Raw genomic sequence first — 43283 nt, 5'->3', positions numbered from 1 at the left:
ATCTCAGAGTCCCAGCACCTTGACTCGGTCAGCGGCCGCCTTTCGCTCGGTGTTGCCGGTGTCGCTGACGATATCGCCAAAGGGCATCTCAGCCAGGAGCTGCCAGCTTTCGGGAATGCTGAAAGTCTCCCGGACCTCGGCATCGATCAGGGGGTTGTAATGCTGGATGGATGCCCCCAGCCCCTCTTCGGAAAGGGCAGTCCAGACCGACAACTGCAACATACCATTAGCCTGCTGGGCCCAGATCGGGAAGTTCTCAGCATATGCCGGGTTCTGCTCAATATAGCCTCATACCCCTCAGCGGACGATGTTCAAACCTCCCGCTACTACCAACTCAGTTGGGCCTCAACGAGCAACACAGGCATCGTACTCAACTCCCAGCGAATATCATCAATCTTCGTGCAACATTAAGTCTTTATAATAATTGAAGAATGACTTATTGCCTGTTACAATAACGGTCTTGCCTTCGTATCCGTAGCGTACTTGTTTTAATTGCTCCTGCTTCAAAGTAGTTGCTGCGATAACTTTATAGTAATTTCCCTGCTTTGTTCGGGTTGGAGACGCAGCGATTGAACATATTTCCCCGGTTAGAATCAGCGGTTTTCCTGAATGTCGATAATTGCTCAGTCGTACTACCTGCCCAAGTTGAACGGACACAATATCTGAAACTGGTATTTCTAAAGTTATATTTAGCCTAGTTTTCTCATTAAGGTTAGGATAGATCTGTCCGATTATTGTGCCTTCAGGTATCTTGCTCATTCCTCTCACCTCTTCATTGAGATGGATTATTCCATCTGCCTGTGCCGTTACCGACGCCTTAGCATTCGTAATTTGCGCGAGAGCGATTTGAGTCTGGATTTCTAACTTAGTAGCAGATATATTGGTTATTTCCTTATCTGCGTTCAGCAGGAATTCAGCCTTTAACTGAGTAAGCTTACTTTGGGTATTCATTTGATTAGGTTGAAAACTACTACTGACTAATTGTAATTGCAAAGAGTCAATAGCACCGTTGAGCTTCTGCACCGCTGAATCTATTTGGCTGATTAACTGGGAGGAGATAACATCTTTCTCCGCTGGATCGTTCGTTATTTGACTTTGATACGCTTTATAACTGGAACTAAATGGATTGCTTTCAGATAAAGCACTTTCTCCATTCACCGCATTTTCAAGCTCTTCATACTTCTCTACAAGGTTTTTATTATACGCTATCTGACCCTCTATGGCAAGTCTCGTTAAAGCGACCGATTGATTTTGATTTTCGACAAACTCATGCTTTTGGCTATCTTCAGTTTTAAGAGATTGCACTTGCGCCCGGTAATCCTCTAACTGTGAGCTGTATCCAAATTCATCTGGGTCAAGAAAAGGACTACTGTCATTCTGTATCCCGCTTTTTAAAAGTTGCAAAATCTCATATCGCTGATTCGTTATATCCAGTTGGTGCTGTAAGTCGTCCAGCTGAATAGAATTATGTGCATTCTCATATACAAGTAGTAAATCCCCTTTGTGGATTGCTTTATTTTCTACAAGATTATTAACTATAATGCTCTGTCCGCTTGTAGATTGAATAAGTGCAGTAATCTTAGCGGGCCCTATTTCCCCTACCGATTTGACTGTAATTTCTCTTCTTCCTATGACTGAAAAAATAAGCATCGCCACAACCAAACAAAAAATAGGAATTATAACCAAAGAGGAAAAGTTATCATACCTTCGACTGTAATATTCCGAACTTTCAAGGAACTCTTTGTCATTCATACAGATACACCTTTCAATCAGAGAACAAGGAACAATATCGCCCCTTTTGATCCATTAGATCTTCATGTGTTCCTTGTTCTACGATTCGACCATTCTCCATTACCAAAATTGAATTACATCTAGATGCGACACTGAGCCGGTGAGCTATAAATATTATAGTTTTGTCAGTTAGAGCCAGCAAATTACTAACAATCTTCTTTTCTGTTGCCACATCGAGATTACTAGTTGCCTCATCGAGAATAATAACTGGCGCATTAGCTAGCAAAGCTCGTGCTAGAGCAATCCTCTGTTTTTGTCCACCAGAAATAGCTGCCGCATCACTGGTTAACTTCGTCTGGTAATTCAACGGCATTTTTTCAATATCTTGCCTGATTTCCGCAATTTCTACTGCTCTTAGAATGTCATCTTGTGTCACTCCTTCCGATAATCCGAGTGTGAGATTCTCTAAAATAGTTCCCGAAAAAATATAGGGGTCTTGCGGCAAATAATTAATATGGCCTCTTAACACTTTGAGATTAATATTACAAACGTTCACATGGCCGACAGTTATGCAACCCTCTGTGGGTTCGAAGAAATTCACGAGTAGTTTCGCAAGTGTGGTTTTACCTGAGCCACTCAGCCCAACTATCGCTATTTTATCGCCACGCTGAACTCGCAAATTAATCTCAGTCAGGGTGTTGGAACCGTAGCCGAACTTAAAAGAAACGTTATCTACCACAATAGGTCCGCTTAAAGATTTTTTCTCCGTAATTATTTCACTATCATGCATTTCTGGTTTTACTAAGAAAATTTCATTCAATCGGTTATTTGCAACTTCTGCGGATTGTAATTTAGTTTGCAAATTAATAATATTAAGAAGTGGATTTGTGAAATAGCTCAGCAAAGAATTGAAAGTAATAAGCTGTCCGACGCTAATTCTATTCTCCATAACTAGTTTGGCCCCAACCCACAGTACAGCAACATTCAGAAGTAACTGAACGCCAGTCTTCAGGACACCCTGAAGTGTTTCGGTTTTACCGTATTTAAAAGTTTTATCTAAATATTCGACAAATTCATGATCAATTTTTTTATATCGAATACGTTCAGCGCTTAATGCTTTTATAGTTTCTATTCCATTGATATCCTCAATTACAGAGGAGCTGACGATAGAATTAGCTTGCATACAATCGTTATTCAACCTATTAAAAGGCTTAACAAAGATAAAAACTATTGCTCCATACATAGGAAGTGCGATAAGCATCAGAAAGAATAGGGTCGGGTTCTGCATGCATAAGATTGAGCCGACGATGACTAATGAGCCGATGTCCAAAAACACTGTGATAATTGCGCTACCTAAGGCATCAATAATTGAGTTGGCATCCGAAAATCTAGAGATTATTTCTCCAGTGCGCCGCGTTGAAAAGAAACTCATGGGCAATTTAAATATATGCTTTATGTATGAAAGCAGCACGTCAATAGAAAGTCTCTGACTAAGCACAAGTAGTAAATACTGCCGTGCGTACGTTAGTAATTGCTGTATGGCATACGCCACTACCAACCCAAGCGACACAATGCTTAACGTCATTTTCATTTGATCGGGGATATACAAGTCAATTAACGCCTGCAGATAATACGACCCTACAATATTAATAACAGTTACCAGTGAAGCTGCCACCGTAACATTTGTCACTAGCTGCCTGTTTTTTAGCAGCAAAGGGACAAATCCCGATAAACCTCTGCTGCTTTCGTTATGTGGCTGAAACCGAGGTCCCGGAGCGATAAACAGAACTACCCCAGTCCATTCTTTGGAAAAATCACTTTTTTCCCTTTTATAAACACCCTTTTTCGGGTCAGGATCAGCAATCGTAAGGGAGTGGCGGCTCGCTTTATATATAACAGCATAGTGCTGGACACCTTCTTCGTTTACAGTGTGCACAATGAATGGATATGGCAAGTCCGCTTCATCGAATAAACTCATATCAGACTTAACAGCGTTTGTCTCGAAACCAATGCTCTGTGCAGCTTTTACGATACCTAAAGCCGTTGTACCTTGCATGTCAGTCTTCGCAAGATCACGCAGATGAGCTAGCGAATAAGAAGAGCCATAATGCCCAGCAATTGTTGCTAGCGCGGCTACCCCACAATCTCTTTCATCGACTTGAGAAACGTATGTGTATCGGCGAAACATGTATCTCCTATCAGCATCAGTTATGCAATTCCCAGAATTCTGTTCCTTCACTGCATTATTCACATTTCGGGTGGTTATCGTGGTTACCGTTGAGTGAAGGACGCGAATCCTTAGCAAATTTCTTTAATCGCTCAATAATTCAAATGATCAAGTCCACAGCACTGTTTATATAGACCGTGTTGCGAATCCAAATGAATTTGAAGATACTCAATCCACTTTCCTAATTTTGTTTGAACGTTATGGCTAAAATTTAAACGCTTAATCAGGAAGCAACTTTAACAATTCAATTATTTACTTTTGACGGAACTCCTAAATAGTTCAGAAAAGCACAACGCAATCAATCCACACACCAACAAAGAACAATTTGTTGTGGCACCCACAACATCAGATGCTACGCGACAAGTGACGAGAATAAGACTTATGGCAAAAACGCCATAACCAACTATTGGCACAGCAATAAAGCAGTAGCCGATTTTGCGGACAAGTCGAAAGAATTCGTCAGAAAAAGCCCTGTTCAGCACAGTGAATTGTTGTATCTTTTTAACAGCTTTGCATAAGCATTTCATCGCTGTAGCCACCAAGAAAAATATAGCTGCGCCACCGAATGCATATAGTACTGAGCTAACATTGCCATGCCATGTTGCTCTGTCGCTTAAAGTAAAATTAAAACCATATAAAGAACTTTGAATGGCAACACCTTTATCGACGGCTTCATTAATTGCAAGTTTATTGCCTGAAAAGGAAAAAGGGATAACAAACAAGCACATTCCAAAGTTAACCCAGTTAAGGACTTCAAGAACTTTAAACAGAACAAAAGAAAACCGCAATAAGACTGTGTTCTTCATGACATCACCTTTGACTATAGCGAAAACCATCGTACTAATACACTCATTACCGTAACACGATAGCATTGACATCCAGCAAGAATTTGACAATTTGTATGATGTTACTTTAGGCTGGCCCTAATCTGGAGCAAGCGCATTGTAGTACTCGCCTGGAGATACACAAAAGGAATTGTACAATGAACGACAACGTTATAACACTTTCGGACGATGCTTTAACTCTGATACAAGGCGGAAATAAAGGCAATGTTTTCTACGACTCTATGTACTGGGTAGGATCACATTACGTTGACGGCCTTGCCTATCTAGGAAAACAACGAATTTGGTGGTCTAATGGTTACCCTTCTTATGGTTATTAGCCTAACGGCAGGTGACATCTAGATTGTCTTCATAAAGAGAACAATATAATTTATAATTCAGGAGCAAAAATGAATACCATATCTCACTCCCAGCAAACCTTGTCAGAAAATGAATTGGAACTGATACAAGGCGGCGGAAAACTCCCAGGATGGCTAGGAATCATTGACCCAGTATATCAGGGATTCAAAGGCCTTAGTGATGGTGCTCGCGATAGTTGGAGAAAAGCATTCGGCGGCTGAATCAATAACAGGTTCTTCGTAATTCAGTAAGTCAGTTCATTCTCAGTGTTATTTTGTCGCTATTGACAGAATCCGCATAAAGCACGCCCACAAACTCACATTACTCAAAACTGGAGCATCCATATAGATGCTCCAGTTACCATATCTCAGAGTCCCAGCACCTTGACTCGGTCAGCGGCCGCCTTTCGCTCGGTGTTGCCGGTGTCGCTGACGATATCGCCAAAGGGCATCTCAGCCAGGAGCTGCCAGCTTTCGGGAATGCTGAAAGTCTCCCGGACCTCGGCATCGATCAGGGGGTTGTAATGCTGGATGGATGCCCCCAGCCCCTCTTCGGAAAGGGCAGTCCAGACCGACAACTGCAACATACCATTGGCCTGCTGGGCCCAGATCGGGAAGTTCTCAGCATATGCCGGGTTCTGCTCGGCAACGGCCTTGGTGGTGTCAGTGTCATCGAAGAACATGACGGTGCCGTGGGCGGCGGAAAAGCCGTCAATCTTGGCGTCGGTCCGAGCGAAGGCCTCATCGGACTTGGCAATCTTGCGCAGGGTCTCGCGCACAATCTCCCACAGCTTATGGTGCTCCTCTCCAAAGAGGACCACGGCCCGCTGGGACTGGTTGTTGAAGGCGCTGGGTACGGCCACCGTGATGCGTTCGATGTTGTCGACGATCTCCTGGTCGCCCAGTTTGGACGTGCCTGCCAGCGCGTACTGGGAATGACGGGATTCGAGAGCTGTCAGGGTATGGGACATGATTCCTCCATAGGGTCGTGTACGTCAGGCTGGCGGGGTGGATGCCAGTGACCTGACGGCCTGGAGGCAAGTCCTCGTAGAGTCTGTTCGTTCATTCAATTACATACCACTATTCGTGGTATCTACCTGTACTGTATACACTTCAACCAGCAGCCAGCACCCTTGTTCGCCGGGAGAGTATTGTCCACCGCCAATACATTGAAAAGAGAGGTAGTCAGTTTCGCTGATGCGAAAACCGTCCCCGGATTCTCCACAAAGACCTAGGCTGCTGCGACAGCTTCCACGTAGAAGACCGTGGTTTCGCCGTAGTCGCGGCGCTGGGCGATATCCCAGCCATCAGGCAGGGTCGGCGGTTCGGAACGCTTGGACCGCTCAAGCACTATGACCGCATCCGGCGCCGCCAGGCCGCCTGCCACCAGCTTGAGCAGCAGTTCGTCGCAGTCCTCGGTCGAGAGCGCGTAGGGAGGGTCTATGAAAATCAGATCGAAAGCACCAGAATCCGCACCCCCGTCAGCCGCACTCCCAACGAACTGTTCTGCCTTGCGCCTGACCACCCGTGCCTCCATATCAGGCCGCCAGGAAGGCTGCTTCTTTAGGGCTTGAAAGGTCTTGCTCAGGGTCATGGCCACCGGGTCGGAAGACTCGACCGCCACCAAGGCATCGGCACCCCGGGAGAGGGCCTCTAGTCCCAGCGCACCGGTGCCCGCATAAAGATCGAGGACCCTGGCCTCCGCAGTAACACCCTGGGATTCCAAGCGGGAGAAGATGGCCTCCTTGGTTCGCTCGGTTGTCGGCCTGGTGCCCGCCCTGGCGGCAGGCAGGGGCAACCCCTTGAATCGTCCTGAAATTACGTGCATGACTCCAGCCTAAACCAGCCTCTACCGAGCAGCACCGACCGCACGACAGCACGCGGGTTCAGCCGCTGACGATGAAGCTTTCGTTGCCCCTGGTAAAGTCGAGCACCGCACCGGCCAGCTCCACATGGTCCTTGAGCTCCGGGTCGGCGGCCAATAGCTCCTCGGCCTGGCTTCGGGCCTTGGCAATGATATCTGCGTCCTGAACCACCCGCAGGAGCTTCAGGCTTGATTTCAGGCCTGATTGTGCGTCTCCCAAGACATCTCCGGCCCCGCGGAGTTCCAGGTCAGCCTGGGCGATCTCAGCCCCATCCAGGGTGCCCTCGATGACGGCAAGACGCTCTTCCGCCACAGACCCAGGCTCGGCCCGGGAGACCAGGAAGGCCCAGGAGTTGGTGCCCCCACGGCCCACGCGGCCACGCAACTGGTGAAGCTGGGAAAGGCCATAGTGGTCGGCATCGAAGATGACCATGCAGGAGGCTTGGGGCACGTCAACACCCACCTCAATCACCGTGGTGGCGACAAGGATGGGGGTCCTGCCCGAGGAGAAGTCGGCCATGACCTGCTGCTTGGTCTTGTCGTCGTCCCGGCCGGTCAGCGAAGCGAACTCCACCCCGGCGAACTGGGGCAGGGAGGTCAGCCGGCCCATCATCTCCTCAACGGAGTGCAGGGGCGGACGCTCAGCCGTGGGGGCCTTCGCTCCCCCGGCACCAGAAGCCTTCCCTTCGCCTGAAGAGGCTGCGGAGTCGTCGGCCATGCCGTAGGGGTCCAGATCTTCTATCTGGTCATCCTCATCAATCCTGGGGCACACCATATAGGCCCGCTCCCCCGCGTCCACACGTTTGCGAACATGGACGAACATCTGAGCCATCGTTGCCGAATCCTGCTCGGGGATCACATGGGTTCTGATGGGTTTGCGGCCTCCGGGCAGCTCGGTCAACCAGGAGATGTCCAGGTCGCCGAACCATGTCATGGCAGCCGAGCGGGGAATAGGCGTGGCCGTCATGACCAAAAGATGTGGGGCCTTCTCGCCCTTGGATTGTATGGACTCGCGCTGCTCGACACCGAAGCGGTGCTGTTCGTCGATGACCACCAGAGCCAGGTTGGGCGCCTGGAAGGTCTTGGAGAACGCTGCGTGCGTGGCTACCACGATGCCCGGCTCACCGGAAGCGGCCTGAGCCAAGGCCTTGCGACGCGCCGATAGTTTCATACCGCCGGTCAGCAGGGTCACCGGAGGCTCTGGGTCCAAGCCCTTGACCATGCCTGCTATGGTCTGCTCATGCTGCTCGGCCAGCACCTGGGTGGGGGCCACCAGCACGGCTTGATAGCCTGCCGCGACCGCCCGTAGCATGGCCGCCAGGGCCACCACTGTCTTGCCTGAACCGACCTCGCCCTGGAGCAGCCGGTGCATGGGGTAGGTCCGGCCCATGTCTAAGCCAATCTCATCGATGACCTCCTGCTGGCCGGTGGTCAGGGAGAAAGGTAGAGAGTCGATGAAGGACTTGGTCAGGGAGGGGTCGCTGCAGACATACGAGGCCTCCTTTTCAGCCTCCCGCCTGGCCTCCAGCACGGAGGTCTGGGAGACAAAGGCCTCCTCATAGCGCAGGGTGACGATCGCCCTATGGAAGACTGCGGTGGACTGGGGGTCGTGGATGGCCAGGTAGGCCTCAGCGCGGGTCATCAGCCCCTCTGACTCCCTGACCACCTCAGGCAGAATATCGGGAATCGCGGGCCTCAGTAGGCTGGCAGACAGGTTCTCGCCGGGCTCGCCGGTTGCCACCCCGCCGCTGGAGGCCAGACCCTTCGCACCGGTTTGTCCAGAGGCCACGGCGGAAACTGCGGCGGCACCAGGAGCAGGACCCGCTTCGTCGTCAGCGCTCGGAACGGCAGCCTCACCGGTGGCCCCAGCAGCCCTGACAGCCCCGGCAACCCCCGCACCAGAAGCGCTATCAGCCCCTTCATCGGCAAGGCCCACCCCGCCTTGAAGGGCCTGCAGAAAACTCAGGATCGACTCGTGTATATGCTCACTGGAGATGCGCGAACTGGCCCGGTAGACAGGCCTGGGCCGGCAGACCTTGCGCAGGGCCTCCTGGCAGGAGTTGGCATCGAAACGCTCGCCGGTCGGGCCATCATCGGTCAGCGGCTCCTCGGGGGCGATGGTCAGAATCTGCGGGTGGGGGAACTGAAGCTGCCCCTTAAACTCGCTGGGATCCCCGGCAATGACCACTTCAGCGCCGGTGTGCAGCCGCCCGGCCGTCCAGTCAATAAAGGGTTTCTTATAGGAGAAGAAGACCAGTCTGGCCACCGACGGGGCCACCTGCCGACTGGCGGCAAAGTCATCATCCCCAACCAGGACTTCCAACCGGAATCCCCGCCGCCCGTGCATAGGCAAGACCCGCTGGTTGACCACCCTGGCCGCAAAAGCCATGGATTGCCCCAGCTTGGCCTCACGAATGGCCCGTAGCGGCAGAGGCTCAGTGACACGGAAGGGGTAGTAGGTCAGCGCATCGCCGATGGTGACCATACCCAGGCTCTTGAGCGCACCGATCCGTCGCTTGTTCGTCAGGAGGGACGAAATCGGTGTATTCAGCGAGCTAGTCATACTCCCCTATTTTCCTCGACCCGCCCGACAGCGAGCCCAGCTGCACACCTCCTTTGGTTCCACCCTCTCAAACCATTCAACTCGTCCGATCCGCCTCAATCCATCCCTGCCCCGATATGTCCAACATTCCTGGACTATGCCGACAACGGCGAATGTTGCTCATACCCATCCGGTATGGGAAAATCCCCCAATAGCATGGCGCTATTGAGGGATTTTGGGCTTGAGATTGCCGAACTTCGGAGGTTACTTGGCCTCTGCCTTGGAGTCAGGCTCGCCAGCGTGCTGCTTGATGCCGAAGGAGGCAATCATAGCGATGACGGCCAGGACGAAGGCAAAAACAAAGCCGTAGCGGGAGCCGGCCACGAAGGCCTGGGCATGGTTGGAACCGTTGCCACCGAGGGCGTGCTGCTGGCCGGTGCTGAGCAGGATGGTGGCGACGGCGGTGACCACTGCGCCAACAACCTGCTGGAGGGTGTTGAGAATGGTCGAACCGTCGGTCGACAGCTCCTGAGGCAAGGCAGCAAGCGCGGAGGACTGGGCGGGAGACATGGTGGTCGGAATACCCAGCATCAGGATGATATGGGCGGCGATCACGAAGGCGATGGAGGTGTCGGGGCCAACCATGAAGAGCATGATCAGACCGACCATCGAAAGGACCAGGCCAATGCGAACCAGCAACTTGGGGCCGATTGAGTCATAGAGACGGCCGGCAAAGAGGGACATCAGCGCGTTGACCACGCCACCGGGCAGCATGATAAGACCAGCCACTGCGGCCTTGATGCCCAGGCCCTGCTGAAGCTCCTGGGGCATGAGGTACATGGCGGCCAAGGTGATGGAGAAGTTCATCATGACGATGATGGTGCCGACGGTGAACTGCTTGATGCCCAGGGCATGCAAATCAATGACGGGGTTGGTCATGTGGAGCTGACGGTAGGAGTAGAAGGCAACGGCCACGATGCCCACAACCAGGGCGATGATGGCGCCGGCCATCATGCCGGGCTCACTGATCAGACTGATGCCCAAGACGATGCCGCCGAAGCCCAGAATGGAAGTCAGGCAGGACAGGCCGTCAATCTTGGGGCGCAGCAGAGTGTAGGGGTTGACCATCCAGATGGCGGCTGCGACGATGGCGACAAGAGCCACCAGGGCGAAGAAGAAGAAAATCCAACGCCAGGAGAGGGCGCCGATGAAGGCACCGGCCAAGGTCGGGCCAATGGCCGGGGCGAACATGACCACCAGGGTTGCGGTTCCCATGGCGAAGCCGATCTTGTTGAGGGGGAAGACCTCAAGGATCACTGCGAACATCATGGGCAGGACCAGACCGGTCGAGATGCCCTGAATCATGCGGCCAATCAACAGTATGGCAAAAGATGAGGCGGGGGCGAATCCCGAGATCAGAGACCCGATAAAGAAGGCCGTCAGCGCGAAGAGGACCATCGGCTTGGCCGGAATCCACTTAAGCAGCAGGCTGGTGAAGGGCAGGACGATGCCGATGACCAGCATGTAGCCAACCACCAGCCACTGGGCGGTGGAGGCAGATACCTGGAAGGTCTCCTTCAAGTCAGGCAAGGCTATGTTCATGGAGGTCTCGCTCAGCATGCCGAGGAAGGCTCCCAAATAGAGGCCAAGCATCACCAAATTGGGGTGCTTGACATCGACCCTTGCTTTCATCCTGTTTTCAGGCATGGTTGAACCCATGTTGTTCTCTCATTTCTAAACACAATCGCATCGGGGGCCGCAAGGGTCCCAGCCCAGGCATGGAGCTATAGGGCATGACGCTGATAACTTGTCACCACATAGCGCGGGTGCATGCGCATTCATTTTTGGGGCATTGGATACGGTTTGACACGTACCTTACGTTCGTAGACGTGTCACCGCCACTCGCCGCAAGGACCGGGATCCCTCACACGTCCCTAGTCCGAAACCTTATTGTTAGCAGACCCACGGACAAACCGGGGTGTCCTCACACAGCCCAGCCACCTTCCAGCCTGACAGGTCACCGCGCCTGGCGGTGGCAGACAACCGGCTCAGCATTCCGATGGCCAGGTTCCCCAATATCGCACAAGATACGCCTCACACACCCTTCTGCCTTTGTTGCGACATATAACCGCCGTAGATGACGTAACAGAGGCGTAAGGGCCGGCATAGCACATGATGTACGACAATAGCCAGGGGACTTGCGGCCATGTTCGCGCCAACCAGGATGGGCGGGATACAAGACGGAATACAGCGGACCCCCGCAGCCACCTGGGCTTGCGGGGGTCCGTCAGTTGAAGCTATCTGCGATTCACGCGGCCACGCGCTGAACCTTACCGGCCTTCAGGCACTTGGAGCAGACGCGAACGCGAACGTTCTCGCCGTCGACGGTGGTGCGAACCGGCTGAAGGTTCGGACGGAAGGTGCGCTTATTGCGGATATGCGAATGCGAAACACTGTAACCGGTCTGCGGTCCCTTGCCGCACACTGCGCAACGAGCTGCCATGATGACTCCCTAAACTGTTGACTTTCAAGCCTTTTCCTATGCTCAAGCCGAGGACAAAGCACAAGGCTGAACACACAACTTCACAAGTATACAACCAGACCCGATATTCCGCAAGCGGCACAACCCCTTGCGATCCCTGTCGACAACTCGAAGCTGCCGGCGAGAAGACCATGATGTTACGGCTTGACGGGGGCGTCGGCATAGTGACCGGGCAACTTGGGTCCTGCCCGTATGCTGGCGACACTGGAGCCTTAGGCGCCGGTCCTACAGCATGGGCAGCAGGATGGTTGGGGAGGAGGCTGGCGTTCGGCATATCTCCTGGGGCTGGCCATCGGCTGCCAGTTGGAAGACAGTCAGGTTGTTGGAGGCCTCGTTGGCGACCAGGAGCTTGGACCCCAAGGCTCGGATCTGCCGGGGACGACTGCCGCCACTGGAGATTCCCCAGCCGCTCCAGCCTTCGACATCGGGGCTGCTCAGCCGACGTAGATGCTGGCCGTCCCAGTTCAGGGAAACGATACGATCGGAGCCGCGCAGGCCCACGTAGACCATACCCCGGCAGGAGTTCCGGCTGGAGACGAAGGCCATGGACGCGGCCTGGTCGTCCATAAGGGTCCCACCCAGATCAACCAGGTCAACCACTTCAAGCTCTGGGGGAGAGGCCATGCCAGAAGCCCCTTTGTTCGGTCCGGTCCCACAATCCACAAGACTGACCGTATTGGCCCATTCTGCCACCAGGGCAACCATGATGCGGCCATCAGCGGTCGGGAGCAGAGTCAGGTCGCGGGGGCCTGTGCCCGCCGGCAGCACCAAGGAGTTGGTACGGACCAGACGTCCTTGCTGCCAGCGATGTATATGGACCCGATCGGCCCCAAGGTCGGTCGAGAGCAGGCGGCCGTCCGGCAGGGGCAGGAGCCAGTGGGCGTGGGGCCCGGCCTGGGCGGGCAGGGGGCCATGGCCCTGGGCCGTCAGGACTTGGTCGGCGTCCAGAACCCGACCCTCAGCGTCAACGGGGTGGATACTGATGGAGCCGTCACCATAGTCGGCCGCCAGGCAGTGGTTGACGCCCAAATCATCAGCCATGACGATGGCATGGGTGGGGCCAAGTCGCAGCGTTGCGGCCCGGCCCAGCTCCTCCAGCCGAATATGGCCGTGAGACTGGCCCAGGCGCAGGCTGGCAATCTGGTCACTGTTCTCCAGCACCGCATAGAGCATCTGACCATCCCGAAAAAGCCATGTTGGAGAGGGCATGTCAGCCAGCAACCCCCGGTTGATCAGCCGGCAATCCCCTGCCGGCGAACCACCATCGGCCTCCGACTCCACCAGGTCGTAGAGCTCAATGCCCGGGCTGGTCTGCCCATTGAGAGGCCCGAAACCACCAACCAACAGATGGGTAATCTCTTCAGTCATACAGCCAATCTACGCCCTGCCCGCTCCCCCACCAAGCCGGCCAGACGCTCTTGCCAAGGAACGGAGCCTTGGTCAGCCCTGCCGCCGCGCAAATGTTCACTTCCAGCCCTTGTACCCAGTGACCCCACACCTCGCTACCATTGGAGTTGGAGCCGCAGGGCCAGAATGGCCTGCGGGCAGTGCAGACGGAGGAAACATGCAGGGCACAATGAATTGGGTGATTGCTTGGGTCAAGGGCCATGCCGACAAGATGCTCTTGCTCATCGTGGTGCTGGCCCTGGCCTTCATCGCCACCAAATTCCTCAGCCACCTGCTCCGCCAGATTCTGGAAAAATCCAACGTTCCCTCGGCCTCGATCTTTGTGAACCTGACCCGCGTTACCATCTGGGTCTTCGCGGCGGCCCTGGTCATGCAGCCGGTCTTCGGCATCAACCCGACCACGGTCATCACGGCCCTTGGTGTTGGTGGGCTTGCCCTGTCCCTTGGTCTCAAGGACACGATCGCCAACGTGGTCTCCGGCTTCGAGCTCATGGTCGGCAAGGTCATCAAGCCCGGCGACCGGGTCTCCATCAACGGCACCACCGGCCTGGTGGTCGACATCACCTGGCGGCAGACCGTGGTGCTGGAGGACAACGGCAACCGCATGATGATTCCCAACTCGGTCCTCAACACCTCAGCCCTTGAAGCGGTGGCGACCGAGGCCAACAGCGGGCTGACCCTGCCCTTCACCCTGAAGGTGGGGGCGGATACCAACCAGGCCCAGCGGCAGATCCAGAGTCTGGCCAGCCGGGCCACAGCCAAGCTGCGCGACCCGGCCACGCCGATTCAGGTGCAGTTCACGGGCTTCTCACCCTATGGCATCAGTGGGCAGATTCAGATGACGGCCAAGGTCGGGGTTACCGAGGTTGACCTGCAGGACGCCTTGGTCAAGGCCCTTGCTGGGTCTGATGTCATCGAGCAGCGGGGCGGTCTCGCCACTGATTGAGTCCTGCCGCAGCTGCGGACAAGAGTGAGTCCAAGCGGTTAAGGCCAACTACAGGCCGGGCCGCATTGATTCGGATCGACTGCCTGGGTCGCCCTGTACGAAGCCAGATGAGCGACCAGCACGGATGGCAAAAAGAACCGTGGTCTGGGCGTAGGCAGCCCAGCGCCGCGGTTCCTGCACATCGACCGTCAGTTGAAGAGCGCCAGCACCATGACCAGCAAGCACAGCACCATGAAGATGATGCTGCCGACGTTTAGGAAGATGGTCTGGGGCACCACGCTCCGGGGCAGCTCCTCAGGAGTGGTGAAGAAGACCAGCTTGCGGCGGTTGACGATCATGATCACCAGACCGGCGAAGAAGACCGCCACCATGCAGCATTCAAAGGCGAGGAAGGACACCGACAAGACCGGATGGGCCTGGAAGGCCTGCTGGACCTGCTGCGGATCCATGGAGGAGAGCTGGTCGGAGGCCCTATCCCCAAGCCCCATCATCAGTATGGAGGGGACAGCGCCGCCGAGCAGGTTGACAATCATATGCATGGCGATCGAGTAGCGCAGGCGTGAGGTGCGCATGTAGACGTAGCCAAGGACCAGCCCGATGCCAAAGGCGTAGAAGAACTGGTAGAGGTTGCCATGGAAGAGGCCGAACATCAGGGCCGAGAACACAATGGCCGGCTTCTCACCATAGCGGCGAAGGTGGTCGATGAGCTGCTTGCGGAATATCCATTCCTCGAAGATGGGAGCCAGGATCACCGTGACGACGACGATGGTGACCGGGTCGGCGCCAAGTAGCTCGTCCAGACTGTTGGTGGCCTCACCACCTGAGAGTAAGGCGGAAAGGATCTGCCCAATGATGTTGCCGATGCTCATGATGGGGAAGCAGGACAGGAGCAGCATGATGAAGCTGGTCGGCTTCAGGCCCATCTTGCGGGTTGGCAGGACGGGGATCATATTGAAGATCAGCAGGGTCAGGGGCATGGCCACGAAGTAGAGCGGACCGTTTGAGACCAGCACAGTCTCCCAGTAGGGGATCTTCACGCCACGGTCGACCGCAGCCATGATGATGCCGAAGATAATCGCCAAACCATACCAGACGGCGAACATCATGCTGAGGGCCACGCCGGCCATGGAGAAGCGGCGGCGGGCCAGGAACCACCAGTCGGGGTTGATGACATCAGGCAGGCCTCGTGGAACCCCGGGCCTTCTGGCCGGCATGGGCTGGGCCTGGAAGCCGGGTTGGAACTGAGGCTGTTGGCCGGGCCAGGTGGGCTGCAGGGGCTGAGGCTGCGGCATGGTCTGTGCGCCTGTGGGAGCTGCCCCAGCTGGCACGGGGGCTGCGGGAGACACTGGAACCGTTGGCCCCATGGGATCTGTGGGAAGCCCTGGGGTCAAAGGGGTCGGGGTCACAGGACCATAGCCTTGCGGATTCGGGAGCGTCGGCGGCTGGACCGGGTATTGCGGCTGGGCCTGCCTCAGGCCGGGACCATAGGACCCGTAAGGTGCGTACGCGTCGGCCCCGCCATATGGCTGCGGCTGCACAGGCTGCCGGGGAACATTCCCTTGGTGGCCTGGGGCACCCCAATGCTGCCTAGGGGGCACCTGAGCTCCGGCCCCAAGGGGCAGGAACTGCGGGGGGTCCGACCTATGGACCGGGAGCGGTGACCCTGTAGGCTGACCTGCCGAAGGGGAAGGGTCAGAAGTCGGCGCCGAGGGACCCTCCTGCCCATTGCCCTGCTGCTGAGGCGACCCGGCAGGCAGGCCCACGGCCCCTTCTTGTCCAGCCGCATACCCAGTCTGATCAGGCTGGCTGGGCGATTCAAGCTGGCCAGGCCGCAGGTCAACCGGCCCTCCATCGGATGAGGGCCCATCCTGGTCGCCGTCGTCCTGTGACTGGGACTTGTCCGCATACTGAGACAATCCGCCATAGAAGGAATCCGTCGTCAGGGACGGAAGGGAAAACTGAGGGGTCTCCTGCTTGAAGAAATCAGCGAGTGGCTGGCTCTGGGCACCGTCGCGGAGCCCATCGTCACCGCCATTGCTGGCCTTCGCAGCCATGCCTTCCTGCTCCATCCGTCCTCCTCATCGTCAACCGACTCGTCGTAATACTGTTGTCTAATTTACGGCAGAGGGGCAACCGGGGCAATGCGGGAGGAAGGAGTCAGGCCAGCAGACCGTCGATCAGTTGGCTGATTAGGTCGCCGTAGGGCAGGCCTGTGGCCTCCCAGGCTTTGGGGTACATGGAGATGGGTGTGAAACCAGGCATGGTGTTGATCTCGTTGACCAGAATCCGCCCCTGCGGCGTCACGAAGGTGTCCACGCGGCTCAAGCCACTGCAGTCCAGGACCTTGAATGCTTTGATGGCAACCTGCCGCACCGCTTCAAGGGTATCCTGGGGCAGGCGGGCCGGAACCTCCACATGGGAGGCATCCTCGTCCATGTACTTGCTGTCGAAATCGTAGAACTGGCCCTCGCCGCCAGCCTCGTCCTTACGGTCCAGCACCACCTCACCGGGCCAGGAGGCTGTGGGTTCCTGATCGCTGCGGGCCTGCAGCACGGCGCATTCGATCTCACGGCCGGCAATTCCCTCCTCAACCAGAACCTTCCAATCATGCCGTGAGGCCTCAAAGACCGCCTGCGCCAGGGCCTGGGCCTGGCCTTGCTCATCGAGCTTGGTCACGCCGAAGCTGGACCCGGCCCGGGAGGGTTTGACAAAGAGCGGGTAGGACAGGCCGGCGGAGTCCACTTGCGCTTGGAGGGCCTGGGCCTGGCCGGAGAACTGGTCGGCAGCCTTGAAATTCCTGGTGTCAAGGGTGATGCCAGACACCACGTCGATGCCTGCGGCTGCCAGGATTACCTTAGTGAAGTCCTTGTCCATGCAGGCGGCGGAGGCGAAGACCCCGCAACCCACGTAGGGCAGGCCCATGGTCTCCAGGAGCCCTTGGATACTGCCATCCTCGCCATAGGGGCCATGCATGACCGGCAGGACCGCGTCAATATGCCCCAGGGACTGCAGGCTCCCATCGGGCTGACGGGCATAGAAGCCGTCCGGTCCCCCGCCCATGTCCACGACCACGGGGCGGCTTCCCAAGCTTTGCTCGACAGTTGGCAGGGAACCGGAGGACAGGTCGAAGTCCCGGGGATCGGTGCCTCCGGTCAACCAGCGGCCATCCTTGGTGATGCCGACCGGGACCGGCTCAAACCGTGTGGTATCCATGGCTTTGAGGACCCCTGCCGCCGAAATGCAGGAGATTGAGTGTTCATCGGCCTTACCGCCGTAGAGGACCAGGATACGCCTGTTGGTCATGTCAATCCTTTTGCTTGAGATACGGGCACATTATAGGGCCGGCGGCCAGGGCGCGGCCGGGTCAGCACTTCCTTCTGCCCATAAAGGACACAAGCTGTGGCCGTGGCTATTCCTCGCTGATTTCCCTGCCGAAGAGCTGGGAGAGCATCTGGTCGCAGGTCAGGCCCTCGGACAGGACCCGGCTCATGGCGTAGGCCAGCGGGGTATGAATGCCCAACTGACGGCCCAGGGCTACGACGGCTTCGGTGGTGGGCACCCCCTCCGCGACACCGCTGCTGGCCTGGGTGGCCTCCTCGACGCTCATCCCCTTGCCCAGGTTGGAGCCGAAGCTGTAGTTGCGGCTGAGGGATGACCCACAGGTGGCGATCAGGTCACCCACGCCGGCCAGCCCGGCGAAGGTCTTGAAGTCCGCGCCGGCCGCCTGGCCCAAGGCCGTCAACTCTGCCAGCCCACGGGTCTCGACCATGGAGGCGGTGTTCTCGCCGTAGCCGGCACCCCGTACCATGCCGACGGCCAGGGCCACCACGTTCTTGAAGGAACCGCACATCTCCAAGCCGACCACGTCGGCGGTGACGAAGGCCTTGAAGTAGTCGGTGGTACATGCGGCGGCCATGGTCCGGGCCCTGGCAAGGTCCTTGCAGGCGACCACGGTGGCGGAGGGCTGGCGGAGGGCCACCTCCTTGCTGAGGTTGGGGCCGGACACGGCAGCGAACCGTTCCTCCGGCAGGTCCAGAGCCTGGCAGACCACCTGATCCATGCGGTCCATGCTACGACGCTCAATGCCCTTCATGAGGGAGACGACCAGGGCGTCGGCGGGTATCAGGTCCTTGAAATCAGCCAGGGCCTCCCTGGCGAACTGGGCGGCGATGGCCACGACCACGATCTGGGCCTGGGCCACGGCCTGGGCCCTGTCGCCGGTGGCGGTCATGGAGTCAGGCAGACGGTCAACGACCGGCAGGCGGGCGGAATTGTGGTGGCGCTTGACGATATCGTCGACGATATCACTCTCACGGGCCCACATGGTCACCTCATTGCCGGCATCGGCCAGCACCTGACCAAAGGCGGTGCCCCAAGCCCCAGCGCCCAGTACCGTGATCCTCATGCCATCCCCTCGTCTCGTCGGTTCGTCCTACTCCCTGGTAACTGTGAAGGTCCCTGCCGGAGGCCCGGCCGGCAATCCACACAGCACGTCATAGACATACTCTATACAAGCGGCCTCCCTACTCAAATCTAAGCCAGCAACCGTGGGGCCAGTCAGACCAAGCAAGAATCCTACCTGCCTGGCCAACCGACAGAGGCTCTGCCGGCCGAGCAGACCAGCCAATCAACCAAAGAAACAGCCCAGACAGCCAGTCAGCCAGCCAAACCTTCAAGCCCAGCCGTCGGCACCATAAGCCCAAGCAAACAGGTGCCCATGTCAACCGGCCGAGCAGCCAACGCATCCAGCCCAGCTACAAGCTCAGCAAGCCGAGCCGGCGGCTCAACGGCCATGGCAGACCGCCAGGCCCAAAGGTTCAGCGGGGCTGGCGGCTCATGGTGCGAAAGTCCCAATACCCCTCGGCTGGCGGCTCCTCGCCACGAATCTCGGCCATGACGACCTCCATCCGCTGACGAATCCGCCTGGTCAGCTCCTTGACCGCAGACTCGGGCGGTTCCGGCCCCCAGGAATCCAAATCGGCAAGGAGGTCCCCATAATCCAGCTGGGCGTCGTAGCACATGACCACGTTCCTGCGGGGCCAGGGCCACCAATGGTTGATGGAAGCGGCCCCCCAGGTCACGGAGCAGAAGAGCGGCACCTGCCGGCCCAGCTGCCGGGAGGCCTCCAGGGCGATGACACCGACACCGGACTTGAGGCTCATGGGCCATTTGAGCGGGTCCCGGGTCACCGTGCCTTCGGGCCAGATGGTCAGCGGCCTGCCGGAGGTGAGGATGGCCACGGATTCGTCCTCGATGATTTTGGCCTGGCCCTGGCCCCGTGGGGTGGGCTGCATGCCGACCAGCTGAAACCACTTGCCGATGAGCGGCCACTTGGCCATCTCGGCCTTGGCCATGTACCTGGGTCTGCGGCCCATATGAAACAGCGACATCATGGGAATGAAGACGTCGTACATGGTGACGTGGGTGGCGGCGGTGATGAAGGGGCCGGTCTCCGGCACATGTTCCAGACCCCAGGCCCGCACCCTGGACCGCGAGCGCACCACCAGCGAGACCCCCTCCAGGAGCCTGGCCGTGGCCTTGGGGTTCTGGGCGTTGATCTCGCCCTCGTTGGGCTGCCGTGGGCCGGTCGGGTAGTAATGGGTGGGGTCCACCAGCTGGTGCTTCCGGCCCAGCCTGGCCACCTGCTCCTTGCTGAGCGGCTCTACCGCCGATCGTGGTGAAGGTTTTCCTTTGGATGCCATGCCACCATTGTGCCCCAAGCCCGGAACGAAGGCGACGCTCACCTCCCCCGGACCTGATACAGCCAAGGGATAAGCCGCTGAAAGTATGTCAGAGGCCTATCCCTTGTAGTGAGCTAGGTGAGGGTCAGTCGATGTCGGCGCCCAGGGCGACCAGTTTGCCACGGAAGTCCTCGTAGCCACGGTCGATCAGGGAGATGCCGTTGACATCGGAGGGGCCGGAGGCGGCCAGGGCTGCAATCAGGTGGCTGAAGCCGCCGCGCAGGTCGGGCACGTCAATCTCGCGGCCAGTCAGGGGGGTGGGTCCGAAGATCACGGCCGAATGCTTGTAGTTGCGCTGCTGGAAGCGGCAGGGTAGGGAGCCCAGGCATTCCTTGTAGAGCTGGATGGTGGCGCCCATGTCGACCAGGGGGCGGGTGAAGCCGAAGCGCTGCTCGTAGACGGTCTCATGGACGATGGAGAGGCCGTTGGCCTGGGTCAGGGCGACGACAAGGGGCTGCTGCCAGTCGGTCATGAACCCGGGGTGGACATCGGTCTCGATGGCGACCGGCTTGAGTTCGTTGCCAGGATGCCAGAAGCGTATGCCCTCGTCGGTGATGTCGAACTGCCCGCCGATCTTGCGGAAGACGTTCAGGAAGGTCATCATCTCAGGCTGGGTGGCCCCCTTGACGAATATGTCACCCTGGGTGGCCAACGCGGCTGAGGCCCAGGAGGCGGCCTCGATGCGGTCGGTCAGGGAGGTGTGCCGGTAACCCTTGAGTTCCTTGACCCCCTCGATGCGGAAGGTCCTGTCGACATCCACGGAGATGATGGCGCCCATCTTCTGGAGGACGGCCACCAGATCCATGATCTCGGGTTCGGTGGCGGCACCGGAGAGTTCGGTCTTGCCCTCGGCCTGGACCGCGGCCAGAAGGGTCTGCTCGGTGGCGCCGACAGATGGGTAGGGCAGGTGGATCTTGGCCCCGTGCAGTCCGTCCGGGGCGGTGATGTGGATGCCGTCGGCGTGTTCCTTGTCGACCTTGGCTCCCAACTTGCGCAGGGTCTCCAGATGGAAGTCGATGGGCCTACCGCCGATGTTACAGCCGCCCAGGGCCGGAATGAAGGCCTCTCCCAGCCGGTGCAGGAGGGGGCCGGAGAAGAGGATGGGAATGCGGGAGGACCCGGAGAGTGTGTCCACATCGGCCACGTCCGCCAGTTGGACCTTCTTGGCATCAATGGTCACGATGCCAGCGGCCTCATCCACATCCACGTTCACACCGTGGAGTCGCAGGAGGTCGGAGACCACATGGACGTCACGAATCTGCGGAACGTTCTTCAGCACGGAGGTGTCCGGCGCCAGCAGGGCAGCCACCATGGCCTTGCTGACGAAATTCTTGGCTCCACGCACCTGGATGCTGCCGACCAGCGGCTTGCCACCCTCCACATGCAGGAGGTCCTTGCTGTTCTCTGCCACGTCGGCCTCTTTCTCGTCATTTGCCTTGCGCCAACCACACCTGTTTACGGCTGCCGAGACAGGGCTGTCAGCTTCTCGTATTCATGCTATGCCACCAGTCTGCCACACGGTTTGTGCGTGGCAGGTGAAATGCGCCGGCAGCCTAAGCCTGCCGCCCTGGGCGATCAGGCGCTGACACGGTTGGTCGAGCCCGGCCACCGCAGGCCAGCGGCACAGCTCTTCACCCAGGCCAACACAGCAGTCGCAGTGTCTATTCCTTGGCGTGTCAGCCCTGTGCCGGGGCGGCCTGGCAGGCGATCTGTCGGGCCAGCAGGGGGTTCCACATGGCACCGGTGGCGCTCATGACCGCGTCGGCTCCCGCCTGGCGGTAGGCCTCATAGTCCTCGGGACCCATGACCCCGCCCACGCCGGTGATGGCGAAGTCCAAGCCCAGCCTGCGCCGGATCGCGTCGAGCCGACGGACCATATCGAGCCCGGCTCCCCTGATGGCGTCGCCGCAGACACCGCTGTGGTCTCGGCCCTCGCCAGGCAGGGCCTGCCGACCCTGGGCGTCGACCAGCCGGGCGGAAATGGTGTTGATGGTGGCGAAACCCTGAACCCTCCCCTGGGCCGCGGTCTGGCGGACCATGGTCTCCAAGGCCTCATCGGAGGGAATATAGGCCAGTTTGATGATCAGCGGCCTGTCACCGATCTCCTCCTTGACGGCCTGCGCTATGCGGCCCACCAGCTGCGGGTCATGGCAGAGCAGACGCCCATGGCCCTCATTGGGGCAGGAGGTGTTCATCTCCATGATCCGGGCACCGGTCTGACAGACCAGTCGGGCGGTCTGGACATGGTCGCGGATGTAGGCCTCCTGGTCCATGCCTGGCCACCGCGAGCCTTGGAAGCTGGGCAGGAGGAGCTGGCCTGGGCCGGCAGCCTCCATGGCAGCCTGCATATCGGGCTGCCAGATGTCCGGGTCCCGGGAAGGCACGCCGAAGGAGTTGGATATGGAGACCGGACGGCGGTAATCGGTGTCGGCCAGCAGGCCCTCCTCCAGCTCTGGACAGCCGGGGGTGATGGAGCCATCAGCACTGCGGGGGTGGACGGAGAGCACATTCGGGAAGGGATTGCAGGGCCAGGCCTGGGACCGGACCGTCTTGTAGACCGCCATGTCGAAACCCATGCGGAAGGCTGCAGTGGTGTACTTGGCGTTGAGTAGGGGGCCTGCGGGGATGCCGAAGGGCAGGTTAAGAGGGATTCCCAGAAAGCTGGACTGGGGCTGGGCTTGAGCCTGGGTGGGCTGCTGCCTGTCGAAACCCTGCGGCTGCTTGGCCTGCGAATCGGTCAGCGACTGGTGGGGCGACTCGGTGTCGGTGCCATCGAGCGCATGTTTGAAGAGTCCGAAGGGCCCCAGAGCATAGTTGTCCTCGTAGGACAGGGCCGAATTGTAGAAGGGTTCGAGATCGGGAGAGCCTATGGCTGCACCCCTGGAGGATGTTGAGGGAATCGGTGTGGTCGGCTTGGTCATGGAGGCCCCTTTCGTCCACCCCACCATCATAGCGAACCCGTGCTATCAGACCGGCGGCCCGCTGCCAGCCGGCGACGGTCGGCCAGCCAAGGGCACTGGCCAACGGGAAGGGCAGGGCCGGTCAGTCCATCCCCAGGTCGAAGGCTGCGGCCTCATCCTTGCGAGAATACTGGCGGAAGGCCATGAGGGTCTGGGTGGCGACCACGCCCTCGACCTTGGCGATGCCGTCGGGGATGATGGTGGTCAGCTTGTCGAAGTCGGCGGTGGAGACGATGGCGACCAGATCGACCTCGCCAGCCACCGAGTAGACATCCCTTACACCAGGAATCTCCACGATGGCCTGGGCGGCCTGGGACACCTTGTTCGCCTCGGTGTTGATGAGCACAACTGCGTCAGCCATGATGCTTCTCCGATTCCTGTGCGGCCTGCGGGCCGGAACGAGCTTGTGGCTACAGCCTAACCGAGGGCCTGGGATGACACCAGAGGAGGTCCAGCATCTGATTGCCGGTGGGCGATCTTGCGGCATCCACCCCTGGGGCGGCTCCGGTCTGGACAACCCGCCTACTCAGGACTTGCGGTCGCTGAGTGGTCCGGCCCACTCACCCTCGTCCACCTCTCTGGCAGAACCAATGGGTTGTTCGGGCCCATGCTTGACGGGAATGGTCTTGGGTTTGAAGGGGAAGAGCTTGTCACGCTTGGCCTCATAGGCGCTGATGGCATCCTCGTGCTGAAGGGTCAGGTCTATGTCATCGTAGCCGTTGAGCAGGCGCCAGCGGGTGTAGTCGTTGACCTCGAAGGGTAGGGTCACATCGCCGCAGGTCACGGTCCGCTGCTCCAGGTCCACAGTCATGGACCGGCCAGGCTCCTCCTCCAGGAGCTTCCAGAGGAGCTCGATGCTCTCCTGGGGCATGATGGCCGCCAGCAGGCCATTCTTGGCGGTGTTGCCGTAGAAGATGTCAGCGAAGCGGGAGGATATGACCACGCGGATGCCCCAGTCCCGCAGGGCCCAGACGGCATGTTCCCGGGAGGAGCCGATGCCGAAGTCCGGGCCGGTGACCAGAATCTTGCCCTGGGCATATTCCGGCCTATTGAGCAGGAAGTCGGGGTCCCTGCGCCAGGAGTAGAAGAGGGCGTCCTCGAAGCCGGTCTTGGTCACCCGCTTCAGAAAGACGGCTGGAATAATCTGGTCGGTGTCCACATTGGACCGGCGCAGGGGCATTCCCGTCCCTGTCACGACTCGTATAGGTTCCATGGTCTACCCCATTTCACTCACTGTCCATCATGTGGACTTCGCTAGCTGGCTCCGCCTTCCCAAACGGACCTGCTACCTATCTACTGGCTACTTCTGCTCTGATCTTCTCTGCACCCTCGGCCAAGCTGCCAGGCCAAGACGGGCCGATCACAGGTCGGCTGGGCTCGATATGGTCCCACGGATTGCCGTGGCCGCCGCCACCTGGGGTGAGGCCAAATGGGTCCGGGAACCCTTACCCTGCCTGCCCTGGAAGTTGCGGTTGGAGGTGGAGATGGACCGCTCGTCGGGCACCATCTTGTCGGGGTTCATACCCAGGCACATGGAGCAGCCGGCATTGCGCCATTCGGCCCCGAAATCCTTGAAGATCTTGTCGAGCCCCTCCTCTTCGGCCTGGAGGCGGGCTCGGGAGGAGGCCGGCACGACCAGGACCCGATGGATGGAGTCGGCCTTGTGCTGCCCCTTCATGATGGCGGCGGCGGCCCGCAGGTCCTCGATGCGCCCGTTGGTGCAGGAGCCGATGAACACCGTGTCGACCGGAATGCTCTTGATGGGCATGCCAGGCGTCAGACCCATGTAGTCAATGGCCTCCTGGGCGGCCCCGCGCCTGGCCTCGTCGGCGATCTCCTCCGGCACGGGAACACTGTCGTTGATGGGCAGGCCCTGGCCGGGATTGGTGCCCCAGGTCACGTAGGGAGTCAGGCTGGACGCGTCTAGGTCCACAACCTTGTCGAATACCGCATCATCATCGGTCTTCAGGGTCTTCCAGTATTCGACGGCCCGGTCCCACATCTCACCCTCCGGCGCGTGGGGGCGGCCCTTGAGGTAGTCGAAGGTCGTCTGGTCGGGAGCCACCATGCCGGCACGGGCCCCTGCCTCGATGGACATGTTGCAGATGGTCATCCGCGCCTCCATGGACAGGTTGCGGATGGCCTCGCCCCGGTATTCGAGAACATGGCCCTGGCCGCCGCCGGTACCGATCTTGGCGATGATGGCCAGAATGATGTCCTTGGCGGTGACACCCTGTGCCAACTTGCCGTTCACATTGATGGCCATAGTGTCAAAAGGCTTGAGCGACAAGGTCTGCGTGGCCATGACATGCTCCACCTCGGAGGTGCCGATGCCGAAGGCCAAGGCCCCGAAGGCGCCATGGGTGGACGTATGGGAGTCGCCGCAGACAATGGTCATACCCGGCTGGGTCAGGCCCAGGTTGGGCGCGAAGGCGTGAACGATGCCCTGGTCGGCGTCTCCCAAGGGGTGGAGCCGCACACCGAACTCCTCGCAATTCTGCTCCAGGGTGCTCAACTGCAGGGCCGAGACCTTATCAGGATTGGGGCGGTCAATGTTGATGGTCGGGGTGTTGTGGTCCTCGGTGGCGATCAGCTGATCAATATGGCGGGGCTTGCGGCCGGCCAGACGCAGGCCCTCGAAGGCCTGGGGACTGGTGACCTCGTGCATGAGCATCAGGTCGATGTAGAGCAGGTCAGGGGCACCATCCTCACCGTGGTAGACCAGGTGATCGGCCCAGACCTTCTCAGCCAACGTACTTGCCATATGCGCTCCTCGAACTTCCACCAACAGATTGACAACAGGGTAAAAAACGTTGTTTTTCCGCCATTTTGCTGTGACGTGTATAGCTACTTCCATCGCCCTCTCGGACTGCTTACCCTGAGTATGGACGCTCCCGACCTGTATGGACTTTTGCGTTTCGAAATATGAGATGACATAATTTATCCATGGCTACTTCCCAAGAAACCGACGATGATATGAGCATCTCTGAGCAAATGCTCCCCGATAACCCCCTCTCCAACCAACCGTCAGTGGTCGAGCACGATGATCTGGACAAGAAGGAGATTCATTCTGGGGTTGGCGTCTTGGACAAGACCATTAAGATTCTCGATGCACTGGAGACCGGCCCCATGACCCTGGGCCAGCTGGTCGGAGCCACAGGGCTCGCCCGCCCCACAGCCCACCGCCTGGCCATAGCCCTGGAACGTCACCGTTTCGTATTACGTGACCAGCACGGGCGCTTCGTCCTAGGCTCCCGCTTCGCCGAACTGGCGGCGGCGGCCGGCGAGGACCGGCTGCTCACCGCCGCAGGCCCCATCCTCCAGACCCTGCTGGACCGCACGGGTGAGTCGGCCCAGATTTATCGCCGCCAGGGCGACCAGCGGGTGTGCATCGCCGCCGTGGAGCGAGCCAGCGGACTGCGCGACTCCATTCCGGTGGGCGCCATGCTCTCCATGGAGGCCGGTTCCGCCGCCCAGATTCTGCTGGCCTGGGAGGACTCGGAACGCCTCCACCAAGGTCTGCGCCACGCCAAATTCACGGCCGCAGGCCTGGCCGCCGTCCGCAAGCGCGGGTGGTCCGAATCAGTCAACGAGCGGGAAGAAGGTGTCTGCTCCATCTCAGCGCCCATCCGCAACTCCTCGGGCCAGGTCATCGCAGCCATCTCCATCTCCGGCCCCTCCGGGCGCATGGGCCCCACCCCTGGCCGCCGTTACGCACCCCTGGTCATGGCCGCCGGCAAGTACCTGACCGAGGCCCTGCTCAAGGCCAATGCAGGGCGCTGAGCCATACCGCGCCAACCACAACACAAGCCTTGCGGAAGGGACCTCCTAGACGGAGGTTCCTTCCCATACCCACCCACCTTCCAAGTGACCGACCCGGCCAGACTCATGGCGGCATGACCGCCACACCAAGGAGCCAACACCACCCACCACTCAATTCAAATCCAAGGTCCGGGTCAACGGCAACACCAAAACCATGTCAGGACAAACGCCACACCAACAAGATCAGCGCCGAGAGTAGAAGCAAATCAAGACCTACGGCAAGCTAAAACCAGCGTCAGCGTCGCCCCCCCCCCATAGACACATAGGCACCAACCCAACGCCAACAGGACCAACCCACATCAACGCCGAAAGTAAAAGCCACACCGGTCTGAACCCAAATCAAACCAAACCCAACATCAGTGTCAGTATCAACGACAACGCTGAAGCCAAGACCGGATCAAGACCTATACCACCGAGAATCCAGCGTCATTGGCGATGACAACACCATGTCAACAGCAACATCAAGACCACCTCTAAGACCGGGGGCTGCACCCGCCTCCACCTACTTCCTAATGTGCAACTTAGCCAGGAGCCGGCTCAGGAGACTGGGCTTGTGGAGCAGATCCATGGCCTCACCCTTGGCGTCCGCCGTAGTGTTCAGCGCATAGGTGTATGCCTTGTGGGTTCCGGGCTTGCCGACCAGATCGCCGAAGGTCAAGGGTTGGGTGCGCGGCTCATAGGGGTGGCGGATGTCGAACTCGAAAAGCCGCGCGGCACACTGGGTGGGGGCCGGTCCATAGGAGCCGAAACCGCAGGTGGGCGTTGCGGCCAGCATAATGCCCTCCAGCTCACCCACAAAACGGTTGCGGTGGTCGTGGCCGGCAGCCATCGCGAAGTAGCCATCCTTGGCCTTGAGAATATCGAACTCCCCGCTGTCACGATCGGGGCAACTGATTCCCTCACCCAGGAAGGAACCGGGCAGGGTCTTGGTATCATCAAGGATAAAAGAGCGGCCGCTGAAGGCCCGGTAGCCCTCCACCGCCCGGGCCGTGGTGGCCGGAACCTCGGTCAGCAGCCGGTAGTACTGGGGTATGGGAAAATGCTGGAAGACCATGGATTTGGTCTTCATGAGCTCAGGGACCTGACGAAGGAAGGCCAGGGCAGCGGGATCCGGGCTGCCGGCGCCGCCCTCCCTGGCGTAATCACCCGAATCGAGCATGACCAGGCCGATGACATTACGCTGGCGCTCCTCATCCATAACCGGAAGGGCGAAGGTGCCCGGCTGGCAGGGGAAGACCTCCTGGTCCGGCAGTTCCGCAAAAGCATGGGTCAAGGGTTTGGTGGCCTCGGCCTGCCTGCCCTCGGCAGCGTGCTTCCTGTCCATGCTATTTGGTTCGCCCTCGTGGCCCGTCGCCGACTTGGGATTCAGACAGCCGGGAAACTCACGGTATATATCGTCCAATTGCCCATTGCTCAGTCCGCACTGAAAATCATGATTGCCATAGGTGACCACCCAGGGAATCTGCCGGTCAACCAAGGGCTGCAGAAACTGGCCGATGCACTTGCGCACCAGCTCAGTGGTGCGGGCCCGGTTGGCAGCCGCCCGCTTATCAGCATCAATGGCGGACACGCCTACCGAGGTCCGGCTGCGGCCGTGAAGACCATTCCGCGACTTACCGGCAACCTGCTGATCCGGTGAATCCTTGTCCCAACGGCGTCTGCGATAGGTCGCCGAATAGGCCTTGTTATAGCCGGCAATCTGATTGCCGGTAAAAACCACCACATCTGGCCGCACCGCGTCCAAAGCCGCCGAAATCAACTTAAGGGTGTCCCCTGCAACCTTGGGTCCGTCCTGGATGTCAGCCAACTGTAGGACACGGAACTTGCCGGAAGCGTGGAATTGCAGCCGACCCAACCTGGCCGAGACCGAGACTGGGCGGTGATCCTCGGCATCGGCCGGCTGAATGCGAGGCCTCGACGATGAATTCCGTGCTCCTAGGGATAGTTCTGTCATGCCCACTAGCCTAATGCAGTTCCCGCAAATCGCCATAGTAAGCCCCTCCACATTGCCGTCGCTGCGAGTCGAGCCACTATTGACCCCGCCGGCCAACGACCAATCACAACACCAACGCCAACATCTCAGGTCCTTCGCTCGATTCACCCCACCCTCACACTCGGGTCACCCCAATCCCACACCCGATTCAAGATTCCCTCCACCAACTCACGCTCCAACTCGACCGACAGCCTCTCTCGTGGTAAACCCATCCATCTACCGGCTCATCCCCCGTGCCCTCGCCCAAGTCCTCTCCCACACCATCATCCCTCGCGCACGCCATCATCCTCGCGCACGCCCGCACCCCCTCACACACATTCACGGCTCACCCCAAAACCAGATACAAATCCACAGCCGTCCAAGCTCCACACAACCCATCGCACAACTTTACCTAGGGTGAGTCAAGCATCACAATCACCCACCTTCTATCTCCATTCCAGGCCCATAGTCCCAATCCCGCCTTCATCACGCAACATATTCCCAAATCCCCACCAACACCCAAAGACCTCCCAATTCTGGCCAATACCCGAATATTGCCGAACCACCAATACTCAAGCGCTTCAATCACCTGAACCGCACCCCGCCCTGAATCTCATCACGGTCTTCAAAGGAACGACTCACCCCACCTTCAAGTACCCATCAAGAGTGCCGCTCCCCCAATGGCTGATCCTTCATACTTGGAGTTAGGGTGAGTCCGCGCGAGCAAACCTGTCCCAAAAGCAATGAGACCTTGGCTTAAATCGTCTATAAGCACGACGAGTGGTGGGTGGGGCTATAGGAACTAGACGTGTTGTTTTAGATTCTGGATACGTGCCTGGTTGTGGCCTATAGGCCCATGCCCAGGCTCAGACGCAGGTACACACCAAACAGGCCTATAGTTCACATTGAGTACCTATAAGCCGACCTGGGAGGCAGGCCTGGCCATACGACAAGGACACGTCAGATAACCCCAAAACCAGATTCTAAAGCACCACGTTTAGTTCCTATAGGCCAATGCATTCAGTTCCTATAGACCCTATAGTCGAAGCACCACGTTCAGTTCCTATAGATTGGCAAGGTGCATTCATCGGTGGATGCACATGGGGCCGGATACACAAAAACCGCCGGCCTCGCTTCTGCAAGACTGGCGGCAAGTCGCAATGCTGCGGCCACTGGCTGGGGTACCTGGACTCGAACCAAGAATGGATGAACCAGAATCACCTGTGTTGCCAATTACACCATACCCCAATTGACTACAATGTCTATTGTACTAAGTACTTCGACACTGTGTACCTCCAACCGGATTTGAACCGGTGTTGGCGCCGTGAGAGGGCGTAGTCCTAGACCGCTAGACGATGGAGGCCTCGTCGCCCATATTGCTACAGACGACAGATAAAGACTGTACTGAGGAGGCCTACTTCCCGCAAGTCGGCGTGTCGCCATAAGCGAAATACCGCTGTGCTCCGCAAATACCATTGACGCCGCAGAAGCCCGAAACCCAGCCCATAGCAGGCCTCAACAGCCCTCAGACATGCGCGCGCAGGCCTTTGAGGCGGGCCACACTCAGGTCCTTGCCAAGAATTTCCATGGACTCGAACAGCGGCGGCGAAACACGCCGCCCCGACATGGCCACCCGAACCGGACCATAGGCCAGGCGGGGCTTGAAACCGCCGTCCTCAATCAAGGCCTTGTCCAAAAGCTCATGAAGGGCGTCCGCATGCCACTCATCGCCAGAGACAGGCTCCAGCGCAGCAATCGCCTTATCCAGCACCTCGGCGGCCGAGTCCTTGAGCTGCTTACGGGCATCCTCGTCAGGCTCAATGAAGCCTTCGGTGCCCAGCAGGGAGGCGGTCATACCGGGGACCTCACCCAACAAACGAACCCTAGGCTGGACCAGGGGGCCGGCAGCGGTCAGAATCTCACGCTCGCGCTCAGTCAGAGCGTCCCAGGAATCGGCGGATACCAGTCCCTGGTGCCGCAGGTAGGGCAAGGAACGGTTCAGGAAGTCCTGGGGATCGAGCATACGGATATGCTCGGCATTGATGGAGATGGCCTTATCAATGTCAAAGTGGGCGGGGTTGGCCTTGACGTCGCGGATGTCGAACTTCTCAATCATCTCGTCCATGGTGAAGATATCGCGGTCGGAAGCAATCGACCAGCCCAGCAGGGCCAGGTAGTTGAGTAGGCCCTCGGGGATGAAGCCGTTGTCGCGGTGGAGGAAGAGGTTGGACTCCGGGTCGCGCTTGGAGAGCTTCTTCTTGCCCTTGCCCATAACATAGGGCATGTGGCCGAAGAGCGGCATCTCCTTGGCGACACCAAGCTCCATGAGGTAACGGTAGAGCACGATCTGGCGGGGTGTGGAGCTGAGCAGGTCCTCGCCACGCAACACCACATTGATGCGCATCATGGCGTCATCGACCGGGTTCGTCAGCGTGTAGAGGGGGTCTCCGTTGGGACGCACGATCACATAGTCCGGCACCGATCCGGCTTTGAACTCGATGTGGCCACGGATCAGGTCGTCGAAGGCGATGTCCTCATCAGGCATGCGAATTCGCAGGGCTGGCTTGCGGCCCTCGGCGCGGAACGTGGCCTTTTGCTCCTCGGTCAGATCGCGGTCGTAGCCGTCATAACCGAAGGCCTTGGGTCGGCCAGCGGCCAGATTACGGGCCTCGACCTCCTCAGGGGTGGAGTAGGACTCATAGGCATATCCGGCCTCGAACAGCCGCCGGGCAACGTCCTGGTAAATATCGAATCGCTCGGATTGACGGTAGGGGCCATCTGGGCCGCCCACATTGATGCCCTCATCCCAGTCGATGCCCAACCATTCCAAAGCGTCAATGATCTGCTGATAGCTCTCCTCGCTGTCGCGGACCGCATCGGTGTCCTCGATACGAAAGACGAAACGACCATGGGTATGGCGGGCCTCAGCCCAATTGAACAGGGCCGTGCGGACCATGCCCACGTGGGGCGTGCCGGTCGGAGAAGGGCAGAAACGGACGCGTACATCTTCGGGCAATTTGGGTTGGGTCTGATCAGTCATGGCTCTATTGTGCCCCGAAAGTGAGACTTGCCCAAGCCCGCCGCCCCCACTGGCCCGATGGCCATCGCCGAGCTCACGGGTCTTGAAGGCTGGGTCATGCGGCTACCCCATCGATACTGATCAAGCATGGGGCCGGCCTTCGCTCATGTCTCGCTAGCGGTAGGCGGAGGGGAACACCGCGCACAGACCTAGATGCGAAGGCGCGAATAATCTCTCCCACTTCGCCTGCAGCCAGGCACGACAACTCGAGTCTTCAGGTAGCACCAATACCCACTCCCGCCCCACCCGCTCAAGGAATCACCCTATGGCGAGCCGAGCCAGGGGCCGGCGCGGAGCACCTGTTATTTACTCAGAAAAACCTCCGGGGCCTTCATGAAGTTCTCGGCACAACGCTCACCGCAGAAGTAGTAGGTCTTGCCTTGATATTCACGGTTAATGGCCTCATCGTTAACGGTCACGCTCATGCCGCATACCGGGTCGGTCGCCGTTGCGGCTCCCTTGGCAGCCGCCTTATCTGACATGTTCATATCCATTGGATTCTCCTTGTTGTGGTGGGTATTGCTGCCGGTCATGCCGGACTGGCTTGCAGCCCCATTCGGCGTGACCAAATCACTCCGGTCATCGACTATAACCTGAGGCTCATTGCCGGCGACAAGCCCGGACTGGCTCGCCGCCTTGCTCCCGGACTCGTCTCCTCCGCCGGGGTGGCCGATGGAATCTTGCCGAATCTCGGCATGCCTGAGCCGGTTGGCGTTGAGCACAAGGCAGAGGGAGGAAAGGGCCATGGCCAGCCCGGCGATCATAGGACTCAGCAGCCATCCGGTGAGCGGGTAGAGCAGGCCCGCCGCCAGAGGAATGCCGATGACGTTGTAGCCAAAGGCCCACATCAGATTCTCGCCGATATTGCGCATGGTGGCGCGGGAGAGGTTGATGATGCGGACCACTCCGCGCAGGTCGCCGCTCATGAGGGTCACGTCCGCCGACTGCATGGCCACGTCGGTGCCGGTGCCGATGGCTATACCCAGGTCGGCCTGAGCTAGGGCTGGGGCATCGTTGATGCCGTCGCCAACCATGGCGATCAGCCCCTGGGAACCTCGCCGGCCACTTGAGGATTGGGCCTTGGCCTGCGCGTCCCTCTCGTCCTGCAGACGTTTGATCCAGTAGGCCTTGCCGTCAGGGCGAACCTGGGCGATGACCGTGTCAATGCCCACCTCGGAGGCGATACGCGCCGCTACCTCTGCCTTGTCTCCACTCAGCATGACGGTTCGAATTCCGGCACGGCGCAAGGCAACGACGGCTTCGGCAGACCCCTCCTTGACAGGGTCGCCCTCATAGGAGGGACTGTCCAACCGCGAATCCGCGTCAATCACACCCCGGGTTATGGTACCGGTCTTGTCAAAAACGACAGTGCGAATGTTCCGGGCCCGTTCCAAGGCCTTGGCCGACGTGACCAGCACACCCTTCGAGGCACCCAGGCCCGTTGCTGCGGTGACCGACAGCGGGGTCGCCAGGCCCAGGGCGCAAGGGCAGGCAATGATCAGCACACTGACGGCGGTTATGACGGCATGTGCCAGGGCGGGTTGCGGGCCAAAGGCCATCCAGATGGCGAAGGTCCACACGGCTATGACCATGACCACCGGTACGAAGATCCGCGCAATCCTATCTGCCAGTTGCTGGACGGGCGCCTTCGTGGCCTGGGCTCGGGCGACCAGGGACACGATCTGAGAGAGCACCGTGTCGCCGCCGACCTGCGTGACACGCATGACCAGATTGCCCTTGAGCAGGATGGTGGCACCGGTCAGCGGCTGCCCCTCACCACGGCTGACGGGCTTTGATTCGCCGGTGATCATGGACTCATCAACCTGGCCGGAACCCGCCAGGACCACTCCATCAGTGGGAATCCGTTCTCCGGCTTTGATGACCAGCAGGTTACCTTGCGCTAAATCGTCTGTAGCCACCTCGCGCAAATTGGCAAGGTTTTCCCAGGCCTGCGGACCCTTGGCCACAGTCTCCTCATCAACCAGCAGCGCTTTGCGCGGGCGAAGTTTGATCAGGGATTGAACGGCCTGACCGGTGCCCTCACGCGCCTTGGCCTCCAACAGGCGCCCCAGCAGAACCAGGGCGATGACCACACCGACCGACTCAAAGTAAGGCTCGCGCGAGCCCTCAGGCATGATGCCGGGAGCCACACAGACAACAAGGCTGTACAGGTAAGCGGCCGTAGCGCCCAAGGCCACCAGGGAATTCATATCCGGCGACCTATGGACCAGCGCAGGCCAACCGACCCGGTGGATGGGCCAGCCGCAGTAGAACATGACAGGGGTAATCAGGAGGGCCTGGAGCCAAGGATTGACCATCCACATGGGAATGAGTCCCATGACCAGCATATTGGTCATGCTGGTGAGGAAAACCGGCAGGGTCAGGACCAGGGCGATGACGAAGAGACGGGTGGTGTCCTTGATCTCATGACACCGCTCGACGGCCTCCTGCTCCTCGTTGCGAATCGCGTCGGCAGCACTGTAGCCAGCTGTGGGCGTTGCTGCGCCAACCGACTTTACAGCGCTCGTGGAGCTGACCGGATCGCCGGATCCGCTTTCGGAGGCCGACTGCGTCCCATCTGCACTTCCGTCAGCTTCAGGCGATCCGACCCGCAAGAGCCCATGAACCATGTTCATACCGCAGGCGAAAGGGTATTCACCCGGCGCCAAAGGTGGCAGCTTCACATGCGTTACCTGATTGCCGGGCAGCATGGCATCCAGCCCCAAATCGGAGAAGACCACATGCGATGTGCACTCTCCGGTCTCCTGACGGTCAAAGGTCAGCTCGATGGGAGTGCCAGGGGCCATGGTTATGACCGAAGGGGAATAGCCGCCCTTAACCGTGACAGTCGCCGCCTGGACACCATTCTCGAGGGTTCCGGCGGTTCCTTTCTGACGGCTGAAAAAGAACCAAAGAATGAGCCAAGTCAACAGAGCGGCGACCACCAGGATACCGGCACCTATCACCACCTTGTCAAATACCATTGCGGACCTCTCCTCTGTCTTACATTCGCGGTTTGTCTATTGTGCAAACATTCTTGTTATATACCCTATACCCCTATATGGTATAATTGCAAGCAGTTGTTCAAATGGAAAGATTCCGGACACGAGAGAGGTCAGTCAATGCACGGGTATGGAGCCGACAAAGACAAGGTATTGGGCCGTCTGCACCGCATTGAGGGGCAGGTTAGGGCCATCGGCAAGATGGTGGAGGAAGATAAGTACTGCATTGACGTACTGACACAGATAGCCGCGTCCAATTCCGCCCTGAAATCCGTCGCACTGCTCTTACTCGACGACCACCTCAACCATTGCGTCCGCCAGGCCTCAATCGAAGGCGGCGAAGTGGCCGACGAAAAACTCGCCGAGGCATCGGCAGCCATAGCGCGTCTGATGAAATCCTGATCACGGACGACGCCCCGCCTCGCCAATAACCGGCCAAGTTCGGCCGGGGCCACAGTATGAGCAACCAACCAGGCCAGTGGCGCACGTAGTCATGCGTTACTGAAGTCTTCCGACTCAAGCACAACCCGACCGATTCCCATCCAAGTGGGTACTTCCATGCCGGGCGCCTCACCCCACTGCAACATACCTAAGCCGCCCCGTTGAAATCACGCGCACGTATCGCGACCATTCGCCACTAGGGTGAGCCAGCACTTAGAGACATCGCTCATTGAAGAGCACGAATGCCGTGCAAACGGAAGGGAAAAAGAAATGGGGAGGCGAAAGAAGCAAGTTTGGGGTGACACCAGTGGGGAGGGGAACGCCAGCCATGGCGCCCCAAGCATCCCAAAGACACCCGACGGCAGGCGCATCAAAAAGTGGTTGCTCCCAGCAATCATGTCGGAAGCAACCACTCATCAATGGTCACGCACTGACCCCACAGCTCGTACAGGCATCGGCGTTACTGCGCGGAACCACCTTCGCCGTCGCCGGAGACCTCAGCCTCCACATCAGCCAAGGGGTCCTCCGGCATGGTGCTGAGCTCCAGATGTTCACCACCGGTCTGGTCAGCCAGCACGGTGTCCCCATCATGCACTTTGCCAGACAGCAGCATCTTGGCCAGCTGATCGCCGACCTCGGTCTGCACCAACCTACGCAGGGGCCGGGCTCCATAAGCGGGATCATAGCCGGCGTTTGCCAGCCATTCACGGGCCGCCGCGGTGACATCCAAAGTGATCCGCCGCTCGGTGAGACGCGAAGCCACATGCTTGACCTGCAGATCCACAATTTGCCCCAGCTCATCGCGGGTCAGCGGATCAAAGATGACCAGCTCATCCAACCGATTGATGAACTCGGGCTTGAACTGCCCGTGGACCGCATCCATAACTGCCGCATGCTTGGCCTCATCATCCAAATCGGTCTGCACCAGGAATTGGGATCCGAGGTTCGAGGTCATGATCAGAATCGTGTTCTTGAAGTCCACGGTCCTGCCCTGCCCATCGGTCAGCCGGCCATCGTCCAGGACCTGCAGCAGGATATCGAACACCTCAGGATTGGCCTTCTCCACCTCGTCGAACAGCACCACGGAGTAGGGGCGCCGCCGCACGGCCTCAGTCAACTGGCCACCCTCCTCGTAACCGATATAGCCGGGCGCCGCGCCGATGAGACGAGATACGGAAGCCTTCTCCATATACTCACTCATATCGATGCGAACCATGGCCTTCTCGTCGTCAAAGAGGAAGTCAGCCAAAGCCTTGGCCAGCTCGGTCTTGCCCACACCGGTCGGGCCCAGGAAGAGGAAGGAACCAGTCGGACGGTTGGGGTCGGCTATGCCAGCACGCGAGCGCCGGACCGCGTCGGAGACGGCACGAACGGCTTCCTTCTGACCGATCACACGCTGCCCGAGATAGTCCTCCATATGCAGCAGCTTCTCATTCTCCCCTTGCATGAGGCGGCCCACGGGAATGCCGGTCCACTCAGCCACGATGCCCGCAACCGAATCGGCGTCCACATGGTCGGGGACCATGGGCTCGGCAGTCTCCAAGTCATTGGTTTCGCCGGACTTCCCCGCCTCAGCGGCGGTTTCGGCGGCGTCCAACTCCTTCTGTATGGCAGGGATCTCACCATAGAGAATCTTGCTGGCTTGCTCCAGGTTGCCTTCGCGGGTGAATTTGTCGGCTTCAACGCGCTTGGCATCGAGCTGTGCACGCAAATCGCCCACCTTGTTGTGACCGGCCTTCTCATTCTCCCAACGCGCCTTAAGACCACTGAGCTGCTCACGGGTGTCAGCCAGATCGGACTGAAGCTTCTGCAAGCGAGCCTTGCTGGCAGGATCATCGGCCTTCTTGAGCTGCATCTCCTCCATCTCAAGCCGGGTCTCCTTGCGCTGCAGCACATCAATCTCCTCAGGCTGCGAATCGAGCTCCATCCGCAGGTGGGCGGCGGCCTCGTCCACCAGGTCGATGGCCTTGTCGGGCAGCTGACGGCCCGAGATGTAGCGGTTGGAAAGCGTGGCGGCCGCCACCAACGCATCATCACCGATGGTCACCTTGTGGTGAGCCTCGTAGCGTTGCTTGAGGCCGCGCAGGATGGCGATGGTGTCCTCAACACTGGGCTCGCCCACGAAGACCTGCTGGAAACGACGCTCAAGGGCAGGGTCCTTCTCGACGTGCTCACGGTACTCATCCAAGGTGGTCGCGCCGATCAGGCGCAGTTCGCCGCGAGCCAGCATGGGCTTGAGCATGTTGCCGGCGTCCATGGAGCCTTCGGCGGCGCCCGCCCCCACGATGGTGTGAATCTCGTCGACGAAGGTGATGACCTGCCCGTCCGAGCCCTTGATCTCGTTGAGCACGGCCTTCAGCCGCTCCTCGAACTCACCGCGGTATTTGGAACCGGCAACCATGGAGCCAAGGTCCAGACTGATGAGCTTCTTGTTCTTCAAGGTGGCAGGCACATCTCCCGCGACAATACGCTGGGCCAGACCTTCGACCACAGCGGTCTTGCCAACTCCGGGCTCACCGATAAGGACCGGGTTGTTCTTGGTGCGGCGAGAGAGAATTTGGATCACGCGACGAATCTCCTCGTCACGGCCAATGACGGGGTCAAGCTTGCCTTCCTTGGCCTGGGCAGTTAGGTCCGTGGAGTACTTCTCCAGGGCCTTGTACGACCCTTCGGCATCGGGGCTTGTCACTTTTGCTCCGCCACGCACCCCAGGAACGGCCTTGCGTAGGGCATCAGCCGTGACAGCATTGGCCTTGAGTATGTTCTGGCTCTCGTTGGGGCCGGACGTGGCGATGCCGATGAGCAGGTGCTCAGTGGAGACGTAATCGTCACCCATGGACCGCATTTCCTTCTCGGCCTGGGCCAGGGCTGCAGTCAGCTGGCGGCTGGCTTGCGGCTGCGATGTTGATGATCCGCTGGCGCTTGGGAGCTTGACCAAAGCGTTCCGCACGGCTGCGCCAATGGCTTGTGGGTCTCCTCCCGCGGCCTCAATAAGACCTTGCACCACGCCATTTTCCTGACGCAGCAAGGCATCCATAACATGTAGGGTCTCGACTTGTGCATTCCCTGCCGCAGATGCACTCTGAATGGCATCCCCAATGGCTTCCTGGGCCATGGTGGTGAACTGCTGTTCCATGTTTATTGTCCCTTCGTCTCTGCACTGCCCGGCCAAGCCTTCACAGCCAGTCGCATCCAGCTCGTCTCACGAGGACCTGCGCCGCTATGGAATCTGCTTAGTGTCCGGCAGTGCGCTCTTGCGTAACTATTGTGTTTAACCAATTCACCGAACGCCTTATTCCCAAAGTTGAGCGTCAATGACTCAAGTTTAGGAATTCGCCTGCTAGGGGCGCCGTGTGGCGCCGCGCAGACTTAGTCCTTTCCCACTCGACTCACCCCAAGAGGCAAAACTTTCCCTTAACCCGACCATGCCCTCACCATCACGCGCGCATCTCGGCTTGGGGCGAGTCGCCGGCTACGAGAACAACGTCACCACCGCATATAACTACGGATATAGGTGCTTCCATGGTTGGGAAGAAGATCAAGCATCGCGGCAAACCTGTAATTGCGACAAGCCGACAGCTACGGCATAGTGCGGTTCACGATCCGTGACTCACCATAACCACGATCACATGTCTTTCCTGACTGATTTGCAGGCCAGCTCTCCTTGTAAAGGCAGGTGGGGTGAGTCCCGGAGACCGCACTCAACCACCAACAAAAACAAAACCCGCAGCCCCAACACGGAAGCTTGAAACGCAAGGCATGCGCACAGTCTCCCACGGCACCAGACCTCCGGGTGTGTCGCCCTCAATCGCTTATGGCACAAGACTTCCACGAACACACATCAAGACCCTCACGAATCAACGTTCGTCCACACACCCTCGTCAGAGCCACCTCATGCCGAATAAGTGCCTACCGTGAACTTATGTTTGAGATAGTCGATGAACCGCCAGTGCGTCAGATCATGCGCCACAAGGCCTGGCAACGGCAGCAGCGCGCCATCGCGGATTGCCTCAACGCACAGGCAAGAACAAAATACACCGTCACCGCCGGACTGTTCACAGCGGCCAGTTTGCTCGGCGTACCAGTACCCAACGAGAGGCTGCATCGGGGCATCTACACTATCGTCAAAAACAGGGCCAAACGTATACGGCTGATCAACGTCTCATGCCATAGCTGGAACAACGCCGATTCCTTAGGATCAACAATCGACGTGCACGGCCTTCTTTGCCTCTCCCCCGAGGCGCTCTTCGCCCAGATGTCCTCCTGGCTCACCCTTCGCGAACTGGTAGTTTTCGGCGATTCGCTGACCTGCCGCGACCGGCTACTCAAACGAACGTCGATCAGAGACATCCAAGTATTCCTAGCGGAATGCGACCCGTTCAAAGGACTCGACAAATGCCGCCGCGCCTTGACCCTCATGAAGGAGAACACCGATTCTCCAGCCGAGACGAACCTACGACTGCTCATACGTAGCTTCGGTTTCCCCGACCTTAGCGTCAACATTCCGGTCTCAGTGGAGCAACACACATTTCTGATTGACATGGGTTGCCCTGAATACAAAATAGGCATCGAATTCAACGGGCGGCACCATAGGCAGCAAAGCGCAGAGGACTGGGAACGCTTAAACGCCATTCACTCAACACGATGGCGAATATTCACCGTGGAAACCGATTCCATACAAACCGGAACGCAGATCAGGTCGTTCGTAGATTGCCTACAAAGAGCGCTAGTGAAAGCCGGAGCCTTGGGATTCAAACGATTCATGGAGCCACTAAGTGTCAAGGAAATGTGCGACAGGCGCAGACGACTGCCACAGTAGCTTGGTTGCCGGCGCAGTCACCGAACACGACGGACTCGCCTAGGAGCAGGCAAGGTTTACAGCCAGACCCAAGTCCTCAGCCTTGCACCACCACATTCCGCAATTCACCAATGCCGTCGACCTTCACCACCGCCTCATCACCCGGCTTAAGCTGTCCGGATGCGTGAGGCGTACCAGTCATGATCACATCTCCAGGCAAGAGCGTGGCAAAGCTGGAGATGAAAGCAATCTGCTCAGGAATGCTGTGGACCAAATTGGCTGTCGTGCCGGAGGCCTCGGGTACTTCCTCGCCATTCAGACTGAAGGAAATATGGGCGGCCTGCCAGGCAAACTCGGTTTCAATCCATGGTCCCAGCGGGCAGGAGGTATCGAAACCCTTGGCTCGGGTCCACATGGGATCGCTCTGCTGCAGATCGCGCAGGGTGACGTCGTTGACACAAGTAAAACCGAGAACATACTTCATGGCCTCTTCAACAGGTACGTTCTTCGCTATGCGGCCCATGACCACAGCCACCTCAGGTTCATAATTCATGTCCCGCGAGCAGGCCGGCATGACGATTGGGTCATCGGGGCCAATCACTGAGGTGCTGGGCTTCATGAAGACTACCATCTCCGCCGGCGCCTGTGCGACCGGTGCCTGGCCCTGCTCGTGCATGTAAGCTGCGTGAGCCTGATAGTTCTTAGCCAACCCGTAGACCTTCGAGGGAATAATCGGGGCCAGCAGACGGACTCCGTCGGAATCAAGTGGTATCCGATCGCCCGTGGGCTTGACCGGGCGGCCCCCCAGAGGGTAGCCATCCAACGGAACCAAGTATTCCTTACCATCAGCGGAATCCTTCTGGATGAAAGCGTACTGGGGGACATCATTATGGGCAAAACGTGCGATTCTCATGGTTCCTAGCCTACGCCAAGGGCAGGTTAGATGACGGGGCGGGGGCTGGGTTCATTACGCCAATCACTCCTAGCCGACACACCCCAACAACGAATAGCCAACCACCCTTTAGGCCTCCAGCCTCTTGCACCTGGGCAACGATTGCTAAGGTGAGCCGAGATTCTAAGCGGCCGCCATGCGAGACTTTGGCCTAACGGATACAGCCGGATTCATGCGTAGCCTGCGCGATTAGAGGTAGGAAAAGACGGCTGGCGCCCACAGACTCACCCTTAAGAGCAATAGGGGACAGCCAGACGGGGAAAATGAGGATTCCTTCTGCACATCAGAGGTTAGGGTGAGCCAAGATTCGGAGAAAGGAGCGGAAGGGGGAGCAAGATTTGAAAAGAGGAGAGGAAGGGAGAGCCAAGATCGAGAAGGAATATCGGAAGGGGAACCAGGCGGATTGATGAGATGGCTTGCGCATGGCAAAGGATGAGAACGCGCGTACATTAAGCGCGCACGCACACGGCCGGATACGCCTGGAGCGTTGGGAAGGAAGCGGAGAAGAGGAAACTACACGAAGGCGCGCTCACCGAAAATGGCAGTGCCGACTCGGACCATGGTTGAGCCCTCCTCTACAGCTATAGCCAGGTCTGAGGTCATACCCATGGATAGTTCGCAGCAATGTTCCGTGCCGGGATGCCCGGAAGTCCTGATGGCTTCGCGCAGGCGGCGCAGGTGCGAGAATCCCTGGCGGATGATGGATTCATCATCCACATGGGCACCGACGGTCATGAGCCCCTGCAGGTCCAGGCCGTCCATAAGACCAATTTGGACGGCAATATCAATGGCCTGGCTGGGGGCGCAACCAGACTTCGATTCCTCGCCGGACTCATTCACCTCCAGGAGGATACCGACCACTGCATTACGGGCCACTGCCCGGCGACTGATCTTCTCAGCCAAAGCGACCGAGTCCACAGACTCAATGGTTGTTACAAATGGCAGTATCTTGCCGATTTTGTTGGATTGCAGCTGACCAATCAGATGAAAAGGCAGCGGCTTGGGTTGTTCCATATCAAGACCGCCCCCCTCCCCCTGCGCAGAAACCGAAGCAGCAGCAAGCGGCCCCTGGGAGGCAATAGCGCCAGGATGCTCGCTCAAGTCCAATCCTGAACCTAGGTGCCATGGGTTGTGTTGCCCCCGTTTGAACACCTGAGACCCGTCAACCGGCGGGCCGACCGCTGCATTTCCAGCGAAACCCTGAGTTTCTTGGGTAGAAGCCTGCTGCCCCCCGGCAGCCGGGTCCACGGCCTCGCTCCCGCTGGCAGCTCCCAAGATGAGTCCGCGTTCGGCACATTGCCTGGTCAGACCCGCCCCTTTAGCAACCACCTCCTGCGGTCGATTCTCGCCAATCATGTCAACACCGGCATCAATGGCGGCCATGATCTCCCCGACGTCACGCGTCTTGGTGGCGGCCAGCAACTTGACCGACTCCGGCTCACGGCCAGCAGCCGCCTCGGCGTGGGCAATGGCGGCCCGCACCTGCGCCACATTGTCGGCGATCTGCCCGGCCCGAGCAGCATCAATATGCTCGTTGGCCAGATCCTTGTGTTCCATATACGCCGTCATGCTTACCTCGATTGCTTGCCTCGCTGACAACATCCTAGGCACAATGGGCCGACTAGGGCAGCCTCCCCCGATCTGCGGCCATACACAATCCTGACCATGATATGGCCCAATGCCGCAGAAAGGCTCTGGCAGCATCCGCCGGACCTACGGAGACTCAAACGGCAAGAAACTCCACGATGCCCTCAGGTAGCTGTTGGTCAGCTGGGTGGTCCTGAAGAGGCCTCCAACCACAATGGCTGAAAATGGACAATGCCTCTTGGGCGCTCATGGGGCGATAGCTAGTGGACAAGCCGAGCAACCACGCGCAGTAGCCCACAACCGCTTCAGGCCGAATACCAGCGGACCTCAACGTGCCCATATCCAAGGAGCGCTCGCGTTTGGCGAGTCTGCGACCCTGCGGCGATTCCACCAGAGGCAGGTGGGTGTAGCGCGGGTTGAGTGGTGATTTGACTGGTTCGCACGGATGTGAGGCATGAACGGCCCCAGGACCTTGGGCCTCAGGATAGCT

General features: G+C 58.7%; 30 protein-coding genes and 2 tRNA genes. 5 read left to right on the top strand and 27 right to left on the bottom strand.

Features of this window, described 5'->3' with window-relative positions; translation table 11 throughout:
* Positions 1–3 precede the first annotated feature (3 nt).
* The 4 genes from CRD60_RS05130 to CRD60_RS08655 all read right to left on the bottom strand — a co-directional run bounded on the left by CRD60_RS05130 (position 4) and on the right by CRD60_RS08655 (position 4764).
* The gene (locus tag CRD60_RS05130) at positions 4–282 is read right to left on the bottom strand and encodes a nitroreductase family protein (RefSeq protein ID WP_113860204.1); all 279 of its coding nucleotides are present in this window, start codon (positions 280–282) and stop codon (positions 4–6) included.
* A 108-nt stretch (positions 283–390) separates the two neighbouring features.
* Positions 391–1752 (bottom strand): bacteriocin secretion accessory protein, encoded by a 1362-nt coding sequence (locus CRD60_RS05125; protein ID WP_113860203.1) that lies wholly within the window; start codon positions 1750–1752, stop codon positions 391–393.
* A gap of 13 nt (positions 1753–1765) precedes the next feature.
* Positions 1766–3970: a peptide cleavage/export ABC transporter gene (locus tag CRD60_RS05120; protein WP_330848980.1), complete on the bottom strand. Its 2205-nt coding sequence runs from the start codon at positions 3968–3970 to the stop codon at positions 1766–1768.
* A gap of 236 nt (positions 3971–4206) precedes the next feature.
* Positions 4207–4764, bottom strand: coding sequence for a hypothetical protein (locus CRD60_RS08655; RefSeq protein ID WP_127975646.1), 558 nt, complete (start codon positions 4762–4764; stop codon positions 4207–4209).
* Positions 4765–5189: 425 nt separating this feature from the next.
* Here CRD60_RS08655 and CRD60_RS08650 point away from each other — a divergent pair, with 425 nt between their 5' ends.
* Entirely contained in the window at positions 5190–5360 is a 171-nt protein-coding gene (locus CRD60_RS08650) for a lactococcin G-beta/enterocin 1071B family bacteriocin (RefSeq protein ID WP_127975645.1), read from the top strand.
* A gap of 146 nt (positions 5361–5506) precedes the next feature.
* Here CRD60_RS08650 and CRD60_RS05115 read toward each other — a convergent pair whose 3' ends face one another.
* From CRD60_RS05115 to CRD60_RS05090, 6 genes are all read right to left on the bottom strand, one after another.
* The gene (locus CRD60_RS05115) at positions 5507–6109 is read right to left on the bottom strand and encodes a nitroreductase family protein (protein WP_113860201.1); all 603 of its coding nucleotides are present in this window, start codon (positions 6107–6109) and stop codon (positions 5507–5509) included.
* Positions 6110–6369: 260 nt separating this feature from the next.
* Complete coding sequence (rsmD, locus tag CRD60_RS05110) at positions 6370–6966, bottom strand: 16S rRNA (guanine(966)-N(2))-methyltransferase RsmD (protein WP_113860200.1); 597 nt, start codon at positions 6964–6966, stop codon at positions 6370–6372.
* Positions 6967–7024: 58 nt separating this feature from the next.
* The gene (locus tag CRD60_RS05105; protein ID WP_113860199.1) at positions 7025–9565 is read right to left on the bottom strand and encodes an ATP-dependent DNA helicase RecG; all 2541 of its coding nucleotides are present in this window, start codon (positions 9563–9565) and stop codon (positions 7025–7027) included.
* A 243-nt stretch (positions 9566–9808) separates the two neighbouring features.
* On the bottom strand, positions 9809–11251 hold the full coding sequence (locus CRD60_RS05100; protein WP_236630847.1) for a DHA2 family efflux MFS transporter permease subunit: 1443 nt from the start codon (positions 11249–11251) through the stop codon (positions 9809–9811).
* Positions 11252–11852: 601 nt separating this feature from the next.
* Positions 11853–12047 carry a 50S ribosomal protein L28 gene (rpmB, locus tag CRD60_RS05095; RefSeq protein ID WP_113860198.1) on the bottom strand — a complete coding sequence of 65 codons (195 nt, stop codon included), beginning with the start codon at positions 12045–12047 and terminating at the stop codon, positions 11853–11855.
* A 264-nt stretch (positions 12048–12311) separates the two neighbouring features.
* Positions 12312–13454 carry a lactonase family protein gene (locus CRD60_RS05090; RefSeq protein WP_113860197.1) on the bottom strand — a complete coding sequence of 381 codons (1143 nt, stop codon included), beginning with the start codon at positions 13452–13454 and terminating at the stop codon, positions 12312–12314.
* Between the two features lie 208 nt (positions 13455–13662).
* On the opposite strand from CRD60_RS05090, the gene CRD60_RS05085 reads away from it, so the two are divergent.
* A complete protein-coding gene (locus tag CRD60_RS05085; protein WP_113860235.1) occupies positions 13663–14439 on the top strand; it encodes a mechanosensitive ion channel family protein in 777 nt (258 codons plus the stop codon).
* A 188-nt stretch (positions 14440–14627) separates the two neighbouring features.
* Here the strand turns inward: CRD60_RS05085 and CRD60_RS08810 are convergent, their stop codons facing one another.
* The 9 genes from CRD60_RS08810 to leuC all read right to left on the bottom strand — a co-directional run bounded on the left by CRD60_RS08810 (position 14628) and on the right by leuC (position 25904).
* Positions 14628–15731, bottom strand: coding sequence for a CPBP family intramembrane glutamic endopeptidase (locus CRD60_RS08810; RefSeq protein WP_161522193.1), 1104 nt, complete (start codon positions 15729–15731; stop codon positions 14628–14630).
* Positions 15732–16596: 865 nt separating this feature from the next.
* Entirely contained in the window at positions 16597–17742 is a 1146-nt protein-coding gene (locus tag CRD60_RS05075) for a D-alanine--D-alanine ligase family protein (RefSeq protein WP_113860195.1), read from the bottom strand.
* A gap of 106 nt (positions 17743–17848) precedes the next feature.
* Positions 17849–18844, bottom strand: coding sequence for an NAD(P)H-dependent glycerol-3-phosphate dehydrogenase (locus CRD60_RS05070; RefSeq protein ID WP_113860194.1), 996 nt, complete (start codon positions 18842–18844; stop codon positions 17849–17851).
* A gap of 412 nt (positions 18845–19256) precedes the next feature.
* Positions 19257–20141, bottom strand: coding sequence for a lysophospholipid acyltransferase family protein (locus tag CRD60_RS05065; protein WP_113860234.1), 885 nt, complete (start codon positions 20139–20141; stop codon positions 19257–19259).
* 124 nt (positions 20142–20265) lie between these two features.
* Complete coding sequence (gene murA, locus CRD60_RS05060) at positions 20266–21591, bottom strand: UDP-N-acetylglucosamine 1-carboxyvinyltransferase (protein WP_113860193.1); 1326 nt, start codon at positions 21589–21591, stop codon at positions 20266–20268.
* A 265-nt stretch (positions 21592–21856) separates the two neighbouring features.
* Positions 21857–23101: a tRNA-dihydrouridine synthase gene (locus CRD60_RS05055; protein WP_113860192.1), complete on the bottom strand. Its 1245-nt coding sequence runs from the start codon at positions 23099–23101 to the stop codon at positions 21857–21859.
* Positions 23102–23222: 121 nt separating this feature from the next.
* Positions 23223–23501, bottom strand: a complete 279-nt coding sequence (locus CRD60_RS05050) for an Lrp/AsnC ligand binding domain-containing protein (protein WP_113860191.1) — start codon at positions 23499–23501, stop codon at positions 23223–23225.
* Between the two features lie 165 nt (positions 23502–23666).
* Entirely contained in the window at positions 23667–24353 is a 687-nt protein-coding gene (leuD, locus tag CRD60_RS05045; RefSeq protein WP_113860190.1) for a 3-isopropylmalate dehydratase small subunit, read from the bottom strand.
* A gap of 147 nt (positions 24354–24500) precedes the next feature.
* Positions 24501–25904 (bottom strand): 3-isopropylmalate dehydratase large subunit, encoded by a 1404-nt coding sequence (gene leuC / locus CRD60_RS05040; protein WP_113860189.1) that lies wholly within the window; start codon positions 25902–25904, stop codon positions 24501–24503.
* A 230-nt stretch (positions 25905–26134) separates the two neighbouring features.
* Here leuC and CRD60_RS05035 point away from each other — a divergent pair, with 230 nt between their 5' ends.
* Positions 26135–26923: an IclR family transcriptional regulator gene (locus CRD60_RS05035; RefSeq protein WP_407923172.1), complete on the top strand. Its 789-nt coding sequence runs from the start codon at positions 26135–26137 to the stop codon at positions 26921–26923.
* Between the two features lie 541 nt (positions 26924–27464).
* Here the strand turns inward: CRD60_RS05035 and CRD60_RS05030 are convergent.
* The 5 genes from CRD60_RS05030 to CRD60_RS05010 form a co-directional block, all read right to left on the bottom strand.
* The gene (locus CRD60_RS05030) at positions 27465–28916 is read right to left on the bottom strand and encodes a metallophosphoesterase family protein (RefSeq protein ID WP_113860188.1); all 1452 of its coding nucleotides are present in this window, start codon (positions 28914–28916) and stop codon (positions 27465–27467) included.
* Positions 28917–30107: 1191 nt separating this feature from the next.
* A tRNA-Gln gene (locus tag CRD60_RS05025) sits at positions 30108–30182 on the bottom strand.
* Between the two features lie 42 nt (positions 30183–30224).
* Positions 30225–30297: transfer RNA gene (locus tag CRD60_RS05020), tRNA-Glu, on the bottom strand.
* Between the two features lie 162 nt (positions 30298–30459).
* A complete protein-coding gene (gene gltX, locus CRD60_RS05015) occupies positions 30460–31974 on the bottom strand; it encodes a glutamate--tRNA ligase (protein ID WP_113860187.1) in 1515 nt (504 codons plus the stop codon).
* Between the two features lie 341 nt (positions 31975–32315).
* Positions 32316–34997 (bottom strand): HAD-IC family P-type ATPase, encoded by a 2682-nt coding sequence (locus CRD60_RS05010; RefSeq protein ID WP_113860186.1) that lies wholly within the window; start codon positions 34995–34997, stop codon positions 32316–32318.
* 138 nt (positions 34998–35135) lie between these two features.
* On the opposite strand from CRD60_RS05010, the gene CRD60_RS05005 reads away from it, so the two are divergent.
* Positions 35136–35417, top strand: a complete 282-nt coding sequence (locus tag CRD60_RS05005; protein WP_113860185.1) for a metal-sensitive transcriptional regulator — start codon at positions 35136–35138, stop codon at positions 35415–35417.
* A 499-nt stretch (positions 35418–35916) separates the two neighbouring features.
* Here CRD60_RS05005 and clpB read toward each other — a convergent pair whose 3' ends face one another.
* Positions 35917–38592 carry an ATP-dependent chaperone ClpB gene (clpB, locus tag CRD60_RS05000; RefSeq protein WP_113860184.1) on the bottom strand — a complete coding sequence of 892 codons (2676 nt, stop codon included), beginning with the start codon at positions 38590–38592 and terminating at the stop codon, positions 35917–35919.
* Between the two features lie 813 nt (positions 38593–39405).
* On the opposite strand from clpB, the gene CRD60_RS04995 reads away from it, so the two are divergent.
* Positions 39406–40275 (top strand): DUF559 domain-containing protein, encoded by an 870-nt coding sequence (locus CRD60_RS04995; RefSeq protein WP_113860183.1) that lies wholly within the window; start codon positions 39406–39408, stop codon positions 40273–40275.
* Positions 40276–40351: 76 nt separating this feature from the next.
* Here CRD60_RS04995 and CRD60_RS04990 read toward each other — a convergent pair whose 3' ends face one another.
* Positions 40352–41167, bottom strand: a complete 816-nt coding sequence (locus CRD60_RS04990) for a fumarylacetoacetate hydrolase family protein (RefSeq protein ID WP_113860182.1) — start codon at positions 41165–41167, stop codon at positions 40352–40354.
* Positions 41168–41719: 552 nt separating this feature from the next.
* Positions 41720–42775, bottom strand: coding sequence for a YggS family pyridoxal phosphate-dependent enzyme (locus tag CRD60_RS09125; RefSeq protein ID WP_236630845.1), 1056 nt, complete (start codon positions 42773–42775; stop codon positions 41720–41722).
* Positions 42776–43283 lie beyond the last annotated feature (508 nt).

It is taken from the genome of Bifidobacterium aemilianum (assembly GCF_003315635.1).
In the GTDB taxonomy this organism is placed as follows: domain Bacteria; phylum Actinomycetota; class Actinomycetes; order Actinomycetales; family Bifidobacteriaceae; genus Bifidobacterium; species Bifidobacterium aemilianum.
This window is presented reverse-complemented; position numbering and strand designations above follow the sequence as displayed.

Coding starts and splice junctions, on each gene's coding strand:
- CRD60_RS05090 (WP_113860197.1), bottom strand. CDS start 13,454: ATGACTGAAGAGATTACCCATCTGTTGGTTGGTGGTTTCGGGCCTCTC.
- CRD60_RS05010 (WP_113860186.1), bottom strand. CDS start 34,997: ATGGTATTTGACAAGGTGGTGATAGGTGCCGGTATCCTGGTGGTCGCC.
- CRD60_RS05115 (WP_113860201.1), bottom strand. CDS start 6,109: ATGTCCCATACCCTGACAGCTCTCGAATCCCGTCATTCCCAGTACGCG.
- leuD (WP_113860190.1), bottom strand. CDS start 24,353: ATGGAACCTATACGAGTCGTGACAGGGACGGGAATGCCCCTGCGCCGG.
- CRD60_RS08650 (WP_127975645.1), top strand. CDS start 5,190: ATGAATACCATATCTCACTCCCAGCAAACCTTGTCAGAAAATGAATTG.
- gltX (WP_113860187.1), bottom strand. CDS start 31,974: ATGACTGATCAGACCCAACCCAAATTGCCCGAAGATGTACGCGTCCGT.
- CRD60_RS05050 (WP_113860191.1), bottom strand. CDS start 23,501: ATGGCTGACGCAGTTGTGCTCATCAACACCGAGGCGAACAAGGTGTCC.
- CRD60_RS05075 (WP_113860195.1), bottom strand. CDS start 17,742: ATGACCAACAGGCGTATCCTGGTCCTCTACGGCGGTAAGGCCGATGAA.
- CRD60_RS04990 (WP_113860182.1), bottom strand. CDS start 41,167: ATGAGAATCGCACGTTTTGCCCATAATGATGTCCCCCAGTACGCTTTC.
- leuC (WP_113860189.1), bottom strand. CDS start 25,904: ATGGCAAGTACGTTGGCTGAGAAGGTCTGGGCCGATCACCTGGTCTAC.
- CRD60_RS05105 (WP_113860199.1), bottom strand. CDS start 9,565: ATGACTAGCTCGCTGAATACACCGATTTCGTCCCTCCTGACGAACAAG.
- CRD60_RS08810 (WP_161522193.1), bottom strand. CDS start 15,731: ATGCCGCAGCCTCAGCCCCTGCAGCCCACCTGGCCCGGCCAACAGCCT.
- clpB (WP_113860184.1), bottom strand. CDS start 38,592: ATGGAACAGCAGTTCACCACCATGGCCCAGGAAGCCATTGGGGATGCC.
- rsmD (WP_113860200.1), bottom strand. CDS start 6,966: ATGCACGTAATTTCAGGACGATTCAAGGGGTTGCCCCTGCCTGCCGCC.
- CRD60_RS09125 (WP_236630845.1), bottom strand. CDS start 42,775: ATGACGGCGTATATGGAACACAAGGATCTGGCCAACGAGCATATTGAT.
- CRD60_RS05070 (WP_113860194.1), bottom strand. CDS start 18,844: ATGAGGATCACGGTACTGGGCGCTGGGGCTTGGGGCACCGCCTTTGGT.
- CRD60_RS05100 (WP_236630847.1), bottom strand. CDS start 11,251: ATGCCTGAAAACAGGATGAAAGCAAGGGTCGATGTCAAGCACCCCAAT.
- CRD60_RS05055 (WP_113860192.1), bottom strand. CDS start 23,101: ATGACCAAGCCGACCACACCGATTCCCTCAACATCCTCCAGGGGTGCA.
- CRD60_RS05035 (WP_407923172.1), top strand. CDS start 26,135: ATGCTCCCCGATAACCCCCTCTCCAACCAACCGTCAGTGGTCGAGCAC.
- CRD60_RS08655 (WP_127975646.1), bottom strand. CDS start 4,764: ATGAAGAACACAGTCTTATTGCGGTTTTCTTTTGTTCTGTTTAAAGTT.
- rpmB (WP_113860198.1), bottom strand. CDS start 12,047: ATGGCAGCTCGTTGCGCAGTGTGCGGCAAGGGACCGCAGACCGGTTAC.
- CRD60_RS05005 (WP_113860185.1), top strand. CDS start 35,136: ATGCACGGGTATGGAGCCGACAAAGACAAGGTATTGGGCCGTCTGCAC.
- CRD60_RS05065 (WP_113860234.1), bottom strand. CDS start 20,141: ATGGCATCCAAAGGAAAACCTTCACCACGATCGGCGGTAGAGCCGCTC.
- CRD60_RS05030 (WP_113860188.1), bottom strand. CDS start 28,916: ATGACAGAACTATCCCTAGGAGCACGGAATTCATCGTCGAGGCCTCGC.
- CRD60_RS05085 (WP_113860235.1), top strand. CDS start 13,663: ATGAATTGGGTGATTGCTTGGGTCAAGGGCCATGCCGACAAGATGCTC.
- CRD60_RS05125 (WP_113860203.1), bottom strand. CDS start 1,752: ATGAATGACAAAGAGTTCCTTGAAAGTTCGGAATATTACAGTCGAAGG.